Source organism: Mesorhizobium sp. Root695, assembly GCF_001428185.1.
Lineage (GTDB): Bacteria > Pseudomonadota > Alphaproteobacteria > Rhizobiales > Rhizobiaceae > Mesorhizobium.
Window position 1 is genome coordinate 1 of sequence record NZ_LMHO01000018.1, and the last position, 57671, is coordinate 57671.

Genomic DNA, 57671 nt, shown 5'->3' on the forward strand with positions numbered 1-57671 from the left:
CCTGCGCCGACCGCGAAGAGAAGCGAGTGACCCGCGGGGCGACACGGTCCGAAAAAAACGCAACAGGAGCTTGACCTCAACAACCCCAATCAGAGAAGCTTGCTAGAGCGAGATGCAGTCAAGTTGAACCGGCGTGGGCTCCATCTACTTTTTAGCCGCATTTGTGCGACACCAAGTTATTCCACCTAGCGGGAAAACGCTCCAAGTCAAAACTCGATCGGCTGGCAGCCGCAAATGGCTGGTCAGAAGTGGACGTTAGGACCGCGGCAGAAGATGCCATTCGGATATGCATTTCGGAACGGTGGGAACGGGGCCGACAACGAACTGTCAGCATTTATCGGCAGAATGGCTAATGGCCGGCCAGGCTCTCATCGCGACATCAGCGATGCGGTGGAGTTCGTCTGGCTGGGCTCCGCTCGCGGCCTCGACAGCGATCCCGCGCAGGATTGCAACCAGGTATCCTGAGAGGGCAGCTGTATCGGCGTCCTTGCCAACGTCACCGTCCATCTGAGCACGTTCGAGACGTTTAGCTATCTGGTTTCTAAGTTGTCCGCGTCGAAGATTTGTCTCCTTGCGGGCCGACACGCTGTCGTCGCTCCCTATCAGGGCACCATGCACCATAAGGCAACCTGGCGGATTTCCCGTGTCGGAGTGGAACGCGCATGCGCCATATATCAGCCCCTCAGCAAGCGCGCGTGCAGTTGGCGCGTCCAAGGCATTCTGGATGAAATGCGACGTCTCGCGGTCATAGCGGTCGAGCACCTTCAGGAATAACTCTTCCTTGTTGCCGAACGCCGCGTAGAGGCTGGGGCGCGTGATGCCTAGCTCTTCTGTAAGGTCAGTCAGCGACGTGCCCTCGTAGCCCTTGCGCCAGAAAAGCCGCATCGCCTGCACGAGTGCTTTCTCGGTATCGAACTCTCTCGGCCTGCCCATAGTCACTCACTCTCTTTATTGTACCGACTGGTATATTATCGCTTGACGCGTGAATCGATCCGCCTTTTATATACCAATCGGTAGACAATGGGGAAGTGAAGCGATGTCGAAGCTGTTGATCTTTTGTACTGCGCTGTTGCTGGCCACGCAGGCCGCCAGCGCCAACGTTAAACCGTTTCCGGCCAGCTTCGAGACGCGCGAGGTCAAGACGGACGGTGTGACGATCCACGTGCGCGTAGGCGGTTCCGGTCCTGCGGTACTAATGCTGCACGGGTACGGTGAGACGGGAGACATGTGGGAACCGCTCGCCGTTGAAATGGCAAAGGATCACATGGTCATCGTGCCGGATCTACGTGGCATGGGTCTGTCGTCCCACCCTGAGACTGGCTACGACAAGAAAACTCAGGCTGCCGACATGGAAGCAGTCCTGCGCAGCCTAAATATCCAAAGCATCGATCTCGTCACGCATGACATTGGCAATATGGTGGGTTTTGCCTTTGCTGCCCAGCATCGGGATCAGGTGTCTAAATTTGTGCTGATCGACGCCCCTGTTCCCGGCGTCGGCCCTTGGGAAGAAATACTCAAGAACCCGCTTCTCTGGCATTTCAGGTTCGGTGGACCGGATATGGAGCGGCTCGTGGCAGGTCGGGAGCGGATCTATCTCGACCGATTTTGGAACGAGTTTTCTGCCGATCCATCACATTTCGACGAAGCGTCCCGCGAGCACTATGCCGCTCTCTACGCTTTGCCGGGCGCGATGCACTCCGGCTTCGCGCAGTTCGCAGCCTTCGACCAGGACGCGCTCGATAACAAGGCGTTCCTGGAAACGTCAGGAAAGCTGAAGATGCCCTTGCTGGCGGTCGGAGGAGAAAAGTCGTTCGGTACCCAAATGGCGACGGTGATGCGCTTCGCAGCAGACAACGTTACCGAGAGCGTCATTCCCGGTTCGGGACATTGGATCATGGAGGAGAATCCGGCCGCCACGGTGAAAGTAGTCACTGATTTCCTCAGATAAACGCGATCGGTTTGCTATCCGCTTTCAGGCATCGCGCAAACAGAGTCTGGTGGCCGGCTTGGGCGCAAAGCTGCCGTCCACTTCGCGGCAGACGTAAGTCGTCTTCGGGTAAACTCAGTCGCTCAGAGTAATTGGGTTTTGACTCAGGCGGCCTTCTTCTTCGCCAGTCTCGCCCTGATCGAGGCGACGTCGGCACGCGGCGTCGCGGCGAACAGTGTCCTGGTGTAGCTGTGCTTGGGGTCGGCAAAGACCTCGTCGCGCGAGCCGTATTCGACCGCTTCGCCGAAATACATCACCATCACATCGTCGGCGATGTAGCGCACGACGGACAGGTCATGGCTGATGAAGACATAGGTCAGCTGGAACTCGTCCTGCAGGTCGGCGAGCAGGTTGAGCACCTGCGCCTGCACCGACAGGTCGAGCGCGGAGACCGGCTCGTCCAGCACCAGCAGGCTTGGGTTGAGCATCAGCGCGCGGGCAATGGCGATGCGCTGGCGCTGGCCGCCCGAGAACATATGCGGATAGCGGTTGTAGTGCTCCTGGCCGAGGCCGACCTTCTTCAGCATCTTCATCGCCAGGTCGCGCCGTTCGGCCGCCGACTTGTCGGTGTTGATCAGCAACGGCTCGCCCAGCACGTCGCCGATCTTCTGGCGCGGATTGAGCGACCCATAGGGATTCTGGAAGACAATCTGCACCTTGCGGCGCATCTCCTTCGTCAACCCATTCCTGGCGATGTCGACCTTGTTGCCGTCGATGAACAGCTCGCCCGCAGTCGCCGGATCGATCAACGTGATGATGCGGGCGAGCGTTGACTTGCCGCAGCCGCTTTCGCCGACGATGGCCAGCGTCTTGCCCTTGTCCACCTTGAAGGATACGCCCTTGACCGCATGCACGGTGCGCGGTCCGGTGAACAGGCCGCCGCCAATGTGATAGTCGCGGACGATGTTCTTGCCTTCGAGAACCGTGGTGCTCATGAGGCGGCTCCCGCGGCAGAGGGGGCCGGCTCGAACATCATGTCGGACACGGTCGGCAGCCGGTCGCCGACGGCGTTTTCCGGCAGCGCCGACAACAGCGCACGCGTGTAGTTGCTCTTCGGCGATTCAAACAGCGACAGCACGTCGGCCTCTTCCATCTTGCGGCCCTTGTACTGGACGATGACGCGGTCGGCGGTCTCGGCCACCACGCCCATATTGTGGGTGATCATGATCAGGCCCATGCCGTATTTGGCCTGCAGCGAAACCAGGAGATCGAGGATCTGCTTCTGGATGGTGACGTCGAGCGCAGTGGTCGGCTCGTCGGCGATGAGCAGTTTCGGATTGCAGGCAATGGCGATGGCGATCATGACGCGCTGGCACTGGCCGCCGGACATCTGGTGCGGAAACGAGCTCAGCCGTTCTTCCGGGTCGGCGATGCCGACCAGCTTCATCAATTCGATGGCCCGCGCACGGCGCTGGGCGCGATCCATGCCCATGTGGAAGCGCAGCACCTCTTCGATCTGGAAGCCGACGGTGAAGCACGGGTTGAGGCTGGCGATCGGCTCCTGGAAGATCATCGAGATGTCCTTGCCGACGATCTTGCGGCGTTCGGACGGGCTGAGCTCCAGGAGATCGACGCCGTCGAAGGCCATGCGGTCTGCCTTGACCGTTGCCGTGTTGGGCAACAGGCCCATCACCGCCAGCATCGCCACCGACTTGCCGGAACCGGACTCGCCGACGATCGCCAGCACTTCGCGCGGCTCGATCGACAGGTCGATGCCTTGCACGGCCATGAACGGTCCGGCCGCGGTGTCGAAGGAAACGGTGAGGTTCTTGATCTCGAGCAGAGGCATGCTCACGACCTCTTCAGCTTGGGGTCGAGCGCGTCGCGCAGGCCGTCGCCGATCAAATTGATGGCGAAGACGGTGATCAGGATGGCGAGGCCGGGGAAGGTCACCACCCACCAGGCGCGCAGGATGAACTCGCGCGCTTCGGCTAGCATGGTGCCCCATTCCGGCGTCGGCGGCTGCGCGCCCATGCCGAGGAAGCCGAGGGCGGCCGCCTCGAGAATGGCGTTGGAGAAGGATAGCGTCGCCTGCACGATCAGCGGCGCGATGCAGTTGGGCAGGATGGTGACCAGCATCAGCCTCAGATGGCTGGCGCCGGCGACCTTGGCGGAGACGACGTATTCGCGGGTCTTCTCGGCCATCACGGCGGCACGGGTGAGCCGGGCGAAATGCGGCTGCAGCACGAAGGCGATGGCGATCATGGCGTTGACGAGGCCGGGGCCGAGCACAGCGACCAGCACCAGCGCCAGCAGCAGCGACGGGAAGGCCAGGATGATGTCCATGATGCGCATGATCAGCGTGTCGACCCAGCCGCGGCAGTAACCGGCGAGCAGACCCAGGATGACGCCGGAGATCAGTGCGGTGGTGACGACGACGAAACCGATGGCAAGCGAGAAGCGCGAGCCATAGATCAGCCGCGACAGCATATCGCGACCGACCGCGTCGGTGCCGAGCAGGAACTGCGCGTTGCCGCCCTCCTGCCAGGCTGGTGGTGTCAGGAAGAAGTCGCGGAACTGATCGTCCGGCGAATGCGGCGCCAGCAGCGGTGCGAAGATGGCGATCAGGATCAGCAGCGCAAAGACGAAGAGCCCGATCACCGCGCCCTTGTTGACGGAGAAGTAGTGCCAGAACTCGCCGAACATCTGCAGCCTCGCGTCCTGCTGCTTGACGACGGTCGCGGCTTCGATGGTGGCTGGGCCTTCGTTGCTCATGTCAGTTGGCCCGGATGCGTGGGTTGATGACGGCGTAGAGCACGTCGACGATCAGGTTCACCGACATGACGATCAATGCGATCAAAAGCAACCCGCCCTGCACGGTGAAATAGTCGCGCTTGGAAATGGCGTCGATCATCCATTTGCCGATGCCGGGCCAGGAGAAGATGCTCTCGGTCAGGATGGCGCCGGTCAAAAGCGTGCCGACCTGCAGGCCGATGGTGGTGACGACCGGGATCAGCGCATTGCGGAAGGCATGCAGGCCAACGACCCGGAACGGGGTCAGGCCCTTGGCGCGCGCGGTGCGCACATAGTCTTCGCCGAGCACCTCGAGCATGGCCGAACGCGTCTGCCTGGCGATGACAGCCAGCGGTATGGTGCCGAGCACGATGGTTGGAAGGATGAGGTGCGACAGCGCCGAACGGAAGGCACCCTTCTGTCCGGAGATCAGGGAATCGATGGTCATGAAGCCGGTCACCGGCTTGAAGAAGTAGAGAAGGTCGATGCGGCCGGAAACCGGCGTCCAGTGCAGCGTGCCGGAGAACACGATGATCAGCAGCAGACCCCACCAGAAAATCGGCATGGAATAGCCTGCCAGCGCCGTGCCCATGGTCAGCTGATCGAACCAGGAGCCACGGCGTATGGCGGCGAAGATACCGGCGGCGACACCCAGGAGGACGGCAAAGATCATGGCGCAGATGGCGAGCTCGACCGTTGCCGGAAAGCGCACCAGGAAGTCCTTGAGCACCGGCGTCTTGGTGGAAAACGAGGTGCCGAAATCGCCGCTGAGGATGTTGGTCAAGTAGGTCAAATATTGTTGCCAGATCGGCAGGTCGAAACCGAACTGGTGCATCAGCGCCGTGTGACGTTCGGGCGACAGGCCGCGTTCGCCCGCAAGCACCAGCACCGGATCACCGGGCAGGATGCGCACGAAGCCAAAGGCGAGGATGGTTATCCCGATGAAGGTCGGGATGATGAGGGCGAGCTTGCCGAGGATATAACGCAGCATGGCGGGCGATTGGGGGCGTCACCCTGCGGTGACGTCCCCGTTTCGCAACCTTATTCGGCGATATCGACGCCGTCGAAGCGATGGATACCGAGCGGATCCATCGCAAAGCCGGTGACGGTCTTCTGCATCGGCATGAACACCTTGGAGTGAGCGAGCGTCGCCCAGGGTGCCTGTTCCTTGAAGATGACCTGTGCCTGTTCATAGAGCTTGGTGCGCTCGGCCTGATCCGAAACGGTCTTGGCCTTGTTGATGAGCGCGTCGAAGTCCTTGTTGCACCATTCCGCGCGGTTGTTCGACCCGACGGAAGCGCAGCTCAGGAGCACGCCGAGAAAGTTGTCCGGATCGCCATTGTCGCCGGTCCAGCCGACGATGACGGCGCCGTCGTGATCGACCGCGGAAGCACGCTTGAGGTATTCACCCCAATCGTAGCTGACGATGTTGACGGTGACGCCGACCTTGGCGAAGTCCGCCTGGATCAGTTCGGCGGTGCGGCGCGCGTTCGGCATGTACGGACGCGATACCGGCATGGCCCAGACGTTCATCTTGAGGTCCTTGACGCCGGCCTCTTCAAGCAGCTTCTTGGACGCATCCGGATCGTACGGATCGTCCTTCACTTCCTTGTTGTAGGACCACATGGTCGGCGGGATCGGATTGATCGCCACCTGGCCGGCACCCTGGAAGACGGCGTCGATGATGGCCTTCTTGTTGATGGCCATGTTGAGCGCCTTGCGGACGCGCACGTCGTCGAACGGCTTCTGCTGCGTGTTGTACATCAGCGCGCCGACATTGAGGCCTTCCTGCTCGTCGACCTTCAGGCTCGCTTCAGCCTGCAGGCCGGCGATGTCGGCCGGTGCCGGGTATGACATGATGTTGCATTCGCCAGCCTTGAGCTTCTGCGCGCGCACCGCCGGATCGGTGGTGATGGCGAAGACCAGATCGTCGATCTTCTGCTTGCCGCCCCAATAGTCCGGGTTGGCCTTGTAGCGGATGGCCGCGTCGGTCTGGTAGTCGACGAAGATGAATGGGCCGGTGCCGATCGGCTTCTGGTTGAACAGTTCAGGTGTCTTGTCCGCCTGCAGCTTGTCGGCATATTCCTTGGAGACGACCGAGGCGAAGTCCATGCCCAGCGTCGGAATGAAGGTGATTGCCGGTTCCTTGAGGGTGAACTTCACCGTCAGGTCATCGACCTTCTCGACCTTGGTGATGTTGTCGCCGAACTGGTCATTGTAATACTGGTAGGCAATGCCTGGGATGTACTGGAACCACGGGCCGTTCTTGTCGACCTGACGTTCGAATGAGAACACCACGTCGTCGGCGTTGAAGTCGCGCGTCGGGGTGAAATAGTCGGTGGCGGCGAACTTGACGCCCTTGCGCAGCTTGAAGACATATTCCTTGCCATCGTCGGAGATCGTCCAGCTTTCAGCCAGGCCCGGCGAGGTCGTTGTTTTGCCGTGATCGAATTCGACAAGGCGGTTGAAGACGGTGCGCGACGACGCGTCGAACGTCTGGCCTGCGGTATACGGCGCCGGGTCGAAACCCTCCGGCGAAGCTTCCGCGCAATAGACCAGAGTTTTCGCGTTGGCCACGCCGCCCAGGACGCTTGCAGCCAGCAACGCGGCTGCAAAAGTCAGTTTCTTCTTCATTGAGCACTCCCTGATGTTCTTCCAAGCCCCTCTATCAGGCTCGCGAAGCGCGCATATAAGCACCGTTTTTCCGGCTTTGGAACACCCCGTTTGCTTACCCCGCGGGAAGCAGGAAAAAAATCCGCGATTTTGCAAAAAGGCAGAAAAAATTAGCAGTTTTTTCCATTCACAAGATTATTAACGACCGCATTTTTTTATTGATCGCCGATCTGTCGATATCGATGCCGCGCGCGCTTTCCGGGCGGCCGAGGGTGCAGCGGGACACCGGTTGGAAGTGTCGGAGGCGGGAAAGATTTTCGACAGCAAATCTTTCGCCGCCTTGCCGCAAGGGCAAGACTTGCACGGTCACCAATGGAGGCAATACATAGAAGACATAGCGGCAGCAGCGGAGGACGTCTCTGTCAACTCAGAGGCGAGCGCAACGCGGACCAACAAGAATTGTCGAGGGAGGAACGGGTGGCAAAAGCATCAAGGACGCCGGTGCCGGTGAAAGCGGGAGCCAAGGCGGCTCCCAAAGCCGCTGCTGCCACGGTCAAGCCGAAAGCGCCAGTTGCCAAAGCCGCTGCGGCCAAGCCGAAGGCGGCCACCGTGCCGGTAAAGGCAAGCGCAAAGCCGGCGGCCAAAGCCCCGGCCAAGGCTGCTGCCGGAAAGACGGCGTCCACGACAAAGCCTGCCGCCGTCAAGCCGGCGGCGAAGGCAGCAGCGACAAAGGCTCCACCGGCAGCGAAGCCTGCCGAGGCTGCCGCCAAACGATTGCCGAAAGCGCTGACGGCGCTGGCGGCGGGCCTGCCGGAAAAGCCGTGGCTCAAGAGCTATCCGAAAAACGTGCCGGCCGAAATCGGTCCCTTGCCCTATAGCTCGATCGGCGATTTCCTGGTTGGCGCCTGCAAGCAATTTTCCGCGCAGCCGGCCTTCACCTGCATGGACAAGTCCATCAGCTACACCGATGTCGAGCGGCTGTCGGCGGCCTTCGGCGCCTACCTGCAATCGAAAGGCCTTCAGAAAGGCGCGCGCGTCGCTCTGATGATGCCGAACGTGCTGCAATATCCGGTAGCGATGATGGCCGTCTTGCGCGCCGGTTATGTCGTGGTGAACATCAATCCGCTCTACACGCCGCGCGAGCTCGAACACCAGCTGAAGGACTCCGGTGCGCAAGCCATCGTCATCCTGGAGAACTTTGCCAACACCTTGGAGGCGGTGATCGCCAGGACGGCGGTCAAGAATGTGGTGGTCGCCGCGATGGGCGACATGCTCGGCGGCCTGAAAGGCACCATCGTCAATTTCGTCGTGCGCCGCGTGAAGAAGATGGTGCCGGCCTGGTCGCTGCCCGGCCATATCAAGTTCAACGCCGCCGTGAAGGCCGGTGCCGGCGCGACCTTCAAGCCGGCCAAGGTGTCAGCCGACGATGTCGCCTTCCTGCAATACACCGGCGGCACCACGGGCGTCTCGAAAGGCGCCACGCTGCTGCACCGCAACGTGCTCGCCAATGTCGTGCAGAACGCGCAGTGGATGGAGGACGCCTATACGTTCAAGCCGAAACCGGCGCACCCCAACTTCATCTGCGCGTTGCCGCTCTATCATATCTTCGCGCTGACGGTGAACGCGTTGATGGGCATGCAGCAGGGCGCTCGCAATGTGCTCATTCCCAACCCGCGCGACATTCCCGGCTTCGTCAAGGAACTGCAGAAATATCCAGTGCACATCTTTCCGGGCCTCAACACGCTGTTCAACGCGCTGCTCAACAATGAGGATTTCCGCAAGCTCGACTTCAAGCCGCTGGTGCTGACGCTGGGCGGCGGCATGGCGGTGCAGAAGGGCGTCGCCGAACGCTGGAAGACGCTGACCGGCTGCCCAGTCACCGAAGGCTACGGCCTCTCGGAAACCTCGCCGGTGGCCACCGCCAACAAATTCACCCCCGGCGATTTCACCGGCACGATCGGCCTGCCGCTGCCCTCGACGGAGATCGCCATCCGCGACGACGACGGCAACAACCTGCCGCTCGGCGAGGTCGGCGAAATCTGCATCCGGGGACCGCAAGTGATGGCGGGCTACTGGAACCGGCCGGATGAAACCGCCAGGGTGATGACCAAGGACGGCTACTTCAAATCCGGCGACATGGGCTTCATGGACGAGCGCGGCTACACCAAGATCGTCGACCGCAAGAAGGATATGATCCTGGTCTCGGGCTTCAACGTCTATCCGAACGAGCTCGAGGAAGTCGTGGCGATGCATCCTGGCGTGCTCGAAGTGGCGGCGATCGGCGTGCCGGACGAGCATTCGGGCGAGGTCCCGAAACTGTTCGTAGTCAAGAAGGATCCGGCGCTGACGGCTGAGACGCTGACCGCCTATTGCCGCGAGAACCTGACCGGCTACAAGCGGCCCAAATACATCGAATTCCGCACCGAGCTGCCGAAGACGCCGGTCGGCAAGATCCTGCGGCGAGCGCTGCGCGAATGACGGCAGCCGACGGCCCGCAGGCCGTACACGCACATTGTCGTCCTGATCCGACAGAATTCATCAGGGCGAACATGCGCCTCGCCCCGGCGCCGTCGCTCCCCGAGATCCGGCTATACACGCCGCATCCGGCCAGCGGCTTGAGGCGGCTTATCGATCCGCGCCAATACGCCGACGATGAGATGGACGATGATGGACCTGAGCCGCAGCCGCCTTACTGGGCCTATGTGTGGGCCGGCGGCGCGGTGCTTGCGCGCCACATCCTGGATCACCCGCAAACGGTGGCCGGTCGCCGCGTGCTCGACCTTGGCGCCGGTTCCGGCCTTGTCGGCATTGCCGCCGCCAAGGCTGGGGCGCGCGAAGTCATCGCCGCCGAGATCGACCGCAACGGCGTTGCCGCTCTCGCTCTCAACGCGGCGGCCAACGGCGTCGCCATCACCGTGATCGGAGACGATATCACCAGGGGTTCACCACCCGCGGTCGACCTCGTGCTTGCCGGCGATGTCTTCTATGGACAGGACGTCGCCGAGCGCGTCATGCCTTTTCTCGAACGCTGCCTGAAAGCCGACATCGAGGTCCTGGTCGGCGACCCCGGCCGCGCCTATCTGCCACGATCACGGCTGCGCTTGCTCGCCGAATACAAGGTGCCGGATTTCGGCCAGGCGAAAGACAGCGCGCTGGAGCCGAGCGGTGTCTTTCGTTTCGAAGGCTGACGAGGCGCCCGCATCTACCGACGAGATCAGATCGTCTCCTTGACCCGTGCCGAGAGGAAGTCGGGCAGATCGGCGACCGAATCAAGAACAACGTCGGCGATGCCGGCCAGCGATTCGCGGTTGCCGGTGCCGGAGAGCACGCCAACCGCCAGCCCACAGCCGCCGGCCCGCGCCATTTCGAGGTCGTGGCGGTTGTCTCCGACCATGGCAATCTCCGCCGGTCTAAGGCCGGTGAGGTCGCTGAAGGCCAGGATCGTGTCGGGCGCAGGCTTCGGATTGGCCACCGCGTCGTAGCCATAGGCAGCGTCGAACAGCTGGGCCACGCCAAGCGTGACCAGCGTCTTTTCCGCGCCGCTGGTGGAATCGTTGGTGGCGACGCCAAGCCGGTAGGACTTCCTGTGCAACGCTGTCAGCGTGTCGACGATGCCGGGCAGCGCCACCGCCATCGCCGAGCCCTGCATCGAGGTGATCTCATTGAAGCGGGCAACCGCAAGCATCTGATCCTCTTCGGACAGGCGCGGGAACCACAATTCGACGACGTCGAGATTGGTGCCGGACGCGAAGATGGAATCCGGCTTGAAACGCTTGTTGGCGAAATCGAAGCCGGCAGCCGCCAGCAACCTGTCGGCTTTCCAGCGGTCGCCTTCGGACGCATCCATGGCCATGAAATCGGCAATGCCGAGCCAGGTCGCGTTGAAGTCGACAAGTGTCCCGTCCTTGTCGAACAATATTCCCTTGATGTCTGCCAAGCTTTTCACTCCGAGCCACGCAAATGGTGGATGAATCCCACAAGACCAGCGGTCGATGAATCCCGGTTGGCGGCACTTTCCTTGCCCTCCACGACAGGCAAAAGGCCGGTGGCCAGTTCCTTGCCGAGCTCGACGCCCCATTGGTCGAAGGAGTTGATGTTGAAAAGCGTGCCCTCGACGAAGACGCGGTGCTCGTAGAGCGCGATCAGCCGGCCGAAGGTGCGCGGGTCGAGTTTGCGGTAGAGGATGGTCACCGAGGGCCGGTTGCCGGAGAAGACGCGGTGTGGGGCTATTTTGTCGACCGCGGCCGGCTTCATGCCCTTGGCCAGCATCTGGGCGCGCGCCTCCTCCAGCGTGCGGCCCTTCATCAGCGCTTCCGACTGCGCCAGGCAGTTGGCGAGCAGCAGATCATGCTGGTGCTTGAGATCGGGCTCGTGGCCGACGGCCGCGGCGAGGAACTCGACCGGAATGAAATCGGTGCCCTGGTGCAGCAGCTGGAAGAAGGCATGCTGGCCGTTGGTGCCGGGCTCGCCCCAGACCAGCGGTCCGGTCGGCGTCGCCGCAGCCGTGCCTTCGAGGGTGACGCTCTTGCCGTTCGATTCCATGTCGAGTTGCTGCAGATAGGCAGGCAGCCTGGACAGGCGCTGGTCATAAGGGATGACGGCGCGCGCTGGATACCCGCAGATCACGCGATGCCACCAGCCGACCAGCCCCAGCAGCGCCGGCAGGTTCTCCTTTACGGGCGCGGTGCGGAAATGCTCGTCCATCTCGTGCGCACCATCGAGGAAAGCACGAAAATTCCTCGGGCCGATGGCGATCATCACCGGCAAGCCGATCGCGCCCCAGACCGAATAGCGCCCGCCGACCCAGTCCCAGAAACCGAAGACGCGATCCCGCTCAATGCCGAACTTCGCCACCAGGTCGAGCGCGGTCGAGACAGCGGCGAAATGCTTGCCGACCGCTTCCTTGCCGAGCGCCTTCTGCACCCAGTCACGCGCCGTCTGCGCATTGGTCATCGTCTCGACGGTGGTGAAGGTCTTGGAGGCGATGATGAAAAGCGTGGTTTCGGCGGACAGCCCCTTCAGCGTGTCGTGGATATGGGCGCCGTCGATGTTGGAGACGTAATGCGCGCGCGGCCCGTCATGATAGGGCGCCAGCGCCAGTGTCGCCATGGCCGGGCCGAGATCGGAACCGCCGATGCCGATGTTGACGATGTCGGTGATCTTTTTGCCGGTGGCGCCAGCCGCCTTGCCGGAACGCACGGCATCTGCAAAGGCACCCATGGCATCGAGCACGGCAATAACGTCCGCCTTGACGTCCTGGCCATCGACGGTGACGCCCTTGCCGGTCAGGTTGCGCAGTGCCGTGTGCAGCACGGCGCGGTCCTCGGTGACATTGATCTTCTTGCCGGCGAACATGGCGGCGCGGCGGCCTTCGAGATCGGCCGCCTCGGCGAGCTTTTCCAGCAGATCCATGGTGGTCGTGTCGACCGCGCATTTCGACCAGTCGAGCAGAAGGTCACCGTCGGTGGCGGAGAATGTCACGAATCGCTTGGGATCGGCGGCGAAGGCCTGGCGCATGCTGGCGGGCGCCGCGGCGCGATGATCGCGCAACGCGGCGAGCTGATTTTGAAAGGACGATTGATCCACTGCCGAACTCCGAAACCTCGAGCCATCATTACGGACCGGATGTTTCCGGCGCGTGTCGTCGCGACAATCTATTGAGCCGAATTCCACTCGTTTCAATGCGCAGCGATGACGCATGGAGTCACGCAGCTATGCCGCAGCGCAGCATCAAAATGGCGTGAAGGATCACTGGCATAAATCCCAACGATCAGAAAAATTGATTGGCGCAACCCCTTGTGCCACGGTTACGTTCGGCTGGTCCAGCCAAGCGAAAAAGGCTGGCCATCGAGGAACATCTTCCATGCCACAGCGTAACGACACGGCCATATGGTCCGGCCTGTTCCGGATTTCGGCGGAATCGGGCCAGACCCTGCAGGCGCAGATCCGCCAAGCCATCGTGGCCGCCATTCTCGACCGCCAGATCGCCGCTTCGATGCCGCTTCCTTCCTGCAGGATCCTGGCCGAGAAACTCGGCGTTGCGCGCGGAACCGTCGTGCTGGCCTTCCAGCAGCTTGTCGACCAGGGTTTCCTGGTGGCACGCGAGCGGCGTGGCCATTTCGTCAATCCCGATGTGCTGGCGACGCCGGCCAAGCCGCACCAGAAGGCACCCGACCAGGCCAATGAGATCGACTGGAAGGCACGCCGCAAGATCGCCGCCAGCGACATGCCGCCGCCGGCCAAGCACGAGAACTGGATCAAGTCGTCCTACCCCTTCGTCTACGGCCAGTTCGATCCGGCGCTGTTCCCGACCGCCGAGTGGCGCGAGTGCAACCGCATGGCACTTGCCGTGCTCGAGATCCGCAACTGGGCGTCCGACATGGTTGACCGCGACGATCCGTTGCTGATCGAGCAGATCCAGGCGCGGCTGTTGCCGCGGCGCGGGATCTTCGCCAATCCCGACGAGATCATCGTCACGCTGGGTGCCCAGAATGCGCTCTATATGCTGGCGACGCTGCTGATGGCCAAGGGCTCGAAGGTGGCGATGGAGGACCCCGGCTACCCCGACGCCCGCTCGATCTTCCGCCTTGCCGGCGCCGAGATACAGCCGGTGCCGGTCGACCAGTCCGGCATCGTAACCGCTTCTATTCCCAACGATTCCGGTTTCGTCTTCGTCACGCCCAGCCACCATTGCCCGACCATGGTGCCGTTGTCGGCGGAACGGCGGCAGGATCTTCTAGCGCGGGCCAACCGCTACAACCAGATCATCATCGAGGACGGTTATGACAGCCAGCTTCTCGACGAAGCACCGCAGCAGGCGTTGAAGAGCCTCGATCGTTCCGGCCGCGTCGTCTATGTCGGCTCGATGTCGAAGACGCTGGCTCCGGGCCTGCGGCTCGGCTACATCGTCGCTTCCGCTGGCCTAATCTCCGAACTCAGGGCGTTGCGCCGCTTCATGCTGCGTCATCCGCCGGCCAACAACCAGCGCGCCGTCGCGCTGTTCCTGTCGCTCGGCCATCACGAGGCGCTGGTGCGGCGGCTGTCGTCGGCCTTCGACGAGCGGCGCAAGCGGCTGGTCCATGCGATTTCCGCTTTCCTGCCGGAATGGCGCTCGACCGATTCGGCCGGCGGCACGTCGCTGTGGCTCGAAGGGCCGCGCGGCACCGATGCGCGCGGCCTGGCCGAGGCAGCAGCCTCGCGCAGCGTCATCATCGAACCGGGCGACCGTTTCTTCGATCGCACTGAAAAACCTTCGCGTTTCATGCGGCTGGGCATCTCGTCGATCGCGCTGCAGCACATCGAGCCAGGCATCCGCGAACTGGCTACCGCAGCCGGACGCAGGCCCGCGGCTGCCTGATCCATCGCCTTCCCCTTGGACGAGCCGCGCGAGCGTGGCTCCGTCCTTTAGCCCTCTGGCATATGCAACCGGACCGGCTGGCCCCTAGGCTGTGCCAATGCCGGCGGCATAGTCGGGGGCATAAGGGGAAGAAGCAGCCGATGGTGGACCAACCGCCGCGCTCTGCTTCTCAGAAAGGCGGAGTGTCTCCATGTCGGCTCTTGAAAAGCAGGAAGCGGCGGCGGATCAGCGTTCGCGCCGCTCCGGCGGGCGCGAAGCGCGCCGCGCCATGCGGGCAGCCCCATTGGCCGACGACATCAAGCCGGTGCGTGCCGGCCTCGAAGGCGGCAGCTATGGACCGCTGACCCGGAACGACCAGGAACGCATCCACGAAGCGGTGCTGACGCTCCTGGAAACGGTTGGCTTTGCCAATGCCATTCCCTCCTGCATCGAAGCCTTGACCGAGGCCGGCGCCAGCTATGGCGACGATGGCCGCATCCGCTTCCCCCGCGCGCTCGTGCTCGACACGATCAAGAAGGCGGCGCGGCATTTCACCCTGCACGGCCAGGATCCCAAGCACGACATGCTGATCAAGGGCAAGCGCGTGCACTACGGCACGGCGGGTGCCGCCGTGCATCTGGTCGATGTCGAAAAGCGCGAATATCGCGAGTCGCTGCTGCAAGACATCTATGACGCTGCCCGCCTCGTCGAAGGGCTAGACAACATCCATTTCTTCCAGCGGCCGATGGTGCCGCGCGACATTCCCGATCCGCTCGAAATGGACTTCAACACGCTCTATGCCTGCGTGATGGGCACGTCCAAGCATGTCGGCACCTCGTTCACCGTGCGCGAGAACGTGCAGCCGGCGCTCGAAATGCTCTATGCGATCGCCGGCGGCGAGGAGAATTTCCGCGCCCGGCCGTTCGTGTCGAATTCCAACTGCTTCGTCGTGCCGCCGATGAAGTTCGCCGAGGACGCCTGCGGCGTGCTCGAGGCCTGCGTCGAGGGCGGCATCCCGATCCTCCTGCTTTCGGCCGGCCAGGCAGGCGCCACGGCGCCGGCGGCGATTGCCGGTGCCGTGGTGCAGGCAGTGGCCGAAGTGCTGGCCGGTCTGGTCTATGTCAACGCCATCAAGCCGGGCCATCCGGCGATCTTCGGCACCTGGCCTTTCGTTTCGGATCTGCGCACCGGCGCCATGTCTGGCGGTTCGGCCGAGCAGGCAGTGCTGACCGCGGCCTGCGCGCAGATGGCGCAATTCTACGATCTGCCGGGCGGCTCTGCCGCGGGCATGACGGATTCGAAACTGCCCGACATCCAGTCCGGCTACGAAAAGGGCATCACCGATGTGATGGCCGGCCTCGCCGGGCTCAATCTTGTCTATGAGTCGGCCGGCATGCATGCCTCGCTGCTCGGCTTCTGCCTGGAAAGCCTGATCATCGACAACGACATGCTCGGCCACTGCCTGCGCTGCGTGCGCGGCATCGAGGTGACGGACGAGGCGCTGTCGATCGACACCATCGCCGATGTCTGCCTGAAGGGTCCGGGACACTATCTCGGCAATGAACAGACGCTGCGGCTGATGCAGACGGAGTATTTTTATCCCGCCGTCGGCGACCGCTTTTCGCCCAAGGAATGGAACGAAAAGGGCCGACCCGACATCTTGCAGCGGGCAATCATCGAGAAGAAACGCGTGCTTGCCGAGCGCTTTCCGCGCCATGTGCCGAAGCTGATCGACGACAGACTGCGCGCCCGCTTTGGCGAGATGATCAAGCTGACTCGCGGCAGCATGGGCGGATAAGGAACGCTCGCCGGCACAGTTATTCGGCGCTCAGCCCGTAGCGCTCCACGACCTCGGCATTGATCAGTTTGGCGTGCAGCGCCATCAGCACGATTTGCGCATCGAAACTGTCGCCGGCCTGCACCGCGGCCTCGATCCGGCGCTCTACGTCCTGACGCTGCTGCAAGCCATGGGAGCTTTCGAAGGTTTCGGGCCCGGCGATGCAATAGCTGAACAGCCGCGCCACCTCTGCATAGGCTGGGGTGGGCGGCTCGTCGGACCAGTGATCCTTCATCAGATTGACGATGGTGAGTTTCACCCCCTCCGGCACGAGGGCGGGGTGAAGGTCGGCGCCACGCAATGCAGCGTCGAGCTGTCTCAAGTCGCCCGAGCGGCCGAACATTCCAAGGAAGCCGAGGGAAGAGCGCCGTCCCGCCATGATGTTCCGATCCGTTCGACCCAATTGGTGCGTGTCGCCCAAAAGTGGCACCGGTTTCGAGGCCGCGACATGCAAAAAGTCCTACCTGCGCGCCGACTCGAACAGCTCCACCAGATTACCGGAAGGATCCTGCAACAGGATCTGGCTGCCGCCCATGCCCTTGACGATATCGTTCCTGAAACTTTGACCCGCATGCCTCAGGGCGGCAACGAGAGCTTCCAGGTCCTTGACCTCGATCTGGATGCGGTTCCAGCCGCCGGGCTCAGGCCGACTCCCGTCGGGCATCGGTTGCGATGCGCCGCCCGGTCCCCCCACCGCGTTGAGCAGGAGCCGCAGATTGCCCTTCGCCAGCATGGCAAAGGACGGCGCCGGATGCAGCGCGACGGCGAAGCCGAGATGTCCGCTGTAGAAAGCTATGGCCTCGTCGACGTCATTCACGATGTAGCGGACACTTACAGTTTCCATTGTCTCCTCCCGTACTGTCCCACGCCACTACCAACTTACCGCCAACAGCAAGACACCGGCCAGGGCGGACGCGCCAAGCGTCGGCAGCATGCCGATTTTCAGTTTCAGGATGGCGATCATGGCGACCACGGAAAGCAGCGCTGCGCGCCAGTCGATCGACGAAAGCACCGGCACGTTCATGCCGAGGCCTAGGTTGCGGACCTGATGGAAAATGACGTGCAAGGCAAACCACAGGGCCAGATTCATGATCACCCCGACAACGGCGGCGGTGATCGCGCCCAGCGCGGCCGACAATGCCTTGTTGCCGCGCAGGGCCTCGATATAGGGCGCGCCGAGGAATATCCAGAAGAAGCAGGGCGTGAAGGTCACCCACAGAGTGAGCAACGCCCCCAGCGATCCGGCAAGCAACGGGTCCAGCGACCCGGCGTGGCGGAACGCGGCGATGAAGCCGACGAACTGCAACACCAGGATGAGCGGACCTGGCGTCGTTTCGGCAAGCCCAAGACCATCGACCATTTCACCAGGCGCCAGCCAGCCGAAGGACTGGACGGCTGCCTGTGCGACATAGGCGAGGACAGCATAGGCGCCACCGAAAGTGACGACCGCCATGATACTGAAGAACCGGCCTATCTCGGTCCAGACGCTTGCGGAGCCGGTGAACCACCAGATCGCAAGAACAGGCCCGAGCCAGAGCGGCAGCCAGATGGCGACGGTGCGCGGCGCGTGCCACTTGGTCGGTTTGACGTGGGCGAGCTCGCCACGTTCGAACATCAGGTCGACCGCTCCCTTGAAGTCTGCAACATCGTCCTTGCCACGTGCGGAGCCGGAAAACAGGGCCGGAGCAACGCGGTCTCCCATCCATCCGGTCAGGCCGGCGAGCAGGACGATGAGTGGGAACGGCACATTCAACGCATAGATGGCGATGAAAGCCGCGACCGCGATCGATACCATGACGCGGTTCTTCAGGGCGCGCCGTCCGATCCGGATTACCGCCTCGATGACAATGGCAAGCACCGCCGCCTTCACCCCGAAAAACAGCGCCGCGACGAGCGGCATGTCGCCATAGAGCACGTAGAGGCTGCTCAAGGCGAGCATGACGAGCGCGCCTGGTACGACGAACAGGATGCCTGCGACAAGGCCGCCGATCGTCCTGTGCAGCAGCCAGCCGATATAGATGGCGAGTTGCTGGGCTTCCGGGCCAGGCAGCAGCATGCAGTAGTTTAGCGCATGCAGGAAACGCTGCTCGCCGATCCAGCGCCGATCCTCGACCAGTTCCTTGTGCATCAAGGCGATCTGCCCGGCCGGCCCGCCGAAACTGAGCAGTCCGATCTTCGCCCAGACTTTCGTGGCTTCGGTGAAGGTCGGTGCAGCCGGCGCCTCGACGCTCGTCACCTTATCTGCCGGGACGAGAGCGCTCATATCGGTTTGCTCGCGGCCGGCCAGTTGTGCGTTTCTTCCGTGGCGTCGCGACACCAGCGGAAGAACGCGTCGTAGAGCAGCATGCCCGCTTCCAGTTGTTCCAGATCGTCGCGAAACATACGCGACAGGCCGAGCGAGGCAGCCAGAAAGCCGGCCGCCTGGGGCACCAGGTCGAGGCTTGCGGTGTCGGCCGCGCGCACGATTGCGGCGAGGCGATCGAGCGCCTCGGATTCCAACCCGAACTCCTCGATCATCGTGTCGAAGGTGCAGCGTTCGCCGCGATGGCTCCAGAACACATTGTCGATGTCGAAAGGCACGGCCTGAAAGCGGTCGGCCACGTCAGGCACTTCGGCCGTCTCGACAAACAGGAAGATCGCGTGAGGATCGATGAAACGCCTGATCAGCCAGGGGCAAGCGATGCGGTCGACCTTCGGGCGTGCTCGCGTCACCCAGACGGTGGCGCCCTTTTCATTGCGTGGCGGCACCTTGGCGGTGCGGACCAAAAGTGCCCCGGCATCGCGCCAGGCCTCAAACCCGCCTTCAAGGGATTCGGCGGCAATCCCCTCATGGCGCAGCCATGCGGCTACCCCTTGCGAGAGTTTTCGCCCTTTCTGGCAAACGACCGCCACCGGCTTGCCGGCGAATGCGACGGCCCAGGTCGAAACGGTTTTGAAATCGCGCCGGCACGAGGCCGGCAACAGGCGCGGATCGGCGTCGAAATCGTCATCGATGCGAACATCGATGACCACCGGCGCACCCGGCAGGCCGATCAGACGGGATAGTTGCGATACAGTGATAGCGGTTGTTGACGGCATGGCGTCCACCTCCTGGAAGAGAAGCTTGGACGCGAACGTTGGGCTGACGCCTCACGGGGTCGTCGCGATGCACCCCTTGTGTTGATGGTGGATTTGTTGGGCGCGCTTGTCAAGGATGGTGACCGTTCTCGACCTCCCGGCCGGGGAAGCAACACGCTGAACGGAAAAACGGCCGGCGGCCTGATTGATCAAGCCGCCAGCCGCCGATCCAGAATCAGTGATTGTCCCTGGGGACACCGCTGGTGTGCGCGACATCCTGGTATTTCACCGCCGGCTTCAGAACCATTCCCTCCGAGAACTGCGCGACCATGCCGCGCTGTATCTCCTGCCAGGGCGTCTGGTGCTTGGGATATTGATAGCCGCCATTGTTCTGCAGCTCGGCACGGCGCCGGGTGATCTCGTCGTCGGTGACGAGGATATCGGCCGTGCCCTTGCGCAGGTCGATGCGGACACGGTCGCCGGTCTTGAGCAGTGCTAGTCCACCGCCGATCGCGGCTTCCGGTGAGGCGTTGAGGATCGACGGCGAACCCGACGTGCCCGACTGGCGGCCGTCGCCTATGCAGGCGAGCGCATGGATGCCTTTCTTGATGAGGTAGGCCGGCGGCTGCATGTTGACGACCTCGGCACCGCCGGGATAGCCGATCGGACCGGCGCCGCGCATGAACAGGATGGTGTGTTCGTCGATGCCTTGCGCCGGATCGTCGATGCGGGCGTGGTAATCCTCCGGCCCATCGAAAACCATGGCGTTGCCTTCGAAAGCCTCTGGATCCTTGGGATTGGACAAATAGCGCTCGCGGAATTCCGGCGATATGCCGCTGGTCTTCATGATCGCAGAATCGAACAGATTGCCCCTGAGGTTGATGAAGCCGGCATTGGCCTTCAGCGGCTTGGCGACAGAGCGGATGACGTCGGGGTTTTCGTTGGTGACGCCCTCGCTATTCTCACCGATCGACTTGCCGTTGACGGTGCGTGCGCCGGGATGCGGCAACAGCCCGCCCTTCATCAGTTCGGCAACGACCGCCGGCACGCCGCCGGCACGATGGTAGTCCTCGCCGAGATATTCGCCCGTCGGCTGCAAATTGACCAGCAACGGCACATTGAGGCCGACCGTCTGCCAGTCGTCATTGTCAAGCTTGACTCCAAGGTGGCGGGCGATGGCATTGAGATGGATAGGCGCATTGGTCGAGCCGCCAATGGCCGAATTGACGACGATGGCATTCTCGAAAGCCTCTCTCGTCATGATGTCGGACGGCTTCAAATCCTCATGCACCATCTCGACGATGCGTTTTCCCGTCTCATAGGAAATCTGGCCGCGCTCGCGGTAGGGCGCGGGAATGGCGGCAGAACCCGGCAACTGCATGCCGAGCGCCTCGGCCAGCGAGTTCATCGTGGTGGCGGTGCCCATGGTGTTGCAATAGCCGGTGGACGGCGCCGATGAGGCGACGATGTCCATGAATTCGTCATAGCCGATCTCGCCGGCCGAAAGCCGCTGGCGCGATTCCCAGACGATGGTGCCGGAGCCGGTGCGCTTGCCCTTGTGCCAGCCATTGAGCATCGGGCCGACCGACAGGGCGATCGCCGGGATGTTGACGGTGGCCGCAGCCATCAGCAGGGCCGGCGTGGTCTTGTCGCAACCGATGGTCAGCACGACGCCGTCGAGCGGATAGCCGTAGAGCACCTCGACCAGGCTGAGATAGGCAAGGTTGCGGTCGAGTGCTGCGGTCGGGCGCTTGCCGGTCTCCTGGATCGGATGGCAGGGGAACTCGAAAGGGATGCCGCCCATCGAGACGATGCCTTCGCGGACGCGCTTGGCCAGTTCGATATGATGGCGGTTGCAAGGCGACAGATCGGAGCCGGTCTGGGCGATGCCAATCAGCGGCTTGCCGGACATCAGTTCGGCGCGCGTCAGGCCGTAATTGAGGTAGCGCTCGAGATAGAGCGCCGTCATGCCCGGATTGTCGGGATTGTCGAACCACTCTTGCGAGCGAAATTTTTTCTTAGTGGTGGGGGCGCCGGCCATGGTGGTCTCCGTATTTGTATGACAAATCGATATGACAACGCGCGAGTGCAAGCAAGAGGGCGCGCGGTCGCATCCGGACTTTGGTGCGATAGACATGCACCCAGCCGTGCGTTAGGGCTTCAGGTAGTCTTGTCCGGGAGGTTTTCATGGCTTTGGTGATCGAAGGCGAGGAACGCATTGCCGCACCGCTGCAAAAAGTGTGGGAAGCGCTGAACGATCCCGAGGTCTTGAAGGCGACCATTCCCGGCTGCCAGAGCCTGGAGATGAAGTCGCCGACCGAAATGGCGGCGACCGTGGTGGTGAAGATCGGGCCGATCAAGGCGACGTTCAACGGCGAGGTGACGCTGAAGAACCTGAAGCCGCCGCATTCCTACACCATCCAGGGTGAAGGCAAGGGGGGCATTGCCGGCTTCGCCAAGGGCGGCGCCGACGTGACGCTGACCGAAGATGGACCGGATACCACGGTGTTGAAATATGCCGCCAAGGCCGACGTCGGCGGCAAGATAGCCCAGCTTGGCAGCCGGCTGATCGAATCGACCTCGAAGAAACTGGCCGGACAGTTTTTTTCCAATTTCGGTGAGAAGGTCGGCGGTTAAGCCCTCCCCCTTGAGGGGAGGGTGCCTCGCGAAGCGAGGCGGGAGGGGTCGCCTCAGCTGCCTCAACCCCTGAGTTAAGCTGCCTCGACTTGCGAAGAAATAACTTAGGGCGCGTCACCGCGGACCCCACCCGGCCCTTCGGGCCACCCTCCCCTCAAAGGGGAGGGATATCCGCGCTACTCGAAGACGATACTCGGCACCGCGGCGGCAGCCGCACCACGCTCTTCATTGACCCGGTCCCAGACCTTCGAAGCGATGTCGCGGTAGATTTTTGCTTCGGGGCCGTCGGGCTTCGAGACGACAACCGGCGTGCCGGCGTCCGAACTTTCGCGAATGCCCATCTCGAGCGGCACCTCACCGAGGAAGGTGACGCCGAGACGCTCGGCCTCGCGGCGGGCGCCGCCGTGGCCAAAGATGTCGTAGCGCTTGCCGGTGTCCGGAGCGATGAAATAACTCATGTTCTCGACGATGCCGAGCAACGGCACGTCGACCTTCTTGAACATGTTGAGGCCTTTTCGCGCGTCGATCAGGGCCAGATCCTGCGGCGTCGAGACGATGACGGCACCCGCCAGCGGCACCTGCTGGGCCATGGTCAGCTGCGCGTCGCCGGTGCCGGGCGGCATGTCGACGACGAGCACGTCGAGCCGGCCCCACTCGACCTCGCGCAGCATCTGCGTCAGCGCCGACATCACCATCGGGCCGCGCCAGATCATCGGCGTTTCCTCATCGACGAGGAAGCCCATCGACATTACCTTCAGGCCGAAATTCTCCATCGGCTTCAAGATCTTGCCGTCGACGGTCTGCGGCCTGCCATGAATGTTGAGCAGCCGTGGCATCGATGGGCCGTAGATGTCGGCATCGAGCACGCCGACGCGCAGGCCGTTGGCGGCGAGGCCAAGCGCAATGTTGACGGCGGTGGTCGACTTGCCGACGCCGCCCTTGCCGGAGGCGACCGCGATGATCGCCTCGATGCCGGGTACGCCACGCTTGCCCGAACTGTGTGAAGCGGGAGCATGGGGAGCGGCACGTGGCGCGGCCGCGGGCGGAGCGGGCCTGGGAGCGGGACGCGCCGGAACCGGCGCTTCCATGCCGCCGCCCTTCTTTTCGGCCGTCAGCGCGACGACGGCGCCGGCGACGCCGGGGATCGCCTTGACGACGCGTTCGGCGGCGGCACGCAGCGGTTCCATTTCCTGGGCACGGGCGGCTGGAACGGTAATCGAGAAGAAGACCTTCCCGTCGGCGATGAAAATCTCCGAAACCATGCCGAGGTCGACAATGTTGCCGGTGAAATCCGGCCCGTTGACCGTCTTCAGACGCTCGGTGACGATTTCCTTGGTGACGGACATGGCAGTTTTTCCTTGCGCAGCTTGCGCCTGAGATAATGCAGTTTCCGGACAGAACCAAGCCGTGGAGCAATAGCTGCCTTGGCGTGCCCGGGAAAACGATGGGGCCTGTCGGATTTCATCGGCATCAAACGTCTTCCAGACGATCGAGTGCCGGTGCGGCCAGCAATCAGGCCAGCCGACACTCGTCAAACGATCGAGGAGACCTATTCAACGACCAGCACGGGACCGGCAATCAGAGAAGGAGGCGACCATGCTCGCAAACAGCAACGCAACGGCCAATCTGGCGGTAAAGGACCTGGCAAGGGCCAAGGCCTTCTATGAGGGAACACTTGGCCTGAAACAGGTGCACGATGAGGGCGGCGAACTGATCGTGTACAAAAGCGGCGATACCACCCTCAACATCTATCGTTCCCAATTTGCCGGAACCAACAAGGCAACGGCGGTGACCTGGATGGTTGGCGACGAGATCGGCAACATCGTCAAGGCGCTGAAGTCGAAGGGCGTCGCCTTCGAGCACTATGAGATGCCCGGCCTGACGCTGGAGGGCGACGTCCACGTCGGTTACGGCATGAAGGTCGCCTGGTTCAAGGATCCGGACGGCAACATCCTGAACCTTGTGGACAGGTAGATTTCTTCACCTCACCTCGCCAGGCCAATCGCGAGGTAGGTAAGCGCCGAAATCACGGCGGTGGCCGGCAAGGTGACAATCCAGGCGATGACGATGTTGCTCGCAATGCCCCAGCGCACGGCCGAGACGCGGCGGGCGGCGCCGACGCCGATGATTGCGCCGGTGATGGTGTGCGTGGTCGAAACGGGAACGCCGAGCCAGGTGGCGGCAAACAGGGTGATGGCCCCGCCGGTCTCGGCGCAAAAACCCTGCATCGGGTTCAGCCGGGTGATTTTCGAGCCCATGGTGTGGACGATGCGCCAGCCGCCGAACAAGGTGCCGAGCGCCAGCGCCGACTGACAGGTGAGGACGACCCAGAGCGGCACATAGAAAGTCGCGCCGAGCATGCCTTGCGAATAGAGCAGCACGGCGATGATGCCCATCGTCTTCTGGGCGTCATTGCCGCCGTGCCCAAGCGAATAGAGCGAGGCGGAAAAGAACTGCATGACGCGGAAGGTGCTGTCGACCGCAAACGGCGTCTGGCGCACGAAGAGCCAGGAAACGGCAAGGATCAGGACGAGCGCCAGGACAAAACCGGTCGCCGGCGACACGACGATCGCCGCAACCGTCTTGCCGAGCCCTGTCCAGACGATGGCGCCCATGCCTCCCTTGGCCACACCGGCGCCGACCAGGCCGCCGATCAACGCATGCGAGCTGCTCGACGGGATGCCGGCGATCCAGGTCACGATGTTCCAGACGATGGCGCCGACAAGGGCTGCAAAGATCACCGCCGGGGTGACGATGCTGACGTCGACGATGCCCTTGCCCACTGTCTCGGCAACGTGGAGACCGAAGAACATGAAGGCGATGAAATTGAAGAAAGCCGCCCATAGCACCGCATATTGCGGCCTCAGCACGCGAGTGGAGACGATAGTGGCGATGGAGTTGGCTGCGTCGTGCAGGCCGTTGAGAAAATCGAAGAACAGCGCGACGGCGACGAGGCCGACCAGCACGGGAAAGGCAATGGTGGCTTCCATCACCTAAACATTCTCAATGACGATGCCGCTGATCTCGTTGGCGACGTCCTCGAAGCGGTCGACCACTTTTTCCAGTTGGCCGTAGATCTCGCTGCCGATGATGTAGGCCATCGGTTCGCTGCGGCCGTGCTTCCTGAAGAGATCCTTCAGTCCTTGCTCGTGCAGATCGTCGGCCCGGCTTTCGACGCGCATCACCTCTTCGGCGATGGCGTTGAGGCGCACCGTATGGGTGCCGACCTTGGCGAGCAGCGGGATCGCCTCGGCGACCAGCTTGGCGGCGGCGACGATGACGCCGCCCATTTCCTGCATCAGCGGGTCGAATTCCTTCTTTTCGAACAGCTTCACCGTCTTGACGGTCTTATGCATCATGTCGATGGCATCGTCCATCGACTGGATCAAATCCTTGATGTCGCCGCGATCGAAAGGCGTGATGAAGGAGCGGCGCACCGCCAGCAGGACTTCCGCGGTAATATGGTCGGCCTCGTCTTCGAGATCGATGATTTTCTGGCACCAGCGATCGATGTTCTTGCCCTGGAGAAGCTGCTCCAGTGCCTCGGCGCCACCGACCACGGCGCGGGAATGTCGTTCGAACAACTCGAAGAAGCGATCTTCGCGCGGCAAAAGCTTGCGGAACCAGCCCAGCATGGTCGACCTCCCAGTTTCATCCACATAGCGCCGCATTCAGCCGTGGGGAACAGGTAGCCGGCTTAAAGATGTGGATGCAGGCCAATTGCGCATGGCGCTTGCGGTAAAGCGCGATTTCCCCGACCCTGCGCCGAACGACCGGAAAGATCGCATGATCGACAAGCTGGAATTCTTCATTGCGCTCGCCAGGGAGGAGCATTTCGGCCGGGCAGCGGAAGTGTGCGGTGTCACCCAGCCGACGCTGTCGGCCGGCATCAAGCAGTTGGAGGGTCAGCTTGGCGTCATGCTGGTTCTGCGCGGCTCGCGCTTCCAGGGGCTGACGCCGGAGGGAAAACAGGTGCTGATATGGGCGCGGCGCATCGTTGGTGACACCCGCGCCATGCGCGAAGAGATGCGCGCGGCGCGGCATGGCCTTTCCGGCCGCATCCGCATCGCCGCCATTCCGACGGCGCTGGCCATGCTGCCGCGGCTGACGACGCCGTTCCGCGAAAAACACCCCGGCGTCACCTTCTCGGTGCTGTCGCGGACCTCGATCGAAGTGCTGTCGCTGCTCGGCAATTTCGACATCGATGCCGGCATCACCTATCTCGACAACGAGCCGCTGGGGCGAGTGACCAGCGTGCCGCTCTATGACGAGCGCTATCAACTGATCACAGCGATGGGAAATCCCTATTCCGATCGCGACAAAGTGACATGGGCGGAGCTCTCAAGCCTGCCGCTGTGTCTGTTGACGCCGGACATGCAGAACCGCCGCATCATCGACCAACATCTGGCCGAAGCCGGCGTGCAGGTGCGGCCGACGCTGGAATCCAATTCAATGATCGTGCTGTTTTCCCACATCCGCACTGGCAAATGGTCGTCGATCATGCCGCTCAACCTCGCGGAAACATTTGGTTTTTCCGAACCTATACGAGCCATTCCGATCGTCGAACCGGATGCCAGCCACACGGTCGGCCTGGTGGCGGCGCCGCGCGAACCGCACACGCCGCTGGTCTCGGCGCTGCTGGACGAGGCGATGGCGCTGGCAGACGATTTCCACGCCCATCGTTGAGCTAGAAAAGGATGACTGACGACCAGCGATAGAAGACTTCTATCGTTCAACGAAACCGCTTTATTGATTTCGGAGGTTTCCTCTGATTTCTTAAGCACTTAGCGATAAAGCGGCACAGGTATGTCGTTGCTCCAAAACCACTTAGTGTTTTTGGGCGATACGCATGGACCGCTACGATAGGGAGGGCGCTGCATGCCAATGCAGCCTGCAAGTACCGAGATCACGTCGCGGACGGCCGCGATCATCCAGGAGCTGAAAGGCCTAGAAGGCCCACTGCTGCCGATCCTTCACGGCATCCAGGAAGAATTCGGCCATGTGCCGCACGATGCGCTGCCTGTCATCGCCGAGGCCCTGAACATTTCCAGGGCCGAGGTGCACGGCGTCGTCACCTTTTACCATGATTACCGCAGCCATCCGGCCGGCCGGCATGTGCTGAAGCTCTGCCAGGCGGAATCCTGCCAGTCGATGGGTTCGGACGCGGTCGCCGCCAAACTGAAGCGGTTGCTGGGCATCGACTTCCATGAGACGACTCGCGACGGTTCGGTCACGCTGGAGCCGGTCTATTGTCTCGGCCTGTGCGCCTGTTCGCCCGCCGCAATGCTCGATGGCCAGGTGATCGGGCGGCTCGATGACGAGAAGCTCGACGAGATCGTTGCCGAGGTGCGCTCATGATCCCGCGTATTTACATTCCCGGCGATTCCGGCGCACTGGCGCTTGGAGCCGAAAAGGTCGCCAAGGCGATCGCAAGTGAACTGGCTGAGCGCGGCATCGAGGCCAAGATCGTGCGCAACGGTTCGCGCGGCGCTTATTTCCTCGAACCGATGGTCGAAGTGGCGACAGCCAACGGCCGTGTCGCCTATGGGCCGGTCAAGCCATCCGATGTCAAAAGCTTGTTCGACGGCGGCTTCCTCACCGGTGGCCACCACAAGCGCTGGCTGGGCGCACCGGACAAAATCCCCTTCCTGGCCAAGCAGACGCGGCTGACCTTCGCGCGCTGCGGCGTCACGGATCCGCTGTCGCTCGAATCCTACAAGAAACATGGCGGGTTGAGCGGCCTGACGAACGCGCTTGGACTGCCGCCTGCCGCCATCGTCGCCCAGGTGACCGAATCCGGACTGCGCGGGCGCGGCGGCGCGGGTTTCCCGACCGGCATCAAGTGGAAAACGGTGCTCGATACCGTTGGCGACCGCAAATACATCGTCTGCAACGCCGACGAAGGCGATTCAGGCACCTTCGCCGACCGCATGATCATGGAGGGCGATCCCTTCGTGCTGATCGAAGGCATGACGATCGCCGGCATCGCCACGGGCGCGACCAAGGGCTTTGTCTATGTCCGCTCGGAATATCCTCATGCGGTGGCGGTGATGAACAAAGCCGTCGACATCGCCCGCAAGGCCGGCGTTCTTGGCGCCAGCGTGCTGGGTTCACCCTATGCTTTCGACATGGAGATCCGGGTCGGCGCAGGCGCCTATGTCTGCGGCGAGGAGACGGCGCTGCTCGACTCGCTCGAAGGCAAGCGCGGCGTGGTCCGGGCAAAGCCGCCGCTGCCGGCGCACAAGGGGCTGTTCGGCAAGCCGACGGTGATCAACAACGTCATCTCGCTGGCTTCAGTGCCTGTCATCATGGACAAGGGTGCGGCCTTCTACAAGGATTTCGGCATGGGCCGCTCGCGCGGCACGATCCCGATCCAGATCGCCGGCAACGTCAAATATGCAGGGCTGTTCGAAGCCGCTTTCGGCATGACGCTGGGCGAGATCGTCGATGAGATCGGCGGCGGCACGGCCACGGGGCGTCCCGTCAAGGCGGTGCAGGTCGGCGGACCGCTCGGCGCCTATTTCCCGCGCGCGCTGTTCGATACGCCATTCGATTATGAAGCTTTCGCGGCCAAGGACGGGCTGATCGGCCATGCCGGTATCGTGGTGTTCGACGACACCGCCGACATGCTGAAGCAGGCCCGCTTCGCCATGGAGTTCTGCGCCATCGAAAGTTGCGGCAAGTGCACACCCTGCCGCATCGGCTCGACGCGCGGTGTCGAGACCATCGACAGAATAGCCGCGGGCATCGAGCCGGAGAAGAACCTCGCTCTGGTCACCGACCTCTGCAACACGATGAAATTCGGCTCGCTCTGTGCGCTGGGCGGCTTCACACCCTACCCTGTCATGAGCTCGATCACCCATTTCCCCGACGACTTCAAGCCTGCGCCCGTGCGCGTGGCTGCCGAATAGGAGCTGGCAGATGAACATCAAGGCCGACTTCCCGTCCCTCGTCGAAGAAATCGACTACGGAACCCCGCAATCGAAGGCGCAGAAGCAGGTCACGCTGAACGTCGACGGGCGCAGCATCACCGTACCGGAAGGCACCTCGATCATGCGTGCCGCGATGGAAGGCGGGGTCGAGATTCCGAAGCTTTGCGCCACCGACATGCTTGACTCCTTCGGGTCGTGCCGTGTCTGCCTTGTCGAGATCGAAGGGCGCGGCGGCACGCCGGCGTCCTGCACGACACCTGTCGGGGAAGGCATGGTGGTGCGTACGCAGTCGGAGCGGCTCGACGCCATTCGCCGTGGCGTCATGGAACTCTACGTCTCCGACCATCCGACCGGCTGGAACGAAAAGGCTGGAACCGGCGCCAGCGAGTTCGATACGGTGGCGAAGTCGATCGGCCTGACCGAGAACCGCTACGGCATCGAGGGCCGCAACCACGTCAAGCCGGAAAACGGCGTGGCGCCCGGCCACGGCTCGCTGGCGGTGGATTACATCGCCCGCGACGAATCCAACCCCTATTTCACCTATGATGCCTCGCAATGCATTGTCTGCTCGCGCTGCGTGCGGGCCTGCGAAGAGGTGCAGGGCACGTTTGCGCTGACCATCGAGGGACGTGGTTTCGAATCCCGGGTTTCGGCGGGAATGCACGAAGCGTTCATCGATTCGGAATGCGTGTCCTGCGGCGCCTGCGTGCAGGCTTGTCCGACCGATGCGCTGCGTGAGAAAACGGTCCTTGCCAAGGGCCTGCCGGAGCGCTCGGTGGTCACCACCTGTGCTTATTGCGGCGTCGGCTGCTCGTTCAAGGCCGAAGTGAAGGACGACGAGGTCATTCGCATGATGCCCTACAAGGAGGGCAAGGCGAACCATGGCCATTCCTGCGTGAAGGGCCGTTTCGCCTATGGCTACGCCACCCACAAGGACCGCATCCTGTCGCCTATGGTCCGGGAAAAGATCACCGATCCCTGGCGCGAGGTGAGCTGGGAAGAGGCGCTCGCCCACACGGCCAAGGAATTCCGCCGTATCCAGTACCAATATGGACGCACCGCGATCGGCGGCATCACCTCATCACGCTGCACCAACGAGGAAACCTACCTCGTCCAGAAGATGGTGCGGCAGGGCTTCCGCAACAACAATGTCGACACCTGCGCGCGCGTTTGCCACTCACCGACGGGCTATGGACTGGGCCAGACCTATGGCACCTCTGCCGGCACGCAGGATTTCGACTCCGTCGACTATACCGACGTCGCCGTCATCATCGGTGCCAATCCCGCCTCGGCCCACCCGGTGTTCGCCTCGCGGCTGAAGAAGCGGCTGCGCCAAGGCGCCAGGCTGATCGTGATCGATCCGCGTCGCACCGAGATGGTCAAGTCGGCCCACATTGAAGCGGATTATCACCTGCCGCTTAAGCCCGGCACCAATGTGGCTGTGCTGACGGCGCTGGCGCATGTGATCGTCACCGAGGGGCTTTTCAACGAAGCCTTCATCCGCGAACGCTGCGACTGGACGGAGTTCCAGGATTGGGCATCGTTCGTCGCCTTGCCGGAAAACAGCCCCGAAACCGTCGGCAAATTGTCCGGCGTCGACCCCGAGGTGATCCGGGGTGCTGCGAGGCTTTACGCCACCGGCGGCAACGGCGCGATCTATTACGGCCTGGGCGTGACGGAACACAGCCAGGGTTCAACCACGGTGATGGCGATCGCCAATCTGGCCATGGCCACCGGCAATATCGGCCGGCCCGGCGTCGGCGTGAACCCGCTGCGCGGCCAGAACAATGTGCAGGGCTCGTGCGATATGGGTTCCTTCCCGCACGAACTGCCCGGCTATCGCCACATCTCCGGTGAAGCCGTGCGCGACATCTATGAGAGCCTTTGGGGCGTGAAGCTGGACGACGAACCCGGATTGCGCATCCCCAACATGCTGGATGCCGCCGTCGACGGCACTTTCAAGGGCATCTACATCCAGGGCGAGGACATCCTGCAGTCCGATCCCGACACCAAGCATGTCGCCGCCGGTCTTGCCGCGATGGAATGCGTCGTCGTGCACGACCTCTTTCTCAACGAGACGGCAAACTACGCGCATGTCTTCCTGCCAGGCTCGACGTTCCTGGAGAAAGACGGCACCTTCACCAACGCAGAGCGCCGCATCAACATGGTGCGCAAGGTTCTGGAGCCGAAGGCGCGCTACGCCGACTGGCAGGCAACGCAGGAGATTGCGCGCGCGATCGGGCTGGACTGGAACTATCAGCATCCCTCGGAAATCATGGACGAGATCGCGATGACGACGCCGAGCTTTGCCGGCGTCTCCTTCGAACTGCTCGACCGTGTCGGATCCGTGCAATGGCCCTGCAACGAGAAGGCGCCGCTCGGCACCCCGATCATGCATATCGATGGATTCGTGCGCGGCAAGGGCAAGTTCATCCGCACCGAATATGTGGCGACGGACGAGAGGACCGGGCCGCGCTTTCCGCTGCTGCTCACCACCGGCCGCATCCTCAGCCAGTACAATGTCGGCGCGCAGACCAGGCGCACCGAAAACATCATATGGCACTCGGAGGACCGGCTGGAGATTCACCCGCACGACGCCGAGAACCGGGGCTTGCGCGACGGCGACTGGGTGCGGCTGACCAGCCGCTCGGGCGAGACGACGCTGCGCGCGCTGGTCACCGACAGGGTGTCGCCCGGCGTTGTCTACACAACCTTCCACCACCCGGATACGCAGGCCAACGTGATCACCACAGACTTCGCCGACTGGGCGACCAGTTGCCCGGAATACAAGGTGACGGCGGTGCAGGTCGGCGCCTCGAACGGCCCGTCGGAATGGCAGCGCGAATATGACGAGCAGGCCAAACAAAGCCGACGCATCGCCAAAATGGAAGCGGCCGAGTAGTCTTGAGCGCGCGCCGCAAAGCCACGACGCAGATATCGCGGCTGGCGCGCCGCGCGGGCGGGACGACGACTGCCAACCGCATGGTGCCGGAAGAGACGCCGGTGGCGCTCTCCTTTGGCGGCACCACGCATGCGGTGATGATGGCAAGCCCCGCCGATCTCGAGGATTTCGCGCTCGGCTTCTCGCTGACCGAAGGCATCATCGCCGACCTGCGAGAGATCGAAGCGATCGAGGTGGAGGACCACGGCGCCGGCATCGACATCCAGATCCGGCTGAAGGACAGGGCCAACACGCGCTTCGAGGCGCGGCGGCGGAGGCTCGCCGGCCCGGTTGGCTGTGGGCTCTGCGGCATCGAATCGATCGAGGAGGCGATGCGCTCGGTCGATGCGGTAGGTTCGTCAAAGCTTACGCTGGATGCCGATGACATCGTCCGCTCGGTCAAGCGTTTGTCGAAGCTACAGCCGCTGCACATCGAGACTGGAGCGGTGCACGCGGCCGGCTTCTATGTGCCGGGCAAGGGCATCGTCATGGCGCGCGAGGATGTCGGCCGTCACAATGCGCTGGACAAGCTGGCGGGGGCTTTGGCCAAGACCGGCATCGGCGGCATGTCAGGCGCCGTCGTCGTCACATCGCGCGTTTCGGTCGAAATGGTGCAGAAGACGGCGGCGATCGGCTCGGCCTTCATCATCGCCGTTTCGGCGCCGACCGCACTTGCCGTCCGCACGGCGCAGGAGGCTGGCATGACGCTGGTTGCGCTGGTTCGCGGCGACGATTTTGATATTTTCACCCACCCCGATCGGGTGGCTTGCGGAGTTGCCAAGCATGTCGCATGACGAAGAACACATCATGAGCACCGGTGAGAAGCTGGTGCGCACGGCAAACCAGATCGCCGATTTTTTCCATTCGAAGCCGCGCGAGGAAGGCATCGCCGGCGTTGCCAACCACATCAACAAGTTCTGGGAGCCGAGGATGCGCCGGCAGCTGTTCGAGATGCTGGATGACGGCACCGGGAACTTCGACGAGTTGGTTGTGGCGGCCTCCGCCAGCATCAAGCGACCGATCACGCCAGCCGAGGCCGACCTCAAACTCGGGCTCAAGGTCTTTCCGGGCGACGTCGCCGTCTTGCAGAAATAGACGTCGGGCCGCGCAGGCCTATATTCGTCGCGGCTAAAGTTTAAGCTGCCGCAATCGGCGCTGTTCTGCTATGGTCGACGATCAGAAATCGTCAGGCCGGGCGGAAAACCTCGTGAGGCCGATCGAGACCCGATACGCCCATAGCGGCGATGTGCGGATCGCCTATCAGGTGGTCGGGCAGGGTTCGTTTGATCTTGTCTTCGTGCCGGGCTTCATTTCCCATCTCGACCTGGAAGCGGCTTTCGGCGTTCTCGCGGCTGATCCTGTTCGACAAGCGGGGCACCGGTCTTTCCGACCGTGTCGACGCGCGTCACCTGCCCAGTCTCGAAACCCGGATGGACGATGTGCGCGCGGTGATGAACGCAGCTGGTAGCGGCCGCGCCGCCCTGCTCGGCGCCTCCGAAGGCGCGCCGATGGCGATGCTGTTCGCCGCCACCTATCCGGAGCGGACGCGGGCGCTGACACTCTATGGCGGCTATGCGCCGCATCGTCGAGTAGCGTTCTCTTCTGCGGGGAAGAAAGTGCGGGCAGACAGATCGGGGCAGAGGCCAACGTCGAAAGGTTGGCCCTGCCTTATATCCGGTCCTTCGGACCGTTCTTCCTGCTCCCATGAACGGAGAGCAGGTAAGCAGGGTGCGACTACATCAAGCCAAGCTGCTTGTAGAAGCCGAGCGCGTCATAGTAGTCGCTCTGGGTCGCGATCTTGCCGTCCTTGATCGAAAACATCGAGGCGCCGGTGAAGGAAAATTTCTTGCCGGTGGCGGCCGTGCCATCGGCCCAGGCGCCTGTGTTGGTGCCGGAAAACTCCCATTCGAACGAGACGCGGTCGCCCTCCACCACAGGCGCGCCCTTCATCGTCCAGACGGCATCGGGAACGGCCTTGAGGAAGTTGTCGATGACGCCGGTCTTGGCGGCTTCCTTGCCCTTGACCGGTTTGCCGACCGAGGCGTCGTAGTAGGTGACGTCGTCGGCGAAATAGCCCGCAGCCTTGGTCGAATCATGGGCATTCCAGGCGGCGAGATAGGCTTCGACCACCGATTGCGAAGTATCGGCGGCAAAGGACGGCACCGTGGCTAAAAGCGTAGCGGCGACGGCTGCGGTTGTCAGAAACTGGCGGCGATGCATGGTTCTTTCCTCCCTGGTTTGAAATGCTTAGGTGCTTACGCTAGCCGTGTGCCACCATCACATGCCGCACGGCGGTATAGTCCTCCAGCGCATAGAGCGACATGTCCTTGCCGTAGCCGGACTGCTTCAACCCGCCATGCGGCATTTCGTTGGTCAGCATGAAATGCGTGTTGATCCAGGTGCAGCCATATTGCAGCCGTGCGGCCGTCGCCATGGCGCGCGAAACGTCCTTGGTCCACACGGATGACGCCAGGCCGTAGTCGCTGTCGTTGGCCCAGTTGACCGCCTCGTCGACCTCGGAGAAGCGGGTGACCGAGACGACCGGCCCGAACACTTCGCGGCGCACGATCTCGTCTTCCTGCAGCGCGCCGGCAACGACTGTCGGCTGGTAGTAGAAGCCGGAACCCTCGCCCGGCTTGCCGCCGGTCGTGATCTCGATGTGTTTCAGTTCCGAGGCGCGCTCGACGAAGCTAGACACGCGGTCGCGTTGGCGGCGCGAAATCAGCGGCCCGATCTCGTTTTCGGTGTCGTCGGGACGGTTGTACTTGATGGTCGAGACGGCCGAGGACAGATCGGCGACGAGCTTGTCGTAGATCTTCTTGCCAGCATAGATGCGGCAGGCGGCGGTGCAGTCCTGGCCGGCATTGTAATAGCCGAAGGCGCGCAGGCCGTTGACCACGGCGGCGAGGTCGGCGTCGTCGAAGACGATGACCGGTGCCTTGCCGCCGAGCTCGAGATGCGTGCGCTTGACCGACTTGGCGGCCGCTTGCAGCACCTTCTTGCCGGTGGCGACATCGCCGGTGATCGAGATCATGTTGACCTTGGGATGGTTGATCAGCGTGTTGCCGACGCTGTCGCCGCGGCCGAGCACGACATTGACCACGCCCTCGGGCAGGATTTCCGCCAGGATCTTGGCAAGTTTCAGCGCCGTCAGTGGCGTCTGCTCGGACGGCTTGAAGACGACGGTGTTGCCGCCGGCAATGGCCGGCGCCAGCTTCCAGGCCATCATCATCAACGGATAGTTCCACGGCGCGATGGAAGCGACGATGCCGATCGGATCGCGGCGAACCATCGAGGTGTGGCCGGGAATGTATTCGCCGGCGACGACGCCCGGCATCGAACGGACTGCGCCGGCGAAGAAGCGATAGCAGTCGACGATCGCCGGGATTTCGTCATTGAGCACGGCATTGATCGGCTTGCCGCAGTTGAGCGCCTCGAGCATGGCGAACTCTTGTGCCGCGGCCTCGATGCGGTCGGCGATCTTCAGCAAATAGCCCGAGCGCTGCGCCGGGGTGGTGCGCGACCACGTGACGAACGCTTGTTCGGCGGCAGTGACCGCCGCCTCGATCTGTGCCTGGCTGGCCTCGGGCAGGTTGAGGATGGTCGCCCCGGTCTTTGGATTGAGGATCGGCTCCTCGGTCTCGGTGCCCCTCTCGAATTTCGAGCCGATCAGCATCTGGGTGTCCATGGACATCTCTCCCTTGTGAATTTTTTGATCTATTTGCCCGAACCGGCGATCTGGTCACTGTCGCGGGTGAGGTAATAGGCGGCCAGGATGGGGAGCAACGTCACCAGCATGACGACCATGGCGACGACATTGGTGACCGGGCGCTGACGCGGGCGGATCAGCTCTTCCAGCATCCAGATCGGCAGCGTCTGCTGCTGGCCGGCAGTGAAGGTGGTGACGATCACCTCGTCGAAGGACAGCGCGAAGGCCAGCATGCCGCCGGCAAGCAGCGCCGTGGCGATGTTGGGCAGCACGACATGGCGGAAGGTCTGAAAACCGTCGGCGCCGAGATCCATCGATGCCTCGATCATCGAACCTGACGTGCGGCGGAAACGGGCGACGGCGTTGTTGTAGACGACCACCACGCAGAAGGTGGCGTGGCCAAGCACGATCGTCCAGAACGAGAACGGGATGTCCGCAAGCGAAAAGGCCGAGCGCAGCGCGATGCCGGTGATGATGCCGGGCAACGCGATCGGCAGGATGACCAGCAGCGAGATGGTTTCGCGGCCGAAGAATTTTGTCCGTGACACCGCCGCCGAACAGAGCGTACCGAGGACCAGCGCGATCGCCGTCGAGATCGCCGCAACCCTGACCGACAGCGACAGCGCCTGCCAGACATCCGGCCGGTTCCAGGTGACGGCGAACCACTGTGTCGTCAGGCCGGGCGGCGGCCAGACGAAGCTCTTTTCCTCGGTGGTGAAGGCATAGACGAAGATCAGCAGGATCGGCAGGTGCAGGAACAACAGGCCACAGGTGGCGGCGATCTTCAGGCCGAGCGGAGCCGACTGGGAACCATCAGAGCGCATCGAAGGCCCCCATGCGCTTGGCGCCCCAGAGGTAGAAGCCCATGATAACGATCGGCACGACGGTGAAGGCTGCGGCGAGAGGGATGTTGCCGGCGGTGCCTTGCTGAGAATAGACTGCTTGGCCGATGAACAGCCGCGACGTGCCGATGATCTGCGGGATGATGTAGTCGCCGAGCGTCAGCGAGAAGGTGAAGATCGAACCGGCGACGATGCCCGGCAGCGCTAGCGGAAACAGCACGTTGCGGAAGGTCTGTCCAGGCGAGGCCCCCAAATCAGACGAGGCTTCGACCAGATTGCCGGGCACGCGCTCGAGGGCCGCCTGCACCGGCAGGATCATGAACGGCAGCCAGACATAGACAAAGACGATGAAGGTGCCGGTGAACGACACCGACAGCGAATTTCCGCCGACGATCGGCAGCGACAGCCATGCGTCGAGCACCCACAACAGATGCAGCTTGGCGAGCAGCCAGGTGAGAATGCCTTCCTTGGCCAGGATCAGCTTCCAGGCGTAGATCTTGACCAGATAGCTCGACCACAGCGGCAGCATGATGCCGAGGTAAAACAGCGCCTTCCAGCGCCCGCGCGCATAGCGCGCCGCGTAATAGGCGATGGGGAAGGCGATGACCGCCGAAGCCAGCGTGACCAGAGCCGCCATCGTCACCGTGCGCAGGATGATGTCGAGATTGGCAGCCTGGAACAGGTCGCCATAGGTCTTGAGCGTGAACTGGCGGTTGATGAGGCCGGAAAACTCGTCGATGGAGAAAAAGCTCTGCGCCAGCAGCGCGAACAGCGAGCCGATATAGACGATGCCGAGCCACAGCACCGGCGGCAGCAGCATGAGCAGCAGCAGGACCTTCGGCTTGCGCCAGAAAAGGTCCGACAGCGCGCCGCGCAAGCCGCCGCTGCCCGGCAGGATGGCGGGCGCCTTTGCACGCGGCATGGCGGCGTCGAGGCTCATGCCGGCTCGTCCATCAGATGCAGGTGCTCGCGGTTGAAGGTGAGCACGACCGCCTCGCCTTCTGCCGGCAAGGCCGTGCCGGCCGGCGCGATGGCGTGCAGCCGCAACCCGTCGGCGTCGAGCGCCAGCTTCGTCGTGGCGCCGAGATAATTGGTCGAGACGAGGCGGGCGGACACGCCCTCGCCACTTGTGACCCCGCTGGCCGCGCGGCCGACGCGAATCGATTCGGGGCGGAGACTCCCCCAGCGATGCTGGCCGGAATAGCGCTGGACGAAATCTGGCGGCAGCACGTTGGAGGAGCCAACGAAATCGGCAACGAAGCGGGTCTTCGGCCGCTGGTAGATATCCTCCGGCGTGCCGATCTGCATGATCTTGCCGTCGTTGAAGACGGCGACGCGGTCGGCCATCGACAGCGCTTCACCCTGGTCGTGAGTGACGAAGACGAAGGTGATGCCGAGCGCCTTCTGCAGCGACTTCAGCTCCTCCTGCATGTTCTCGCGCAATTTGAGGTCGAGCGCGCCGAGCGGCTCGTCGAGCAACAGCACCTTTGGCTGGTTGACCAGCGCACGGGCGAGTGCGACGCGCTGGCGCTGGCCGCCGGAAAGCTGGCCGGGGCGACGAGCGCCGTAGCCGGGCAGCCGCACCAACGACAGCGCCTCTTCCGCCGCCTTGTGCCGTTCAGCTTTGCCAACGCCCTTGACCATCAGCCCGTAGGCGACGTTGTCGAGCACGTTCAGATGCGGGAACAGCGCATAGTCCTGGAACACGGTGTTGACGTTGCGGCGATAGGGCGGAACGCCCTCGGCGCGTTCGCCGAAGATTGAGATCGAGCCCGATGTCGGCTGCTCGAAGCCGGCGATGAGGCGCAGGCACGTCGTCTTGCCTGAACCGGACGGCCCGAGCATGGCGAAGAACTCGCCCGGCGCGATGTCGAGATCGACCGCGTCGACAGCGCGCACGCTGCCGAAATGGCGCGACGCTTTCTGGAAGGAGACGGCGGAGGTCATGGGCTGTCAATCCGTTGCCGGTTTGATGTGTTGATGTCGCGCGACGTCCTACCTCCCCCCTGTGAGGAGGTCGCGGCGAAGCCGCGGGTGGGGCTGCCTCGAAAAATACCGAGCAGACCCCCACCCCGACGCTGTGCGTCGATCCTCCCCACAAGGGGGAGTGTAAGAAAACTCACCGCCCGCCGATGACGCCGATATAGTCCGACACCCAGCGGTAATAGGGTACGCACTGATCGTTCTGGGTGGTGCATTTCGACACCGGCGTCTTCCAGAACTTGACCTTGTCGAAATTCTCGTAGCCGTTGGTCTTGCAGCCCTCGTCGGTCAAAAGCTCATTGCCCTTGCAGGCGGCGGGCACGACTGGCAGCGAACCGAACCAGGCCGAGACATCGCCCTGCACCTTGGGCGACAGCGAATGTTCCATCCACATATAGGCGCAATTGGGATTGGCCGAATCGGCTTCCATCATCGTGGTGTCGGCCCAACCGGTCGCGCCCTCCTCGGGAATGGTGGACGCGATCGGCTTCTTGGCGGCGACCAGCGTGTTGACCTGATACGGCCACGAGCCGGAAGCGACGACGCCTTCGTTCTGGAAATCGTCCACCTGGATGGCGGCGTCGTGCCAGTAGCGGCCGACCAGCGTGCGCTGGACGCGCAGCAATTCGAGCGCCGCCTTGTACTGGTCCTCGTTCAGTTCGTAGGGATCCTTGATGCCGAGTTCTGGTTTGTGGAACATCAGATAGTTGGCGGCATCCGCGATGTGGATCGGCCCGTCATAGGCCTGGACGCGGCCCTTGTTGGACTTGCCGTCCGGCAGTTTCATTTCCTCGAAGACGATATTCCAGCTCTTGGGAGCCTCCTTGAACACGTCGGTGTTGTACATCAGGACGTTGGGACCCCACTGGTAGGGAACGCCGTAATGGGTGCCGCCGACGGTGAACCAGGGCGCGTCCTTGAGGCGCTCGTCGACCGTCTTCCAGCTCGGGATGAGATCGGTGTTGATCGGCTGCACGCGCTTGCCGGCAACGAGGCGCAGCGAGGCATCACCCGAGGCGGTGACGAGGTCGAAACCACCCTCGTTCATCAGCGAGACCATCTCGTCGGAGGTGTTGGCCGTCTTGACGTTGACCTTGCAGCCGGTCTCCTTCTCGAAGGAGGTCACCCAGTCATAGCCCTTGTCGGTTTCGCCGCGCTCGATATAGCCCGGCCAGGCAACGATGTTGACCTGGCCTTCGGCCTTGCCAAGTTCCTTGACCTGGGCGACGGCCTGACCGGAAAAGGTCAGCGCGACCGTCAGTGCAGTGCATGACTTCAGGAATGAATTCATTATCGATCTCCCATTTTGGCGCTTGACCCCGAAAGCCGGCTTCGGTCTTCGCTAGGGGTCATGCGCGGACTGAAAACTATCGGTCGTCCTCTGGGCTTGATGCCGCTCTGATGGCAGCTTTGGTCCCTGAACCGAAAGGTGCTTGGAAAATTCCGGTTTCGCAAATTCATTTATCAGAACGACGATATCGGTTTTTCCGATAGGTCGACAGCCGATCTCTCAGGGACGCTGGCGGACCGTCCGCTGCGATTGCGCAAGACCGATGAAATCGCGCGCCGCCTGCGGCAGGCCGGAGCCACGCCGCCAGACCATGCCGACCTGCACCACCGGCAAGGAGCCCGAAATATCACGCGATTCGATGCGGTCGCCTTCCAGCGACCAGGGCCGGTAGACGAGGTCGGGCAGCAGCGCCACGCCGGCGCCGGTGGCGACGAGACTGCGCACGGCCTCCACGGAACGGGTGCGGAAAGCGACATGCGGCTTGGCGCCGATCGCCGTCAGCAGCTTGCCGGTGTTCTCCTCGATCTCGTCGACGGTCAGCATGATCAGCGTTTCGGAGGCAATGTCGCCAATGCTGATGATGTCGGCGCTGGCAAGCGGATGGCCGAGCGGCAGCCACAGCCGGTAGGCCGAGACTTCGAGGATTTCCGACTGCAACGCGGTGCGGTCGCGCAAATTGGAGGTGACCATGACGGCAATGTCGAGCTTGCCGCCGATCAAGAGATGCTCGAGGTAGTCGCCATTGTCCTCGATGGCCGAGACCTCGACCCCGGGATAGGCGCGGCGGTAGCGGGCGAGCAGATCCGACAGCACATAACCGGCGACCAGCGAGGTGACGCCGAGCTGCAATCGACCGCCCGCCACCGCCTGCTCGCCGGAGAAAGAGCGGCGCGCGTCGGAAACGTCGGCGAGGATCTTGGTGGCGTGGCGCAGAAACTGATGACCCTTGTGGGTGATGTTCAGGCCGCGCGGATGGCGTTCGAACAGTTCGACGCCGAGATCGCTTTCGAGTTCCTTGATCGCTTCGGTGACCGAAGATTGCGAGATGGAGAGGTTCTGGGCGGCGCCAGACACAGTGCCTTGCTCGGCCACGGCGATGAAGAACTGCAACTGGCGGATGGTGAAAGCCATGGCCGGACTAAACACCGGCGGCCGAGCGAAGGAAAGCCTATGGCGGAGCTTATCCCATGACCGAAGATTCGGCGCTGCGTAGTCAGCCGAGCGCCGATTTGATGCGACGCCGGCATGCGGGACCGTAGCGCAGCGCAAGCATGAATGAATGCCGTCCCACGACGACAACAATGATGCGGCCGCGACGCTGCTCGGCGCGACGCCCTGGAACGCGGGCTTTCTCGTCACCGGATATCTGCTGCGCGGCAGTGGGCAGGATTCGTTCACGGTGGGTCTGCGTCATTGTCGATCTCGCGCCAATGGCGTTTTCGGCCGGATACGAGGTGTCGTTCGAACCCGAAGGAGAAACAGTTTTCGCCTCCGGTGACCGCACTGCGATCGAACGCTCAGTAACCAATCTCGTCCAGAACCCCATTGAACATGGCGGCCTATCGGGCAAGATCACCATCAGCATTACAGCTCCCGCCGTCATCGAGGTGCGGGACGAAGGCGGCGGCGTGCCACTGAGCGAGCGGGAACGCATCTTCGAACCGTTCTACCGACTTTGCCCGCAGGATCACGGTGCGGGCTCGGCCTCAACCTCGTACAGGAGATCATGCAATTGCATGGCGGGCGTATCGAGATCCTCGACGGCAAGCCGAATGGCGCCTTCTTCAGGATGAGTTTTCGCGCTTTGCCCGCCTAGAGCTGTTCACTGCTTCATGGAAACGGCGAACCGCTCTAACTCTTCGTTTTGACCCAATTCCCAAGGGAAAGCGCTATCCGTTTTTCCCGGGAAAACCGTTTCACGCTTTTCATGGAATTGCTCTAGGCATTCCCGTAGACGGCCGCGTGAGCGCAGGCGTGTTTGACATCGGCGTAAATTGTAACTAACTAAGTTACATGAAACGCAACAGCAAACTGTCCTCGACCTTGCACATTCTCGTCCACATGGCCGAGAAGCCCGAACAGGCGCTGACCTCCGAGCAGCTTGCCACCTTCATCCACACCAATCCGGTCGTGGTCCGCCGCACCATAGCCGGGCTGCGTGATGTCGGCATCGTCACCTCGTCGCGCGGGCATGGTGGCGGCTGGCTGCTCGGGCGGGCGCCCGAAAAGATATCGCTGGCCGAGATCAGCGTCGCCCTTGGCGAGACGCTGCTGCCGTTCAGCACCGAGCCGGAAAGCCCCGGCTGCCTCGTCGAGCAAGCGGTGATCACCGTGCTCGACGATTTTCGTATCGCCGCCGAAAGGCTGCTGGCGGAGAAGCTGAGCCGCATCACGCTGGCCGACTTGACCGCCGATTTCCGCCGCCGTTTTGATCTCATTGGAGTGTCCAGCCATGCAGTATGACCTTGCTATCGTCGGCGGCAGCTTTGCGGGCCTGTCCGCCGCCATCCAGGTGGCGCGGGCAGGACGCAAGGTGCTGGTGATCGACTCCGGCCAGCCGCGCAACCGCTTTGCCGAGCATTCTCATGGCTTCCTCGGACAGGACGGGCGCGCGCCTGGCGCAATCCTCAACGACGCAAGGCAACAGTTGCTGGCCTATCCGACAGCCAGCGTTGTCGACGGGCGCGCGGACAAGGCTGTTGCTGCCGGCAGCAGCGATTTCGAAATCACCACCGATGGCGGCGAGACATTCGCCGCCGCACGGCTGGTGCTGGCCACCGGGGTGCGCGATATCCTGCCTGAGGTTGCCGGGCTTGCCGAACTCTGGGGCAGAAAAGTGCTGCACTGCCCCTATTGCCACGGCTACGAGGTTTCCGGCGGGCCGCTCGGCGTGCTCGCAACCGGTCCGATGTCCCTGCATCAGGCGCAATTGATCGCCGATTGGGGCGATGTCACGCTGTTCGGCAACGGCCTGTTCGAACCCGACACAGAACAGATGCGCGCCCTCGAGAGCCGAAAGGTGCGATTTGAGCCCGCCACCGTTGCCGAGTTACGGGAAGACGGCTCCGGCGGATTGATCGTCCACCTCGACGATAGCCGAAGGGCCGGGGTCAGGGCGATGTTCACCGCGCCGCGCAACACCATGGCCAGCCCGCTGGCCGAACAGCTCGGCTGCGCCTTCACCGAAGGCCTTCTCGGTCCGGTAATCGCCGTCGATGACAGGCAGCAGACGACCGTGCCCGGCGTCTACGCCGCCGGCGACGCGGCACGCTCGATGCACAACATCGCCTTTGCCGTATCGGCTGGCACCTTCGCGGGCGTATGCGCCCATCAGTCGCTGGTCTTCGGCTAGAACCCGGCTTCCTCGCCGGCGATGCTGAGCCGTGCGCCGGCCTGCGCGAGGGCGGCGGCTATGTCGCGCGGCGGCGAGCGGTCGGTGGCGAGTTCGGAAAAGCTGTCGAAGCCGCAGACCTGGACCAGACCAAGGCGGCCGAACTTCGAGTGATCGGTGATGACGAGCGAACGCTGGCCGCGCGACAGCACCATGCGGGCGAACTCGGCCTCTTCCAGATCATAGTCCATGACGCCCATCACCGCATCGATGGCGCCGGTGGAAATGATGGCGTGGCTGACCGAGAAGCGGCTGACGAAGTCGATCGCCGAGGCGCCGAAGGCGGCGCCGGAATCGCTGCGCAGCTCGCCGCCGGCCATGTAGACCTTGTTGCCGTTGATGGTGGCCAGCGTGCGGGCGATGTCCGACGAGTTGGTGACGACCGTCAGGCGCCGGTGGCCGAGCAGTTCACGGGCAAGGAACGAGGTCGTCGTGCCGGTGTCGAGCATGATCGATTCCCCGTCGCGGATGGTGGCGGCGACCATGCGGGCAATGACGCGCTTGGCGTCGGCATTCTCACGCATGCGTCGCTCGAACGGTGCTTCGCCGATCATCGACGGCAGGCCGATGGCGCCATGCATCTTGAGGACGGAGCCGTCACCGGTGAGCGGCTTGACGTCGCGGCGCACGGTTTCGAGCGACACGCCCAGCCGGTCGGCCAGACTGGCGATTGTGACGGTGCCCTCTTCCTGCAGCAGCCGCAGGATCTCGCCATGTCGTTTCGAATGGGTCATTGGGGTCGTTTCCGGTCGCATCGTCGCTTAAATGACCGTTTCTAAGCCAAATCTGCTGGGTATTACAAGAAAACTCGAAAGAATTCGGTCATAAAGGCAGAAAATGCCACAGAATCCCGTTGACATCAGGCATTGCGCGGCGTGACACTGATCTGGTGACAGGCTCGGACTGCCGCGGGAGAACGATGGCAGAGCCGTATCCAAACTTGCGTGCCAAAAGGTCTGGAAACTGTCTGGCGCAAGGGCGAGGGAATTTTTCGAATCCGCGGGGGCGGATGCCGGCCTCGAAGAGCCCGGCACATGGGACTCGTCGGTGCGGCGCCGGATACCGATCCTGGATGCCGCGCCGACGAGGTTTTTTCCAAAACGAGCATTCGTCGAAACGGCACGCTCTCTCTGCCGTGCCGCCCGGTCGATGCCGTGTCCGACAAGAGACCAATCGCCAGGTGTCCAATCCATGACCGCCGAAGACCGCATCCGCGCCCTGCCCTGTTGGACCGGCAGCATCGAGATCGCACCGCTGCCCGGAGGCTTGAGCAACGCCAACTATGTCGTCAAGGACGCTGCCGGCAAACATGTCGTGCGCTTCGGCAAGGACTATCCGTTCCACCATGTCTTTCGCGAGCGCGAGGTGATGACGGCGCGGGCGGCGCATGCCGCCGGTTTCGCGCCAGCCGTCCGCCATGCCGAACCGGGCATCCTGGTGACGGAGTTTCTCGGCGCCAAGACCTATCTCGCCGAGGACGTGCGCGCCAATCTCGGCCGCGTCGCGGCCCTGATGCGCGCCTTCCACCGGGAGATGCCCAACCACGTCTCCGGCGCCGGCTTCATGTTCTGGGCGTTCCATGTCATCCGCGACTATGCGCGCACGCTTGAAGAAGGCGGCAGCCGCAAGCGCAGCGACTTGCCGCGCCTGCTGACGCTGGCCGACGAACTGGAGCGCGCGCAGAAACTGCTGCCGATCGTCTTTGGCCACAATGATCTTTTGCCGGCCAATATTCTCGACGACGGCAACAGGCTGTGGCTGATCGACTTCGAATATGCCGGCTTCAACACGGCGATGTTCGACCTCGCCGGCGTCGCCTCCAACGCCGGCATGAGCGACGAGGAATCCTTCGCCTTCCTGACCGCCTATTTCATGAAGGCACCGGATGAGGCGATCCGCCGTTCGCACGCGGCCATGCAATGCGCCTCGCTGCTGCGCGAGGCGATGTGGAGCATGGTGTCCGAGCTCTATCTCGACGCACCCGGCATCGATTACGTCGCCTACACCGAGGAAAACCTGACGCGGCTCGAAGGCGCGCTGGAAAACTACAGAACGAAGTACGGGATACAAAAATCATGACATTGCCGAGCCAGGCCGCCATCGTCGTCATCGGCGGTGGCATCATCGGCTGTTCGACAGCCTATCATCTGGCGCGCGACCACAAGGCCGACGTGGTGCTGCTTGAGCAGGGCAAGTTGACCTCGGGCTCGACCTGGCATGCCGCCGGCCTTGTCGGGCAATTGCGCTCATCGGCCTCGATCACCCGCGTGCTGAAATACTCCGTCGACCTCTACAAGGGACTTGAGGCCGAGACCGGCCTCGCCACCGGCTGGAAGATGACCGGCTGCCTCAGGCTCGCGACCAATGCCGACCGCTGGACCGAGTACAAAAGGCTGGCGACGACGGCGAAAAGCTTCGGCATGGACATGCAGTTGCTGTCGCCGGCGGAAGTCAAGGCAATGTGGCCACTGCTGGAGACCGGCGATCTTGTCGGCGCCTCCTGGCTGCCGACCGACGGCCAGGCGAGCCCCTCCGACATCACGCAGTCATTGGCCAAGGGCGCGCGCATGCATGGCGCCAAACTGTTCGAGGATGTCCGTGTCGCCGGCTTCGAGATGAAGGATGGCCGCATCACGGTGGTGAAGACCAGCAAGGGCGACATCGCTTGCGACAAGGTGGTCAACTGCGCCGGCCAATGGGCGCGGCAGGTCGGGGCTATGGCCGGCATCAACGTGCCGCTGCAGCCGGTGAAGCACCAGTACATCATCACCGAGAAGATCGACGGACTGGCGACCGACGCGCCAACCATCCGCGACCCGGACCGGCGCACCTATTTCAAGGAAGAGGTCGGCGGGCTGGTGATGGGTGGCTACGAGCCGAACCCGCAGGCCTGGACGACTGATCTCCCCGGGGGCGACGTACCCAATGATTGGGAGTTCCGGCTGTTCGACGACGACTACGACCATTTCGAGCAGCACATGATGCAAGCGATCGCGCGTGTGCCGGCGCTGGAAACCGTCGGCGTCAAGCAGATGATCAACGGGCCGGAGAGCTTCACGCCGGACGGCAATTTCATCCTCGGCACGGCGCCTGAATGCGCCAACATGTTCGTCGGCGCCGGTTTCAACGCCTTCGGCATCGCCTCGGGTGGCGGCGCCGGCTGGGTGCTGGCGCAGTGGGTGGTCGATGGCGAGGCGCCGCTCGACCTGTGGGTGGTCGACATCAGGCGCTTCTCCAACCTGCACCGCGACCGGCAGTGGGTCCGCGACCGCACGCTGGAGGCCTATGGCAAGCACTATACGATCGGCTTCCCGCATGAGGAGTATGCCAGCGGGAGGCCCCGCATCGTCTCGCCGCTCTACGACAGGCTGAAACAGCAAAATGCAGTGTTCGGCTCGAAGCTCGGCTGGGAGCGGCCGAACTGGTTCGCGCCGCAAGGCGTCGAGCCGGAAGACATCTATTCGATGGGGCGGCAGAACTGGTTCGCGGCGGTCGGCGACGAACACCGCCATGTGCGCGAAAAGGTCGGCATCTTCGATCAATCCTCCTTCGCCAAATACGAACTGAGCGGGCCCGACGCGCTGAAGGCGCTGGACTGGATCTGCGCCAACGACGTCGGCAAGCCGGTCGGCCGGCTGACCTACACGCAGCTTCTCAACACGCGCGGCGGCATCGAGGCCGATCTGACGCTGGCGCGGCTGGCCGAAGAGACATTCTACATCGTCACCGGCACAGGCTTCCGCACGCATGATTCCTCGTGGATCAGCGACCATATCGGCGAAGGACTCAATGCCAGGCTTGTCGATGTCACCGAGGACTTCGGCACGCTGTCGCTGATGGGTCCTCGGGCGCGCGACGTGCTTTCGGCGGTGACCGACGCGGACGTGTCGAACGCCGCATTCCCATTCGGCCACGTGCGTGAGATTGCCATCGCCGGCCACACAATTCGGGCGCTGCGCGTTACCTATGTCGGCGAGCTCGGCTGGGAACTGCATGTGCCGATCGCGGCCACCGGCGAAGTCTTCGACGCGCTGATGGCGGCAGGCAAGGAGCATGATATCCGCCCTGTCGGCTACCGGGCACTGGAATCGCTGCGGATGGAAAAGGGCTATCGCGCCTGGGGGTCCGATATCACGCCCAACGACACGCCGCAGGAAGCCGGGCTCGGCTGGGCGGTCAAGCTGCGCAAGAACACGGATTTCATTGGACGGCGTGCGCTCGAGACGGCCAGCAGCACGGCATTGAAGAAGCGCTTTGCCGGCTTCACGGTCGACGATCCCGAGATCGTGCTGCTCGGCCGCGAAACCATCCTGCGCAATGGCGAGCCTGTCGGTTATCTCACCAGCGGCGGTTATGGCTACACGGTGGGCCGGAACATCGGCTACGGCTATGTGCGCAACGCCGACGGGGTGAGCGACGATTTCCTCGCCTCGGGCGACTATGAACTGGTGGTCGCGATGGAACGAACACCGGCCAAGATCCATCTCGAGCCGATGTACGACCCGGCAGCGGAGAGAGTAAAAGCCTAGTTCACCCGCAGGGCCAGACCGCGGCTAGGGACGGTGTCGGCCTCGCCCGGCATCGAGACGTAAGGACGCGTTTCCTCGACGCGGGTGACGAGGCCTCGTGCTTCTAGCTCAGTGATGCGCGCGGCAAAGCCCTGATCCCACAGCGTGTTCTTGACCGTCAGCACGATCACTCCGCCCGGCCGGCAGATGCGGATCAGCTCGTCCAGCCCCTCGACTCCGACATGACCCGAGGTGAAGACGCCAGCCGAGATCACTCCGGCATAAGCATCGTCGGCAAAGGGCAGATGACCGCCCAGCGCCAGGCAATGCAGTGCCGAATAGACGTCCTTGCGTGCGGCCTGGGCCAGCATGCCTTCGGAAATGTCGAGCGCCTCGACCTGGGGATAGCCGGCAATATTCAACCATTCGCCGATCAGCCCGGTGCCGGCCCCGGCATCGAGCAGCGGTGCCGCGCCGCGCGGCAGATGGCGGGCCAGCAGTGCGAGGCAGATTGTTGGGTGGCGATAGCCGGCAGCCGACATGTCGGCGTCATAGGTCTCCGACCAGCGGTCATAGAGTGCGGCGACTTCCTCTGGCCGCTTCGCTGCATAGGCAGCGCCAAGCGCGCCCTGATGTTTGCTGTCCGCCACTTTTGTCCTATCCGCCAATCTGTGAACCCTCAATCGGATGATAGCCAAAGCACGAAAATTGTGGAACCGTCGCTGCGACAAATAACAGCGTGGGGGCGCAGGCATGGTGACGGACGAGGCGCGTGCGGCACTGGACGCCATTCCGATGCTGTCTGGCTACACCGGGCCGCTGGAACGGCTCGGTGGCCTCACCAATCTGGTCTTCAAGGCCGGCGAGTTCTGCCTGCGCATTCCCGGCAAAGGCACCGAAGAATACATCAACCGCGCCAACGAAGCGGTAGCAGCGCGCGAAGCGGCAACGGCCGGGGTCAGCCCCGAGGTGCTGCATGTCGACCCCGGCACCGGGGTCATGGTGACGCGTTTCATCGCCGGCGCCGAGACGATGTCGCCGGAAAAATTCAAGGCCAGATCTGGCGGCCCGGCACGGGCCGGCGAGGCCTTCCGCAAGCTGCACAATTCAGGCGCGGTGTTTCCTTTCCGCTTCGAACTGTTTGCGATGATCGACGACTACCTCAAGGTGCTGTCGACCAAGGATGTCGCCCTGCCCGCCGGCTATCACGACGTCGTGCGCGAGGCGGGAAGCGTGCGGTCGGCGCTGGCCGCCCATCCGCTGCCGCTGGTTGCCTGCCACTGTGATCCGCTGTGCGAAAACTTCCTCGACACCGGCGAGCGGATGTGGATCGTCGACTGGGAATATTCGGGCATGAACGATCCGCTCTGGGACCTTGGCGACCTCTCCGTGGAAGGCAAATTCGACACGACGCAGGATGAAGAGATGATGCGCGCCTATTTCGGCGGCGAGGCCAGGCAGGCGGAGCGCGGCCGCATCGTCATCTACAAGGCGATGTGCGACCTATTGTGGACGCTGTGGGGCCTGATCCAGCTCGCCAACAACAATCCGGTCGACGATTTTCGCGCCTATGCCGACGGGCGGTTCGTCCGCTGCAAGGCACTGATGGAGACGCCAGAGTTTTCACGGCATCTGGCGGCCATACGTCGGGGCTGAGCCTGGACTAATTCACGCCCTTCGGCACGTTCTCCGGCGGCACGGTGGTCTCGACCACTTTCTGGCGGTGGAAGATGAACAGACCGGCCAGGACGACGATGCCCGAGCCGATCAGGATGCGCGGACCGGGAACGTCGCCGAAGAACACCAGTCCGAACACCACCGCCCACAGCAGCAGCGTGTAGTGCAGCGGCGCCAGCGTCGAGGCTGGCGCCAGCTTGAGTGCCCTGGTGATCATCAGATGCGCGCCGCAGGAGACGATGCCGAGCAGCAGCATGGCGCCAAAGTCGAGCGCCGAGGGCGTCTGCCACGCGCCGATGGTCAGCACACCGCCGACCATCAGCGTGCCGATGGTCTGCCATGTCACCAGATTGGTGTCGCTGGTGCCGCGCAGCCGGCGGTTGAGGATGATGGCGAAGGCGAAGGAGATGCTGCCCACCAGCGCAAAGCCCGATGACAGCGAGAACGCCGCCGAGGAGGGTTTGAGCATGATCAGCACGCCGCAGAAGCCGAGCAGGATCGCCATCCAGCGGCGCCAGCCGACCTTTTCGCCAAGCAAAAGGTGCGAGAGTGCCGCGACGTAGATCGGCCCGGCCATGTAGAAACTCATCACATCAGCAAGCGGCAGATAGACCACCGCGGCATAGAAGAGCGCGGTGTCGAGCGTGGTCATCACAACGCGCAGCAGCTGCAGTTCCAGGCGTTCCATGCGAAACAGCTTGGCCGTGCCCTGATGGGCGATCATCGGGCCAAGCACGAAGAAGGCGCCGATTGACCGGATCAGCACCACCTGGCCGACGGAGAAGCTGGCGACCAGCCACTTGCCCATGGCGTCGTTCAGCGCAAACAGGAAGTCGCCGGCCAGCATCAGCAGAATGCCGGCCAAAAGCACGTTCCTGATCACCGAATTCTGTGCCACGGGCTGCGTCATGCCGGTCCCGATTCCTCTTTGTTTTGACGCAATTCCGGACGGAAAACCGTTTCACACTTTTCCTGGAATTGCTGTAGCCGCGTCGTAGACGGAAGCGGCGGCTTTGACGAGGAGAATTCGGGCAATGGGTAAGACCAGCGCCGGGAATCGGCTGTGTCTAGGCGGATATGTGCCGCCGATTCACCATTCCCGGCCTTCCATCGATCGAAAGCCTGGTCTCCTGCTTCGTCCGCTCTGCCACCACCTTGCCCCTGGCGATGACGCACAGGCGCTCGGCGCGCAGGCGCAAGGCCTCGACCGGATTGCCGGCGTCGAGGACGACAAGGCTGGCGCGCTTGCCGGCCGCGAGGCCGAGATGATCAAGGCCCATGATCGCGGCATTGACGTTGGTGACCATGTCGAAGCAGCGCGCCATATCGGCCGGGCTCGACATTTGCGCTACATGCAGGCCCATGAAGGCGACGTCGAGCATGTCGGCGGTGCCCAGCGAATACCAGGGATCGAGCACGCAATCCTGGCCCCAGCCGACGCGAATGCCGAGCGCCAGCATCTCCTTGACCCGGGTCAGGCCGCGGCGCTTCGGGAAGGTGTCGTGGCGGCCTTGCAGCATGATGTTGATCAGCGGATTGGGAATGACTGAGACTCCCGCCTCGGCGATCAGAGGCAGCAGCTTCGAGACATAGTAATTGTCCATCGAATGCATCGAGGTGAGGTGCGAGCCGGCGACCTTGCCGTACAGCCCGAGGCGCTGCGTCTCATAGGCAAGCTGCTCGATGTGACGCGACAGCGGATCATCGGTCTCGTCGCAATGCAGGTCGACCATCAGGCCGCGCCTGGCCGCGATCTCGCACAGCTCCGTTACCGAGCGCGTGCCGTCGGCCATGGTGCGCTCGAAATGCGGGATGCCGCCGACAATATCGACGCCCATGTCCAGCGCGCGGATGGTGTTCTCCCGTGCCGTCGGCGAGCGGTAGAACCCGTCCTGCGGGAAGGCGACCAGTTGCAGATCGATGTAGGGAGCGACCATTTTCTTGACCTCGAGCAGCGCCTCGACCGCCAGCAGGCGGTCATCGCAGACATCGACATGGGTGCGGATGGCGAGCAGGCCCATCGACACCGCCCAGTCGCAATAGGCAAGCGCGCGGTCGCGCACCGCCTCATGCGTCAAAAGCGGCTTCAGTTCGCCCCACAGTGAAATGCCTTCGAGCAGCGTGCCCGACGCGTTGATGCGCGGAATGCCGTAGGAGAGCGTCGCGTCCATGTGGAAATGCGGATCGACGAAGGGCGGCGAGACAAGATTGCCTCGGGCGTCAACCTCGGTCAGCGCGGAACCCTGCAGAATGGGCTCGATCACCGCGATCGTCTCACCGCTGATGCCGATGTCGGCAACCCTGCCATCAGGCAGTGTGCCGCCGCGAACGATAAGGTCGAAATCCATCTGTCGTCATCCCGTCAAAAGAATCATATGATGTGGCCGAAGCTGAAAATCGCATCCTGTCGATGCCGCTTGCAACAGCGGTTTGTCCGCAGCGGCCGCGGATGGTTCCATCCGGCCGCAACTCCCTCTATAAGCCGGCTTCGTTGTCCCGGCTTCAAGGATCCGCCGTTTGTTTCGTTTCTTCCGCTCGACGGAAAACCAGCGGCTCGTTGCGAGGCTGCTCCGGGAATCCTTTTACCAGCACAGGTTTGGCTACGGCGCCGCGATCTTGTCGATGCTTGTGGTGGCCGCCACGACCGGCGCCAGCGCCTGGATCCTCAAAGAGATCACCGACGAATTCGTGGTCTTCAAGCGGATGGACCGCGTCAACCTGATTGCGGCGGGGGTCGCCACGATCTTCATCCTCAAGGGCCTCGCCAACTTCATCCAGGCCTATTTCATGAGCCGGGTCGGCAACGCCATCGTCGCCGACCGTCAGCGCAAGATCTACGACCGCATCCTGGCGCAAGGCATCGAATTCTACCATTCGACCTCGTCGTCCGACCTGATCACCCGCATGACCAACAATGCGCAGGCGGCGCGCAACGTGCTCGACCTCGTTGTCACGTCCTATGTGCGCGACCTGGTATCGCTGGTTGTCCTGGTAGGGGTCATGGTCTGGCAGCAGCCAGCACTGTCTCTAATCTGCTTCGTGGTCGGCCCCTTGGCTATCTACGGGGTCAACCGCATCCTGAAACGTGTTCGCAAGTTCGCGGCGATGGAGTTTCGCTCGGTCGGCCAGATCGTGCAGGTGATGCAGGAAACGGCAATCGGCGTCCGCGTCGTCAAATCCTTCAACCTCGAAGGCGCAATGCGCAGCCGCATGTACAAGGCCGTGTCGGACGTCGAGAGCCGGGCCAATAACATCGCGACGCTTGAGGCTGCGACAAGCCCGGTGATGGAGACGCTGGCCGGATTGGCGATCGCCGGGGCCATCTTCGTCAGCGGCTTCCTGGTCTTGCAAGGCGGCCAGATGCCGGGAAACATCATGGCCTTCATCGGCGCGCTCCTGTTTGCCTATGAGCCGGCAAAGCGCCTTGCGCGCGTGCGCATCTCACTGGAAAGCGGCATTGTCGGCGTGCGCATGATGTTCGAGCTCGCCGACCAGCCGCTGACTCTGGTCGAGAAGCCGGACGCGAAGCCGCTTCTGGGCGGACCGGGCGAGATCCGGTTCGACGCCGTCGAGTTCGCCTATCAGAATGGGCCGCCGGTGCTGGACAGGTTCGACCTCACCCTTGCGCCCGGCAAGATGACGGCGCTGGTCGGGCCTTCCGGCGGCGGCAAGTCGACGATTCTAAACCTGATCATGCGCATGTACGACCCGAAGAGCGGCAAGGTACTGTTCGATGGCCAGGATATTTCCCATGCGACGCTCGCATCGGTGCGGGAAAAGATTGCCTATGTCAGCCAGGATACGTTCCTGTTTGCCGGCACCATCATGCACAACATCCGGCTTGGGCGCGAGGGCGCGACCGACGAAGAGGTGATCGCCGCTGCCAAGGCGGCCAACGCGCATGACTTCATCAGCGCGCAGGCGAAAGGCTACGAGACGGATGTCGGCGAGAATGGCGGCCTGCTGTCGGGCGGCCAGCGCCAACGGATCTCGATCGCACGCGCCATGCTGCGCAATGCCGAGATCCTGCTGCTGGACGAAGCGACCAGCGCGCTCGACGCCGAATCGGAAGCGCTGTTCCGCGACGCGCTGCAGCAGCTGACGGAAGGCCGCACCACGATCGTCATCGCGCACCGTCTGTCGACCGTGCACCAGGCCGACACGATCGTGGTGCTCGAAGCCGGCAGAGTGGTGGAAAGCGGCCCGCACAAGGCATTGCTCAAGCAGGGCGGGCTTTACCAGAAGCTTTATGAGTATCAGTTGATGCCGTGAGGGTGTTCCGGATGTTGGCGCCATGCGCCCTCATCCGGCCCTTCTGGCAACCTATTCCCCGAGGGGAGAAGAGATCGTCAACGCCGGCGCCTGCCTCTTCTCCCCAGCGGGGAGAAGGCCCGCGTAGCGGCCGGATGAGAAGGCCTGGGCGCGAACCTTACTCCGGGACGAACCTGACCGCGCCCTTGGCCGCGCTGGTGGCCATGGCGGCATAGGCGCGCAAAGCGGTCGTCACCTTGCGCTTGCGCTTTTCCTCGGGCTTCCAGGCCAGGGCGCCCTTTGCCTCCATCGCCGCCCGGCGCGCAGCGAGTTCCGCATTATCGACAGCAAGGCGGATGCTGCGGTTCGGGATGTCGATCTCGATAGTGTCGCCCTCCTGCACCAGCCCGATAAGTCCGCCTTCGGCGGCTTCAGGCGACGCATGGCCGATCGACAGGCCCGACGTGCCGCCGGAGAAGCGGCCGTCGGTGACCAGTGCGCAGGCCTTGCCCAGCCCTTTCGACTTCAGATAGCTGGTCGGATAGAGCATTTCCTGCATGCCGGGGCCGCCGCGCGGCCCCTCATAGCGGATGACGACGACATCGCCGGCCTTGATCTCGTTCGACAGGATCGCCTTGACGCTCGAATCCTGGCTTTCGAACACGCGGGCCGGGCCGGTGAATTTCAGGATCGACTCGTCGACGCCAGCTGTCTTCACAATGCAGCCGTCGAGCGCCAGATTGCCTTTCAGCACGGCAAGGCCGCCATCCTTGGAGAAAGGATGCTCGGCCGAACGGATAACGCCTTTCTCGCGGTCGAGATCGAGCTCGTCCCAGCGACGGTCCTGGCTGAAGGCGACCTGCGTCGGCACCCCGCCAGGGGCGGCGAGGAAGAAATCGCGCACGCTCTGGCTGGTCGAGCGCGAAATATCCCAATGGTCGAGCGCTTCGCCGAGCGTTGAGGTATGGACCGTCGGAAGGTCGCGGTTGATCAGGCCGGCATTGTCGAGCTGGCCGAGGATCGCCATGATGCCGCCGGCGCGGTGGACGTCTTCCATGTGCACGTCGGACTTGGCGGGAGCAACCTTGCACAGCACGGGCACCTTGCGCGACAGCGCGTCGATGTCATCCTGGTCGAAATCGATTTCGCCCTCATGGGCGGCGGCCAGGATGTGTAGCACCGTGTTGGTCGAGCCGCCCATGGCGATGTCGAGTGTCATGGCGTTTTCGAAAGCGCCCTTCGAGGCGATGTTGCGCGGCAGAGCGGTTTCGTCGTCCTGCTCGTAGTAGCGCTGGGCGAGATCGACGATCAGATGGCCGGCCTCGACGAACAGCCGCTTGCGATCGGCATGGGTGGCCAGCGTCGAGCCGTTGCCGGGCAGCGAAAGCCCCAGCGCCTCGGTCAGGCAATTCATCGAATTGGCGGTGAACATGCCCGAGCAGGAGCCGCAGGTCGGACAGGCCGAACGCTCGATGACCTTGACGTCCTCGTCGGAGATCTTGTCGTCAGCGGCCGCGACCATGGCGTCGACCAAATCGAGCGCCTGCGTCTTGCCGGCAAGCACCACCTTGCCCGCTTCCATCGGACCGCCGGAAACAAAGACGGTCGGAATGTTGAGGCGCAAGCTGGCCATCAGCATGCCGGGGGTGATCTTGTCGCAATTGGAGATGCAGACCATGGCGTCGGCGCAGTGGGCGTTGACCATGTATTCGACCGAGTCGGCGATCAGCTCGCGCGACGGCAGCGAATAGAGCATGCCGTCATGGCCCATGGCGATGCCGTCATCGACGGCGATGGTGTTGAATTCCTTGGCGACGCCGCCGGCCTTCTCGATCTCGCGCGCGACCAACTGGCCGAGATCCTTGAGATGGACGTGGCCCGGCACGAACTGTGTGAAGGAATTGACCACCGCGATGATCGGCTTGCCGAAATCGCTGTCTTTCATGCCGGTGGCGCGCCAGAGGCCGCGAGCGCCGGCCATGTTGCGGCCATGGGTGGTGGTGCGGGAGCGATAGGCAGGCATGTTTTTTCCTTGGTGGCTGGCCGCAGCCCAGGAATGGCGCGGCAGAGCTGAATTCGGACCGCAGGCGTTATAGACGCGCAAGCCCGGTCTGGCCACAATTTTGCAATGCGCCAGATTTGCCGCAAAAAGTTGGATTTTCCGAAAAAATCGCGCGCCACTGTCGGATTGGGTGCCGCACGGCCGTCCTTGGGCAAACGGCATGGAAATGGCACCATTCCCGGAGCCAGCCGTTTCAACGTAACAGCAACCGAAACAGCCCGAGGAGCACGACATGCAAAAGATCACCACCTGCCTGTGGTTCGATGGACAGGCCGAGGAGGCGATGAACCATTACGTATCCATCTTCAAGAACTCGAAGGTACTGAGCGTGATGCGTTGGCCCAAGGGCCACGCCGATGAAGGCAAAGTGCTGCTGACCTCGTTCGAACTCGACGGCGTGCCGTTCCAGGCGCTCAATGGTGGGCCGAACTTCAAGTTCAACGAGGCGATGTCGCAGTCGATCGACTGCAAGACGCAGGAAGAGGTCGATTATTTCTGGGAGAAGCTCACGGAGGGCGGCGAGCCCGGCGTCTGCAGCTGGCTGAAAGACAAGTTCGGCGTCTCCTGGCAGGTCGTGCCGGAGCAATTGCCGAGGTTGCTTCTGGATCCGGACAGGGCCAAGGCCGGCCGGGTCATGTCGGCGATGATGCAGATGGGCAAGATCGACATTGCCAAGATCGAAGAAGCGGCGAAGGGGTGAGAAGCGATCTTCCCTTCTCCCCTTGTTGTGGGAGAAGGGAAGGCAGCGGCGCTCACGCCGCTCTGTCGCGGACCTGATAGTCCTTGATCGTGGCAAACTTGATCGCCTTCCAGCGTTCCGCTTCGTAATTCAGCGAAAAGGCGTGCTGGGCCAGAAACACCGGGTCGTTGTCGAGGTCGCGGGCGATGTCGCCGCGATGCGCCTCGATGAAGCGCAGCACTTCGGCCTTGTCGTCGGCCGAGATCCAGCGGCAAACTGAAAACCGCGACATCTCGAATTCGACCGGCAGCGTGTATTCGAAGTTCAGCCGCTCCTTCAAGACATCGAGCTGCAGCGCGCCTACGACGCCGACGATGGCCGGTGAACCGTCCTCCGGCGAAAACAGCTGCACGACGCCTTCCTCGGCCATCTGATGCAGTGCCTCCTTGAGTTTTTTCGCCTTCATCGCGTCGCCGAGGCGCACACGACGGAGGATTTCCGGGGCGAAATTCGGCACGCCCCTGAAAAGAATTTCCTCACCCTCGGTCAGCGTATCGCCGATGCGCAGCGTGCCGTGGTTGGGGATGCCGACGACGTCGCCGGCGAAGGCCTCGTCTGCGGTGACGCGGGTGCGGGCAAAGAAGAATTGCGGCGCCGACAGCGACATCGGTTTCCCCGTGCGCACCAGCTTGGCCTTCATGCCGCGCTCGAGCTTGCCCGAGCAGACACGGACGAAGGCGATGCGGTCGCGGTGGTTGGGGTCCATGTTGGCCTGGATCTTGAAGACGAACGACGTCATCTTCTCCTCGGTCGCCTCGACCTTGCGGGTATCAGCCTCCTGCGCGCGCGGCGGCGGCCCGTAGGCGCCGAGCGCTTCGATCAGATCGCGGACGCCATAGTTGCGCAGCGCCGAGCCAAAATAGACCGGCGTCAGATGGCCTTCGCGGAAGGCGTCGATGTCGAGCGGACGGCAGGCTTCGCGCGCCAGTTCCAACTCCTCAATGAAGGCCTCGCGCTCGTTTTCCGGCAACAGCCCGGCGACGCGGTTGGAATCGGGACCGTTGACCGGGGTGCGCTCCTTTTCATCGTCGCCCTTGCGCACGGCGTTCAGCGCAAGGTGATAGGTCCCGGAGAACGTCTTGCCGCGGCCGATCGGCCAGGTGATGGGCGCTGTGTCCAGCGCCAGCTTCTGCTCGATCTCGTCG

General features: G+C 63.0%; 51 protein-coding genes and 1 pseudogene (1 of these 52 running past the window's edge). 22 read left to right on the forward strand and 30 right to left on the reverse strand.

What is annotated here, in order from left to right:
• Nucleotides 1–327: 327 nt before the first annotated feature.
• The gene (locus ASD99_RS17230) at nt 328–933 is read right to left on the reverse strand and encodes a TetR/AcrR family transcriptional regulator (protein ID WP_056588068.1); all 606 of its coding nucleotides are present in this window, start codon (nt 931–933) and stop codon (nt 328–330) included.
• A 103-nt stretch (nt 934–1036) separates the two neighbouring features.
• On the opposite strand from ASD99_RS17230, the gene ASD99_RS17235 reads away from it, so the two are divergent.
• Nucleotides 1037–1948, forward strand: coding sequence for an alpha/beta fold hydrolase (locus tag ASD99_RS17235; RefSeq protein WP_056588071.1), 912 nt, complete (start codon nt 1037–1039; stop codon nt 1946–1948).
• A 143-nt stretch (nt 1949–2091) separates the two neighbouring features.
• On the opposite strand, the gene ASD99_RS17240 is transcribed toward ASD99_RS17235, so the two are convergent.
• The 5 genes from ASD99_RS17240 to ASD99_RS17260 form a co-directional block, all read right to left on the reverse strand.
• Nucleotides 2092–2922, reverse strand: coding sequence for a dipeptide ABC transporter ATP-binding protein (locus tag ASD99_RS17240; RefSeq protein WP_056588074.1), 831 nt, complete (start codon nt 2920–2922; stop codon nt 2092–2094).
• Nucleotides 2919–3776, reverse strand: coding sequence for an ABC transporter ATP-binding protein (locus ASD99_RS17245; RefSeq protein WP_056588077.1), 858 nt, complete (start codon nt 3774–3776; stop codon nt 2919–2921). Before ASD99_RS17245 ends, ASD99_RS17240 begins: the two co-directional genes overlap by 4 nt.
• Before the next feature lie 2 nt (nt 3777–3778).
• Nucleotides 3779–4633, reverse strand: a complete 855-nt coding sequence (locus ASD99_RS17250; RefSeq protein ID WP_244482870.1) for an ABC transporter permease subunit — start codon at nt 4631–4633, stop codon at nt 3779–3781.
• Nucleotides 4634–4703: 70 nt separating this feature from the next.
• Nucleotides 4704–5711 carry an ABC transporter permease subunit gene (locus ASD99_RS17255; protein ID WP_056588083.1) on the reverse strand — a complete coding sequence of 336 codons (1008 nt, stop codon included), beginning with the start codon at nt 5709–5711 and terminating at the stop codon, nt 4704–4706.
• Between the two features lie 50 nt (nt 5712–5761).
• Nucleotides 5762–7354 carry an ABC transporter substrate-binding protein gene (locus tag ASD99_RS17260; protein ID WP_056588086.1) on the reverse strand — a complete coding sequence of 531 codons (1593 nt, stop codon included), beginning with the start codon at nt 7352–7354 and terminating at the stop codon, nt 5762–5764.
• A gap of 456 nt (nt 7355–7810) precedes the next feature.
• Between ASD99_RS17260 and ASD99_RS17265 the strand changes: the two genes are divergently transcribed.
• Nucleotides 7811–9811 carry a long-chain fatty acid--CoA ligase gene (locus ASD99_RS17265; RefSeq protein ID WP_056588089.1) on the forward strand — a complete coding sequence of 667 codons (2001 nt, stop codon included), beginning with the start codon at nt 7811–7813 and terminating at the stop codon, nt 9809–9811.
• Complete coding sequence (locus ASD99_RS17270) at nt 9808–10521, forward strand: class I SAM-dependent methyltransferase (protein ID WP_057144376.1); 714 nt, start codon at nt 9808–9810, stop codon at nt 10519–10521. The genes ASD99_RS17265 and ASD99_RS17270 overlap by 4 nt, the downstream gene beginning before the upstream one ends.
• 26 nt (nt 10522–10547) lie before the next feature.
• On the opposite strand, the gene ASD99_RS17275 is transcribed toward ASD99_RS17270, so the two are convergent.
• Together ASD99_RS17275 and pgi are read right to left on the reverse strand one after the other, a co-directional pair.
• On the reverse strand, nt 10548–11270 hold the full coding sequence (locus ASD99_RS17275) for an HAD family hydrolase (protein WP_057144408.1): 723 nt from the start codon (nt 11268–11270) through the stop codon (nt 10548–10550).
• A 5-nt stretch (nt 11271–11275) separates the two neighbouring features.
• Nucleotides 11276–12919: a glucose-6-phosphate isomerase gene (pgi, locus tag ASD99_RS17280; RefSeq protein ID WP_057144377.1), complete on the reverse strand. Its 1644-nt coding sequence runs from the start codon at nt 12917–12919 to the stop codon at nt 11276–11278.
• 277 nt (nt 12920–13196) lie between these two features.
• Here pgi and ASD99_RS17285 point away from each other — a divergent pair, with 277 nt between their 5' ends.
• Together ASD99_RS17285 and ASD99_RS17290 are read left to right on the forward strand one after the other, a co-directional pair.
• The gene (locus ASD99_RS17285) at nt 13197–14690 is read left to right on the forward strand and encodes a PLP-dependent aminotransferase family protein (RefSeq protein WP_056588101.1); all 1494 of its coding nucleotides are present in this window, start codon (nt 13197–13199) and stop codon (nt 14688–14690) included.
• A gap of 190 nt (nt 14691–14880) precedes the next feature.
• Nucleotides 14881–16467 carry a trimethylamine methyltransferase family protein gene (locus ASD99_RS17290; RefSeq protein WP_057144378.1) on the forward strand — a complete coding sequence of 529 codons (1587 nt, stop codon included), beginning with the start codon at nt 14881–14883 and terminating at the stop codon, nt 16465–16467.
• 19 nt (nt 16468–16486) lie between these two features.
• Here ASD99_RS17290 and ASD99_RS17295 read toward each other — a convergent pair whose 3' ends face one another.
• From ASD99_RS17295 to ASD99_RS17315, 5 genes are all read right to left on the reverse strand, one after another.
• Nucleotides 16487–16885: a hypothetical protein gene (locus tag ASD99_RS17295; RefSeq protein ID WP_082583321.1), complete on the reverse strand. Its 399-nt coding sequence runs from the start codon at nt 16883–16885 to the stop codon at nt 16487–16489.
• Between the two features lie 81 nt (nt 16886–16966).
• Entirely contained in the window at nt 16967–17350 is a 384-nt protein-coding gene (locus tag ASD99_RS17300; RefSeq protein WP_057144380.1) for a VOC family protein, read from the reverse strand.
• 27 nt (nt 17351–17377) lie between these two features.
• The gene (chrA, locus tag ASD99_RS17305) at nt 17378–18769 is read right to left on the reverse strand and encodes a chromate efflux transporter (protein ID WP_056588113.1); all 1392 of its coding nucleotides are present in this window, start codon (nt 18767–18769) and stop codon (nt 17378–17380) included.
• A complete protein-coding gene (locus tag ASD99_RS17310; protein WP_056588116.1) occupies nt 18766–19584 on the reverse strand; it encodes a chromate resistance protein ChrB domain-containing protein in 819 nt (272 codons plus the stop codon). The genes chrA and ASD99_RS17310 overlap by 4 nt, the downstream gene beginning before the upstream one ends.
• Nucleotides 19585–19798: 214 nt before the next feature.
• The gene (locus ASD99_RS17315) at nt 19799–21604 is read right to left on the reverse strand and encodes an IlvD/Edd family dehydratase (RefSeq protein WP_056588119.1); all 1806 of its coding nucleotides are present in this window, start codon (nt 21602–21604) and stop codon (nt 19799–19801) included.
• 146 nt (nt 21605–21750) lie between these two features.
• Here ASD99_RS17315 and ASD99_RS17320 point away from each other — a divergent pair, with 146 nt between their 5' ends.
• Nucleotides 21751–22200, forward strand: a complete 450-nt coding sequence (locus ASD99_RS17320) for an SRPBCC family protein (protein WP_056588123.1) — start codon at nt 21751–21753, stop codon at nt 22198–22200.
• A 176-nt stretch (nt 22201–22376) separates the two neighbouring features.
• Here ASD99_RS17320 and ASD99_RS17325 read toward each other — a convergent pair whose 3' ends face one another.
• Nucleotides 22377–23546 (reverse strand): Mrp/NBP35 family ATP-binding protein, encoded by a 1170-nt coding sequence (locus tag ASD99_RS17325; protein ID WP_056588126.1) that lies wholly within the window; start codon nt 23544–23546, stop codon nt 22377–22379.
• 250 nt (nt 23547–23796) lie between these two features.
• On the opposite strand from ASD99_RS17325, the gene ASD99_RS17330 reads away from it, so the two are divergent.
• On the forward strand, nt 23797–24174 hold the full coding sequence (locus ASD99_RS17330) for a VOC family protein (protein ID WP_057144381.1): 378 nt from the start codon (nt 23797–23799) through the stop codon (nt 24172–24174).
• Between the two features lie 11 nt (nt 24175–24185).
• Here ASD99_RS17330 and ASD99_RS17335 read toward each other — a convergent pair whose 3' ends face one another.
• On the reverse strand, nt 24186–25190 hold the full coding sequence (locus ASD99_RS17335; protein ID WP_056588127.1) for an inorganic phosphate transporter: 1005 nt from the start codon (nt 25188–25190) through the stop codon (nt 24186–24188).
• A 3-nt stretch (nt 25191–25193) separates the two neighbouring features.
• A complete protein-coding gene (locus ASD99_RS17340) occupies nt 25194–25835 on the reverse strand; it encodes a DUF47 domain-containing protein (RefSeq protein ID WP_057144382.1) in 642 nt (213 codons plus the stop codon).
• Between the two features lie 151 nt (nt 25836–25986).
• Here ASD99_RS17340 and ASD99_RS17345 point away from each other — a divergent pair, with 151 nt between their 5' ends.
• From ASD99_RS17345 to ASD99_RS32315, 7 genes and pseudogenes are all read left to right on the forward strand, one after another.
• On the forward strand, nt 25987–26886 hold the full coding sequence (locus tag ASD99_RS17345; RefSeq protein WP_056588253.1) for a LysR family transcriptional regulator: 900 nt from the start codon (nt 25987–25989) through the stop codon (nt 26884–26886).
• 192 nt (nt 26887–27078) lie between these two features.
• Nucleotides 27079–27558 carry a formate dehydrogenase subunit gamma gene (locus tag ASD99_RS17350; protein ID WP_057144383.1) on the forward strand — a complete coding sequence of 160 codons (480 nt, stop codon included), beginning with the start codon at nt 27079–27081 and terminating at the stop codon, nt 27556–27558.
• Nucleotides 27555–29111, forward strand: a complete 1557-nt coding sequence (locus ASD99_RS17355) for a formate dehydrogenase beta subunit (protein WP_057144384.1) — start codon at nt 27555–27557, stop codon at nt 29109–29111. The genes ASD99_RS17350 and ASD99_RS17355 overlap by 4 nt, the downstream gene beginning before the upstream one ends.
• Before the next feature lie 10 nt (nt 29112–29121).
• A complete protein-coding gene (gene fdhF, locus ASD99_RS17360) occupies nt 29122–32034 on the forward strand; it encodes a formate dehydrogenase subunit alpha (RefSeq protein ID WP_057144385.1) in 2913 nt (970 codons plus the stop codon).
• Between the two features lie 2 nt (nt 32035–32036).
• Nucleotides 32037–32867, forward strand: coding sequence for a formate dehydrogenase accessory sulfurtransferase FdhD (fdhD, locus tag ASD99_RS17365; protein ID WP_056588145.1), 831 nt, complete (start codon nt 32037–32039; stop codon nt 32865–32867).
• Entirely contained in the window at nt 32857–33168 is a 312-nt protein-coding gene (locus ASD99_RS17370) for a formate dehydrogenase subunit delta (protein ID WP_056588148.1), read from the forward strand. Before fdhD ends, ASD99_RS17370 begins: the two co-directional genes overlap by 11 nt.
• A gap of 112 nt (nt 33169–33280) precedes the next feature.
• Nucleotides 33281–33650, forward strand: a pseudogene (locus tag ASD99_RS32315) (alpha/beta fold hydrolase); the annotation flags it as partial.
• Nucleotides 33651–33807: 157 nt separating this feature from the next.
• Here the strand turns inward: ASD99_RS32315 and ASD99_RS17380 are convergent.
• From ASD99_RS17380 to ASD99_RS34720, 8 genes are all read right to left on the reverse strand, one after another.
• Entirely contained in the window at nt 33808–34293 is a 486-nt protein-coding gene (locus tag ASD99_RS17380; RefSeq protein WP_057144387.1) for an ester cyclase, read from the reverse strand.
• 40 nt (nt 34294–34333) lie between these two features.
• Nucleotides 34334–35761 (reverse strand): gamma-aminobutyraldehyde dehydrogenase, encoded by a 1428-nt coding sequence (locus ASD99_RS17385; RefSeq protein WP_057144388.1) that lies wholly within the window; start codon nt 35759–35761, stop codon nt 34334–34336.
• A 29-nt stretch (nt 35762–35790) separates the two neighbouring features.
• Nucleotides 35791–36606 carry an ABC transporter permease gene (locus tag ASD99_RS17390; protein ID WP_057144389.1) on the reverse strand — a complete coding sequence of 272 codons (816 nt, stop codon included), beginning with the start codon at nt 36604–36606 and terminating at the stop codon, nt 35791–35793.
• Complete coding sequence (locus tag ASD99_RS17395; RefSeq protein WP_200951008.1) at nt 36596–37546, reverse strand: ABC transporter permease; 951 nt, start codon at nt 37544–37546, stop codon at nt 36596–36598. Before ASD99_RS17395 ends, ASD99_RS17390 begins: the two co-directional genes overlap by 11 nt.
• 14 nt (nt 37547–37560) lie before the next feature.
• Nucleotides 37561–38571, reverse strand: a complete 1011-nt coding sequence (locus tag ASD99_RS17400) for an ABC transporter ATP-binding protein (RefSeq protein WP_056588162.1) — start codon at nt 38569–38571, stop codon at nt 37561–37563.
• Nucleotides 38572–38743: 172 nt separating this feature from the next.
• Entirely contained in the window at nt 38744–39898 is a 1155-nt protein-coding gene (locus ASD99_RS17405) for an ABC transporter substrate-binding protein (RefSeq protein ID WP_057144390.1), read from the reverse strand.
• Between the two features lie 219 nt (nt 39899–40117).
• Nucleotides 40118–41029: a LysR substrate-binding domain-containing protein gene (locus tag ASD99_RS17410; protein ID WP_056588166.1), complete on the reverse strand. Its 912-nt coding sequence runs from the start codon at nt 41027–41029 to the stop codon at nt 40118–40120.
• 82 nt (nt 41030–41111) lie between these two features.
• Nucleotides 41112–41312 (reverse strand): hypothetical protein, encoded by a 201-nt coding sequence (locus ASD99_RS34720; RefSeq protein ID WP_057144391.1) that lies wholly within the window; start codon nt 41310–41312, stop codon nt 41112–41114.
• Between the two features lie 16 nt (nt 41313–41328).
• On the opposite strand from ASD99_RS34720, the gene ASD99_RS32325 reads away from it, so the two are divergent.
• From ASD99_RS32325 to ASD99_RS17425, 3 genes are all read left to right on the forward strand, one after another.
• A complete protein-coding gene (locus ASD99_RS32325; RefSeq protein ID WP_244497778.1) occupies nt 41329–41691 on the forward strand; it encodes a sensor histidine kinase in 363 nt (120 codons plus the stop codon).
• Nucleotides 41692–41911: 220 nt separating this feature from the next.
• Entirely contained in the window at nt 41912–42361 is a 450-nt protein-coding gene (locus ASD99_RS17420) for an RrF2 family transcriptional regulator (RefSeq protein WP_057144392.1), read from the forward strand.
• Nucleotides 42351–43250, forward strand: coding sequence for an NAD(P)/FAD-dependent oxidoreductase (locus ASD99_RS17425; RefSeq protein WP_057144393.1), 900 nt, complete (start codon nt 42351–42353; stop codon nt 43248–43250). The genes ASD99_RS17420 and ASD99_RS17425 overlap by 11 nt, the downstream gene beginning before the upstream one ends.
• Here ASD99_RS17425 and ASD99_RS17430 read toward each other — a convergent pair.
• A complete protein-coding gene (locus ASD99_RS17430; RefSeq protein WP_056588173.1) occupies nt 43247–44023 on the reverse strand; it encodes a DeoR/GlpR family DNA-binding transcription regulator in 777 nt (258 codons plus the stop codon). The two genes, ASD99_RS17425 and ASD99_RS17430, sit on opposite strands and share 4 nt — an antisense overlap.
• Nucleotides 44024–44480: 457 nt before the next feature.
• Between ASD99_RS17430 and ASD99_RS17435 the strand changes: the two genes are divergently transcribed.
• Both ASD99_RS17435 and ASD99_RS17440 read left to right on the forward strand, forming a co-directional pair.
• Complete coding sequence (locus ASD99_RS17435; RefSeq protein WP_057144394.1) at nt 44481–45368, forward strand: phosphotransferase family protein; 888 nt, start codon at nt 44481–44483, stop codon at nt 45366–45368.
• A complete protein-coding gene (locus tag ASD99_RS17440) occupies nt 45365–47818 on the forward strand; it encodes a GcvT family protein (protein ID WP_057144395.1) in 2454 nt (817 codons plus the stop codon). The genes ASD99_RS17435 and ASD99_RS17440 overlap by 4 nt, the downstream gene beginning before the upstream one ends.
• On the opposite strand, the gene ASD99_RS17445 is transcribed toward ASD99_RS17440, so the two are convergent.
• Nucleotides 47815–48447: a class I SAM-dependent DNA methyltransferase gene (locus ASD99_RS17445; protein WP_056588181.1), complete on the reverse strand. Its 633-nt coding sequence runs from the start codon at nt 48445–48447 to the stop codon at nt 47815–47817. The genes ASD99_RS17440 and ASD99_RS17445 overlap by 4 nt on opposite strands.
• Before the next feature lie 103 nt (nt 48448–48550).
• On the opposite strand from ASD99_RS17445, the gene ASD99_RS17450 reads away from it, so the two are divergent.
• The gene (locus ASD99_RS17450; RefSeq protein WP_057144396.1) at nt 48551–49453 is read left to right on the forward strand and encodes a phosphotransferase family protein; all 903 of its coding nucleotides are present in this window, start codon (nt 48551–48553) and stop codon (nt 49451–49453) included.
• Nucleotides 49454–49460: 7 nt separating this feature from the next.
• Here the strand turns inward: ASD99_RS17450 and ASD99_RS17455 are convergent, their stop codons facing one another.
• Nucleotides 49461–50384, reverse strand: a complete 924-nt coding sequence (locus ASD99_RS17455) for a DMT family transporter (RefSeq protein WP_056588189.1) — start codon at nt 50382–50384, stop codon at nt 49461–49463.
• A gap of 157 nt (nt 50385–50541) precedes the next feature.
• Nucleotides 50542–51822, reverse strand: a complete 1281-nt coding sequence (locus ASD99_RS17460) for an amidohydrolase family protein (protein WP_056588193.1) — start codon at nt 51820–51822, stop codon at nt 50542–50544.
• A gap of 169 nt (nt 51823–51991) precedes the next feature.
• Here ASD99_RS17460 and ASD99_RS17465 point away from each other — a divergent pair, with 169 nt between their 5' ends.
• Nucleotides 51992–53746 (forward strand): ABC transporter ATP-binding protein, encoded by a 1755-nt coding sequence (locus tag ASD99_RS17465; RefSeq protein ID WP_057144397.1) that lies wholly within the window; start codon nt 51992–51994, stop codon nt 53744–53746.
• Between the two features lie 157 nt (nt 53747–53903).
• Here the strand turns inward: ASD99_RS17465 and ilvD are convergent, their stop codons facing one another.
• Nucleotides 53904–55748, reverse strand: a complete 1845-nt coding sequence (gene ilvD, locus ASD99_RS17470) for a dihydroxy-acid dehydratase (RefSeq protein WP_057144398.1) — start codon at nt 55746–55748, stop codon at nt 53904–53906.
• Between the two features lie 271 nt (nt 55749–56019).
• Between ilvD and ASD99_RS17475 the strand changes: the two genes are divergently transcribed.
• Complete coding sequence (locus ASD99_RS17475) at nt 56020–56487, forward strand: VOC family protein (RefSeq protein WP_056588203.1); 468 nt, start codon at nt 56020–56022, stop codon at nt 56485–56487.
• 52 nt (nt 56488–56539) lie between these two features.
• Here ASD99_RS17475 and ASD99_RS17480 read toward each other — a convergent pair whose 3' ends face one another.
• On the reverse strand, nt 56540–57671 hold the 3' portion of the coding sequence (locus ASD99_RS17480) for a peptide chain release factor 3 (RefSeq protein ID WP_056588205.1). Its footprint extends 461 nt past the window's final position; 1132 of the gene's 1593 nt are visible here — the last part of the coding sequence; its start codon lies off the right edge, out of view; it ends in the stop codon at nt 56540–56542.

Coding starts and splice junctions, on each gene's coding strand:
- ASD99_RS17475 (WP_056588203.1), top strand. CDS start 56,020: ATGCAAAAGATCACCACCTGCCTGTGGTTCGATGGACAGGCCGAGGAG.
- ASD99_RS17260 (WP_056588086.1), bottom strand. CDS start 7,354: ATGAAGAAGAAACTGACTTTTGCAGCCGCGTTGCTGGCTGCAAGCGTC.
- ASD99_RS17410 (WP_056588166.1), bottom strand. CDS start 41,029: ATGGCTTTCACCATCCGCCAGTTGCAGTTCTTCATCGCCGTGGCCGAG.
- ASD99_RS17270 (WP_057144376.1), top strand. CDS start 9,808: ATGACGGCAGCCGACGGCCCGCAGGCCGTACACGCACATTGTCGTCCT.
- ASD99_RS17255 (WP_056588083.1), bottom strand. CDS start 5,711: ATGCTGCGTTATATCCTCGGCAAGCTCGCCCTCATCATCCCGACCTTC.
- ASD99_RS17355 (WP_057144384.1), top strand. CDS start 27,555: ATGATCCCGCGTATTTACATTCCCGGCGATTCCGGCGCACTGGCGCTT.
- ASD99_RS17330 (WP_057144381.1), top strand. CDS start 23,797: ATGCTCGCAAACAGCAACGCAACGGCCAATCTGGCGGTAAAGGACCTG.
- ASD99_RS17455 (WP_056588189.1), bottom strand. CDS start 50,384: ATGACGCAGCCCGTGGCACAGAATTCGGTGATCAGGAACGTGCTTTTG.
- ASD99_RS17395 (WP_200951008.1), bottom strand. CDS start 37,546: ATGCCGCGTGCAAAGGCGCCCGCCATCCTGCCGGGCAGCGGCGGCTTG.
- ASD99_RS17285 (WP_056588101.1), top strand. CDS start 13,197: ATGCCACAGCGTAACGACACGGCCATATGGTCCGGCCTGTTCCGGATT.
- ASD99_RS34720 (WP_057144391.1), bottom strand. CDS start 41,312: ATGACGCAGACCCACCGTGAACGAATCCTGCCCACTGCCGCGCAGCAG.
- ASD99_RS17450 (WP_057144396.1), top strand. CDS start 48,551: ATGGTGACGGACGAGGCGCGTGCGGCACTGGACGCCATTCCGATGCTG.
- ASD99_RS17380 (WP_057144387.1), bottom strand. CDS start 34,293: ATGCATCGCCGCCAGTTTCTGACAACCGCAGCCGTCGCCGCTACGCTT.
- ASD99_RS17240 (WP_056588074.1), bottom strand. CDS start 2,922: ATGAGCACCACGGTTCTCGAAGGCAAGAACATCGTCCGCGACTATCAC.
- ASD99_RS17420 (WP_057144392.1), top strand. CDS start 41,912: ATGAAACGCAACAGCAAACTGTCCTCGACCTTGCACATTCTCGTCCAC.
- ASD99_RS17250 (WP_244482870.1), bottom strand. CDS start 4,633: ATGTTCGGCGAGTTCTGGCACTACTTCTCCGTCAACAAGGGCGCGGTG.
- ASD99_RS17230 (WP_056588068.1), bottom strand. CDS start 933: ATGGGCAGGCCGAGAGAGTTCGATACCGAGAAAGCACTCGTGCAGGCG.
- ASD99_RS32325 (WP_244497778.1), top strand. CDS start 41,329: ATGGCGTTTTCGGCCGGATACGAGGTGTCGTTCGAACCCGAAGGAGAA.
- ASD99_RS17315 (WP_056588119.1), bottom strand. CDS start 21,604: ATGGCCGGCGCCCCCACCACTAAGAAAAAATTTCGCTCGCAAGAGTGG.
- ASD99_RS17390 (WP_057144389.1), bottom strand. CDS start 36,606: ATGCGCTCTGATGGTTCCCAGTCGGCTCCGCTCGGCCTGAAGATCGCC.
- ASD99_RS17435 (WP_057144394.1), top strand. CDS start 44,481: ATGACCGCCGAAGACCGCATCCGCGCCCTGCCCTGTTGGACCGGCAGC.
- ASD99_RS17440 (WP_057144395.1), top strand. CDS start 45,365: ATGACATTGCCGAGCCAGGCCGCCATCGTCGTCATCGGCGGTGGCATC.
- ASD99_RS17405 (WP_057144390.1), bottom strand. CDS start 39,898: ATGAATTCATTCCTGAAGTCATGCACTGCACTGACGGTCGCGCTGACC.
- ASD99_RS17325 (WP_056588126.1), bottom strand. CDS start 23,546: ATGTCCGTCACCAAGGAAATCGTCACCGAGCGTCTGAAGACGGTCAAC.
- ASD99_RS17460 (WP_056588193.1), bottom strand. CDS start 51,822: ATGGATTTCGACCTTATCGTTCGCGGCGGCACACTGCCTGATGGCAGG.
- ASD99_RS17425 (WP_057144393.1), top strand. CDS start 42,351: ATGCAGTATGACCTTGCTATCGTCGGCGGCAGCTTTGCGGGCCTGTCC.
- ASD99_RS17235 (WP_056588071.1), top strand. CDS start 1,037: ATGTCGAAGCTGTTGATCTTTTGTACTGCGCTGTTGCTGGCCACGCAG.
- ASD99_RS17385 (WP_057144388.1), bottom strand. CDS start 35,761: ATGGACACCCAGATGCTGATCGGCTCGAAATTCGAGAGGGGCACCGAG.
- ASD99_RS17335 (WP_056588127.1), bottom strand. CDS start 25,190: ATGGAAGCCACCATTGCCTTTCCCGTGCTGGTCGGCCTCGTCGCCGTC.
- ASD99_RS17320 (WP_056588123.1), top strand. CDS start 21,751: ATGGCTTTGGTGATCGAAGGCGAGGAACGCATTGCCGCACCGCTGCAA.
- ASD99_RS17350 (WP_057144383.1), top strand. CDS start 27,079: ATGCCAATGCAGCCTGCAAGTACCGAGATCACGTCGCGGACGGCCGCG.
- ASD99_RS17430 (WP_056588173.1), bottom strand. CDS start 44,023: ATGACCCATTCGAAACGACATGGCGAGATCCTGCGGCTGCTGCAGGAA.
- ASD99_RS17290 (WP_057144378.1), top strand. CDS start 14,881: ATGTCGGCTCTTGAAAAGCAGGAAGCGGCGGCGGATCAGCGTTCGCGC.
- ASD99_RS17400 (WP_056588162.1), bottom strand. CDS start 38,571: ATGACCTCCGCCGTCTCCTTCCAGAAAGCGTCGCGCCATTTCGGCAGC.
- ASD99_RS17345 (WP_056588253.1), top strand. CDS start 25,987: ATGATCGACAAGCTGGAATTCTTCATTGCGCTCGCCAGGGAGGAGCAT.
- ilvD (WP_057144398.1), bottom strand. CDS start 55,748: ATGCCTGCCTATCGCTCCCGCACCACCACCCATGGCCGCAACATGGCC.
- ASD99_RS17340 (WP_057144382.1), bottom strand. CDS start 25,835: ATGCTGGGCTGGTTCCGCAAGCTTTTGCCGCGCGAAGATCGCTTCTTC.
- fdhF (WP_057144385.1), top strand. CDS start 29,122: ATGAACATCAAGGCCGACTTCCCGTCCCTCGTCGAAGAAATCGACTAC.
- ASD99_RS17300 (WP_057144380.1), bottom strand. CDS start 17,350: ATGGAAACTGTAAGTGTCCGCTACATCGTGAATGACGTCGACGAGGCC.
- ASD99_RS17245 (WP_056588077.1), bottom strand. CDS start 3,776: ATGCCTCTGCTCGAGATCAAGAACCTCACCGTTTCCTTCGACACCGCG.
- chrA (WP_056588113.1), bottom strand. CDS start 18,769: ATGAGCGCTCTCGTCCCGGCAGATAAGGTGACGAGCGTCGAGGCGCCG.
- ASD99_RS17295 (WP_082583321.1), bottom strand. CDS start 16,885: ATGGCGGGACGGCGCTCTTCCCTCGGCTTCCTTGGAATGTTCGGCCGC.
- ASD99_RS17370 (WP_056588148.1), top strand. CDS start 32,857: ATGTCGCATGACGAAGAACACATCATGAGCACCGGTGAGAAGCTGGTG.
- ASD99_RS17310 (WP_056588116.1), bottom strand. CDS start 19,584: ATGCCGTCAACAACCGCTATCACTGTATCGCAACTATCCCGTCTGATC.